The sequence below is a fragment of the Brakhagea baltica genome (genome assembly GCF_052161605.1).
GTDB lineage: Bacteria > Planctomycetota > Planctomycetia > Pirellulales > Pirellulaceae > JBKCUI01.
Map to the genome: position 1 here is coordinate 2191519 of NZ_CP197409.1, position 57671 is coordinate 2249189.

The 57671-nt window shown below is 51.6% G+C and carries 44 protein-coding genes (2 of these 44 only partly in view); 26 read left to right on the top strand and 18 right to left on the bottom strand.

Annotation, left to right across the window (positions count from 1 at the left end):
* The 4 genes from guaD to SH449x_RS08025 form a co-directional block, all read left to right on the top strand.
* On the top strand, nucleotides 1-58 hold the 3' portion of the coding sequence (gene guaD, locus SH449x_RS08010) for a guanine deaminase (protein WP_482380811.1). It extends 1250 nt beyond the left edge of the window; the window shows 58 of its 1308 coding nt (coding positions 1251-1308); its start codon lies beyond the left edge, outside the window; it ends in the stop codon at nucleotides 56-58.
* Between the two features lie 135 nt (nucleotides 59-193).
* A complete protein-coding gene (locus SH449x_RS08015) occupies nucleotides 194-1231 on the top strand; it encodes an aspartate carbamoyltransferase catalytic subunit (protein ID WP_482380812.1) in 1038 nt (345 codons plus the stop codon).
* Nucleotides 1228-2526 carry a dihydroorotase gene (locus SH449x_RS08020; protein WP_482380813.1) on the top strand — a complete coding sequence of 433 codons (1299 nt, stop codon included), beginning with the start codon at nucleotides 1228-1230 and terminating at the stop codon, nucleotides 2524-2526. Before SH449x_RS08015 ends, SH449x_RS08020 begins: the two co-directional genes overlap by 4 nt.
* Nucleotides 2527-2985: 459 nt before the next feature.
* Nucleotides 2986-3150, top strand: a complete 165-nt coding sequence (locus SH449x_RS08025; RefSeq protein ID WP_482380814.1) for a hypothetical protein — start codon at nucleotides 2986-2988, stop codon at nucleotides 3148-3150.
* Nucleotides 3151-3283: 133 nt separating this feature from the next.
* Here SH449x_RS08025 and SH449x_RS08030 read toward each other — a convergent pair whose 3' ends face one another.
* Together SH449x_RS08030 and SH449x_RS08035 are read right to left on the bottom strand one after the other, a co-directional pair.
* Nucleotides 3284-3742, bottom strand: coding sequence for a type II toxin-antitoxin system VapC family toxin (locus tag SH449x_RS08030; protein WP_482380815.1), 459 nt, complete (start codon nucleotides 3740-3742; stop codon nucleotides 3284-3286).
* On the bottom strand, nucleotides 3742-3984 hold the full coding sequence (locus SH449x_RS08035) for a hypothetical protein (RefSeq protein ID WP_482380816.1): 243 nt from the start codon (nucleotides 3982-3984) through the stop codon (nucleotides 3742-3744). Before SH449x_RS08035 ends, SH449x_RS08030 begins: the two co-directional genes overlap by 1 nt.
* Before the next feature lie 245 nt (nucleotides 3985-4229).
* On the opposite strand from SH449x_RS08035, the gene SH449x_RS08040 reads away from it, so the two are divergent.
* From SH449x_RS08040 to SH449x_RS08060, 5 genes are all read left to right on the top strand, one after another.
* Nucleotides 4230-4766 (top strand): hypothetical protein, encoded by a 537-nt coding sequence (locus tag SH449x_RS08040; protein WP_482380817.1) that lies wholly within the window; start codon nucleotides 4230-4232, stop codon nucleotides 4764-4766.
* Entirely contained in the window at nucleotides 4763-5233 is a 471-nt protein-coding gene (locus SH449x_RS08045) for a hypothetical protein (protein ID WP_482380818.1), read from the top strand. Before SH449x_RS08040 ends, SH449x_RS08045 begins: the two co-directional genes overlap by 4 nt.
* Complete coding sequence (locus SH449x_RS08050) at nucleotides 5233-5742, top strand: hypothetical protein (protein WP_482380819.1); 510 nt, start codon at nucleotides 5233-5235, stop codon at nucleotides 5740-5742. Before SH449x_RS08045 ends, SH449x_RS08050 begins: the two co-directional genes overlap by 1 nt.
* 278 nt (nucleotides 5743-6020) lie before the next feature.
* Nucleotides 6021-6155 carry a hypothetical protein gene (locus SH449x_RS08055; RefSeq protein WP_482380820.1) on the top strand — a complete coding sequence of 45 codons (135 nt, stop codon included), beginning with the start codon at nucleotides 6021-6023 and terminating at the stop codon, nucleotides 6153-6155.
* A gap of 191 nt (nucleotides 6156-6346) precedes the next feature.
* Nucleotides 6347-7339 carry an Rpn family recombination-promoting nuclease/putative transposase gene (locus tag SH449x_RS08060; RefSeq protein WP_482380821.1) on the top strand — a complete coding sequence of 331 codons (993 nt, stop codon included), beginning with the start codon at nucleotides 6347-6349 and terminating at the stop codon, nucleotides 7337-7339.
* An 826-nt stretch (nucleotides 7340-8165) separates the two neighbouring features.
* On the opposite strand, the gene SH449x_RS08065 is transcribed toward SH449x_RS08060, so the two are convergent.
* Nucleotides 8166-8324 carry a hypothetical protein gene (locus SH449x_RS08065; RefSeq protein WP_482380822.1) on the bottom strand — a complete coding sequence of 53 codons (159 nt, stop codon included), beginning with the start codon at nucleotides 8322-8324 and terminating at the stop codon, nucleotides 8166-8168.
* Nucleotides 8325-8353: 29 nt separating this feature from the next.
* Here SH449x_RS08065 and SH449x_RS08070 point away from each other — a divergent pair, with 29 nt between their 5' ends.
* A complete protein-coding gene (locus tag SH449x_RS08070; protein ID WP_482380823.1) occupies nucleotides 8354-11404 on the top strand; it encodes a zinc-dependent metalloprotease in 3051 nt (1016 codons plus the stop codon).
* A 316-nt stretch (nucleotides 11405-11720) separates the two neighbouring features.
* On the opposite strand, the gene SH449x_RS08075 is transcribed toward SH449x_RS08070, so the two are convergent.
* The 6 genes from SH449x_RS08075 to SH449x_RS08100 form a co-directional block, all read right to left on the bottom strand.
* The gene (locus SH449x_RS08075) at nucleotides 11721-12449 is read right to left on the bottom strand and encodes a hypothetical protein (protein WP_482380824.1); all 729 of its coding nucleotides are present in this window, start codon (nucleotides 12447-12449) and stop codon (nucleotides 11721-11723) included.
* An 862-nt stretch (nucleotides 12450-13311) separates the two neighbouring features.
* Nucleotides 13312-13533: a hypothetical protein gene (locus SH449x_RS08080; protein WP_482380825.1), complete on the bottom strand. Its 222-nt coding sequence runs from the start codon at nucleotides 13531-13533 to the stop codon at nucleotides 13312-13314.
* 46 nt (nucleotides 13534-13579) lie between these two features.
* The gene (locus SH449x_RS08085) at nucleotides 13580-15445 is read right to left on the bottom strand and encodes a CRTAC1 family protein (RefSeq protein ID WP_482380826.1); all 1866 of its coding nucleotides are present in this window, start codon (nucleotides 15443-15445) and stop codon (nucleotides 13580-13582) included.
* Nucleotides 15435-18317: a tetratricopeptide repeat protein gene (locus SH449x_RS08090; protein ID WP_482380827.1), complete on the bottom strand. Its 2883-nt coding sequence runs from the start codon at nucleotides 18315-18317 to the stop codon at nucleotides 15435-15437. The genes SH449x_RS08085 and SH449x_RS08090 overlap by 11 nt, the downstream gene beginning before the upstream one ends.
* Before the next feature lie 54 nt (nucleotides 18318-18371).
* Entirely contained in the window at nucleotides 18372-19223 is an 852-nt protein-coding gene (locus SH449x_RS08095) for an NHL repeat-containing protein (RefSeq protein WP_482380828.1), read from the bottom strand.
* Nucleotides 19223-22951, bottom strand: coding sequence for a CRTAC1 family protein (locus SH449x_RS08100; protein WP_482380829.1), 3729 nt, complete (start codon nucleotides 22949-22951; stop codon nucleotides 19223-19225). Before SH449x_RS08100 ends, SH449x_RS08095 begins: the two co-directional genes overlap by 1 nt.
* 424 nt (nucleotides 22952-23375) lie before the next feature.
* Between SH449x_RS08100 and SH449x_RS08105 the strand changes: the two genes are divergently transcribed.
* Entirely contained in the window at nucleotides 23376-23924 is a 549-nt protein-coding gene (locus SH449x_RS08105; RefSeq protein WP_482380830.1) for a Uma2 family endonuclease, read from the top strand.
* Nucleotides 23925-25315: 1391 nt separating this feature from the next.
* On the opposite strand, the gene SH449x_RS08110 is transcribed toward SH449x_RS08105, so the two are convergent.
* Both SH449x_RS08110 and SH449x_RS08115 read right to left on the bottom strand, forming a co-directional pair.
* A complete protein-coding gene (locus SH449x_RS08110; protein WP_482380831.1) occupies nucleotides 25316-26299 on the bottom strand; it encodes a polysaccharide deacetylase family protein in 984 nt (327 codons plus the stop codon).
* A gap of 202 nt (nucleotides 26300-26501) precedes the next feature.
* Nucleotides 26502-28073 carry a hypothetical protein gene (locus SH449x_RS08115; RefSeq protein ID WP_482380832.1) on the bottom strand — a complete coding sequence of 524 codons (1572 nt, stop codon included), beginning with the start codon at nucleotides 28071-28073 and terminating at the stop codon, nucleotides 26502-26504.
* Between the two features lie 264 nt (nucleotides 28074-28337).
* Between SH449x_RS08115 and phoU the strand changes: the two genes are divergently transcribed.
* Both phoU and SH449x_RS08125 read left to right on the top strand, forming a co-directional pair.
* Nucleotides 28338-29042 (top strand): phosphate signaling complex protein PhoU, encoded by a 705-nt coding sequence (gene phoU / locus SH449x_RS08120; RefSeq protein ID WP_482380833.1) that lies wholly within the window; start codon nucleotides 28338-28340, stop codon nucleotides 29040-29042.
* Nucleotides 29043-29068: 26 nt separating this feature from the next.
* On the top strand, nucleotides 29069-29758 hold the full coding sequence (locus SH449x_RS08125; protein WP_482380834.1) for a response regulator: 690 nt from the start codon (nucleotides 29069-29071) through the stop codon (nucleotides 29756-29758).
* Nucleotides 29759-29867: 109 nt separating this feature from the next.
* On the opposite strand, the gene SH449x_RS08130 is transcribed toward SH449x_RS08125, so the two are convergent.
* Nucleotides 29868-30095 carry a hypothetical protein gene (locus tag SH449x_RS08130; RefSeq protein WP_482380835.1) on the bottom strand — a complete coding sequence of 76 codons (228 nt, stop codon included), beginning with the start codon at nucleotides 30093-30095 and terminating at the stop codon, nucleotides 29868-29870.
* A gap of 621 nt (nucleotides 30096-30716) precedes the next feature.
* Between SH449x_RS08130 and SH449x_RS08135 the strand changes: the two genes are divergently transcribed.
* From SH449x_RS08135 to SH449x_RS08145, 3 genes are all read left to right on the top strand, one after another.
* Nucleotides 30717-32093 carry an HD domain-containing protein gene (locus tag SH449x_RS08135; RefSeq protein ID WP_482380836.1) on the top strand — a complete coding sequence of 459 codons (1377 nt, stop codon included), beginning with the start codon at nucleotides 30717-30719 and terminating at the stop codon, nucleotides 32091-32093.
* Between the two features lie 191 nt (nucleotides 32094-32284).
* Complete coding sequence (locus SH449x_RS08140; protein WP_482380837.1) at nucleotides 32285-32740, top strand: saccharopine dehydrogenase NADP-binding domain-containing protein; 456 nt, start codon at nucleotides 32285-32287, stop codon at nucleotides 32738-32740.
* Nucleotides 32737-33702, top strand: a complete 966-nt coding sequence (locus SH449x_RS08145; protein ID WP_482380838.1) for a saccharopine dehydrogenase C-terminal domain-containing protein — start codon at nucleotides 32737-32739, stop codon at nucleotides 33700-33702. Before SH449x_RS08140 ends, SH449x_RS08145 begins: the two co-directional genes overlap by 4 nt.
* Before the next feature lie 24 nt (nucleotides 33703-33726).
* On the opposite strand, the gene SH449x_RS08150 is transcribed toward SH449x_RS08145, so the two are convergent.
* Both SH449x_RS08150 and SH449x_RS08155 read right to left on the bottom strand, forming a co-directional pair.
* Nucleotides 33727-35034: an SGNH/GDSL hydrolase family protein gene (locus tag SH449x_RS08150; protein ID WP_482380839.1), complete on the bottom strand. Its 1308-nt coding sequence runs from the start codon at nucleotides 35032-35034 to the stop codon at nucleotides 33727-33729.
* A gap of 32 nt (nucleotides 35035-35066) precedes the next feature.
* Entirely contained in the window at nucleotides 35067-35828 is a 762-nt protein-coding gene (locus SH449x_RS08155; RefSeq protein WP_482380840.1) for a FadR/GntR family transcriptional regulator, read from the bottom strand.
* Nucleotides 35829-35928: 100 nt separating this feature from the next.
* On the opposite strand from SH449x_RS08155, the gene SH449x_RS08160 reads away from it, so the two are divergent.
* The 6 genes from SH449x_RS08160 (at nucleotide 35929) to SH449x_RS08185 (ending at nucleotide 46337) form a co-directional block, all read left to right on the top strand.
* On the top strand, nucleotides 35929-38529 hold the full coding sequence (locus SH449x_RS08160) for a CehA/McbA family metallohydrolase (protein ID WP_482380841.1): 2601 nt from the start codon (nucleotides 35929-35931) through the stop codon (nucleotides 38527-38529).
* On the top strand, nucleotides 38516-39076 hold the full coding sequence (locus tag SH449x_RS08165; RefSeq protein ID WP_482380842.1) for a hypothetical protein: 561 nt from the start codon (nucleotides 38516-38518) through the stop codon (nucleotides 39074-39076). The genes SH449x_RS08160 and SH449x_RS08165 overlap by 14 nt, the downstream gene beginning before the upstream one ends.
* Nucleotides 39077-39338: 262 nt before the next feature.
* A complete protein-coding gene (locus SH449x_RS08170) occupies nucleotides 39339-40274 on the top strand; it encodes an AAA family ATPase (protein WP_482380843.1) in 936 nt (311 codons plus the stop codon).
* Nucleotides 40275-40299: 25 nt separating this feature from the next.
* Complete coding sequence (locus tag SH449x_RS08175) at nucleotides 40300-41829, top strand: DUF58 domain-containing protein (RefSeq protein ID WP_482380844.1); 1530 nt, start codon at nucleotides 40300-40302, stop codon at nucleotides 41827-41829.
* 44 nt (nucleotides 41830-41873) lie between these two features.
* Complete coding sequence (locus SH449x_RS08180) at nucleotides 41874-45386, top strand: ABC transporter permease (RefSeq protein ID WP_482380845.1); 3513 nt, start codon at nucleotides 41874-41876, stop codon at nucleotides 45384-45386.
* Nucleotides 45387-45482: 96 nt separating this feature from the next.
* Nucleotides 45483-46337: a fumarylacetoacetate hydrolase family protein gene (locus tag SH449x_RS08185; protein WP_482380846.1), complete on the top strand. Its 855-nt coding sequence runs from the start codon at nucleotides 45483-45485 to the stop codon at nucleotides 46335-46337.
* 6 nt (nucleotides 46338-46343) lie between these two features.
* On the opposite strand, the gene SH449x_RS08190 is transcribed toward SH449x_RS08185, so the two are convergent.
* Nucleotides 46344-48962, bottom strand: coding sequence for a M14 metallopeptidase family protein (locus tag SH449x_RS08190; RefSeq protein WP_482380847.1), 2619 nt, complete (start codon nucleotides 48960-48962; stop codon nucleotides 46344-46346).
* Between the two features lie 208 nt (nucleotides 48963-49170).
* Nucleotides 49171-49845: a hypothetical protein gene (locus SH449x_RS08195; RefSeq protein WP_482380848.1), complete on the bottom strand. Its 675-nt coding sequence runs from the start codon at nucleotides 49843-49845 to the stop codon at nucleotides 49171-49173.
* Between the two features lie 440 nt (nucleotides 49846-50285).
* Between SH449x_RS08195 and SH449x_RS08200 the strand changes: the two genes are divergently transcribed.
* From SH449x_RS08200 to SH449x_RS08210, 3 genes are all read left to right on the top strand, one after another.
* Nucleotides 50286-50873, top strand: coding sequence for a thioredoxin family protein (locus tag SH449x_RS08200; protein ID WP_482380849.1), 588 nt, complete (start codon nucleotides 50286-50288; stop codon nucleotides 50871-50873).
* 133 nt (nucleotides 50874-51006) lie between these two features.
* The gene (locus SH449x_RS08205) at nucleotides 51007-51633 is read left to right on the top strand and encodes a TlpA family protein disulfide reductase (protein ID WP_482380850.1); all 627 of its coding nucleotides are present in this window, start codon (nucleotides 51007-51009) and stop codon (nucleotides 51631-51633) included.
* Complete coding sequence (locus tag SH449x_RS08210; RefSeq protein ID WP_482380851.1) at nucleotides 51575-53425, top strand: beta-propeller fold lactonase family protein; 1851 nt, start codon at nucleotides 51575-51577, stop codon at nucleotides 53423-53425. The genes SH449x_RS08205 and SH449x_RS08210 overlap by 59 nt, the downstream gene beginning before the upstream one ends.
* A 93-nt stretch (nucleotides 53426-53518) precedes the next feature.
* Here the strand turns inward: SH449x_RS08210 and SH449x_RS08215 are convergent, their stop codons facing one another.
* On the bottom strand, nucleotides 53519-53956 hold the full coding sequence (locus SH449x_RS08215; protein ID WP_482380852.1) for a hypothetical protein: 438 nt from the start codon (nucleotides 53954-53956) through the stop codon (nucleotides 53519-53521).
* A gap of 143 nt (nucleotides 53957-54099) precedes the next feature.
* Entirely contained in the window at nucleotides 54100-55224 is a 1125-nt protein-coding gene (locus SH449x_RS08220) for a DUF1559 family PulG-like putative transporter (protein ID WP_482380853.1), read from the bottom strand.
* A gap of 387 nt (nucleotides 55225-55611) precedes the next feature.
* Between SH449x_RS08220 and SH449x_RS08225 the strand changes: the two genes are divergently transcribed.
* A protein-coding gene (locus SH449x_RS08225) for an outer membrane protein assembly factor BamB family protein (protein WP_482380854.1) crosses the window boundary here: on the top strand, nucleotides 55612-57671 show its 5' portion. It continues 1249 nt past the right edge of the window; 2060 of the gene's 3309 nt are visible here — the first part of the coding sequence; it begins with the start codon at nucleotides 55612-55614; the stop codon falls past the right edge of the window.

Below are 57671 nucleotides of genomic sequence, written 5' to 3' on the forward strand. Positions count from 1 at the left end.
CGACCGGGTCATCTCGGAAACCTTTATCGCTGGCAAACCACGAAAAACAAGCCAATAACGGTTCCATCAATAGCCGTAGGAAATCGCTGGAAATGCAATACAATCCGCATGGCAGCCAGCTGCCTGGCTGACAGCTGCATGTTGGCGCAGCCCCTTTCCAAACGTGATCCCCTCAGCGAGGTTCCCGCTTACGATGACCCAGTCTTCGCTTTCCGTCAAAACCTCCGATCTTCCCTCGCCAGTCCTCGCTGGGCTCCCTCGCCCTAGAGTTCAATGGCAGCATAGGCACCTTCTCGGGCTCGAACACTTGTCAGCCGAGGAAATAACCTACCTACTCGATTGTGCCGAAGCACTCCATAAAGCCACGAACCAAGGCCGTACCAAATTAGACCTATTGCGAGGCCGAACCATCGCCAACCTATTCTTCGAGAATAGCACCCGAACCAAAAACAGTTTCTCGCTCGCCGCCAAACGACTCGGTGCCGACACCGTGGAATTCTCTTCGAGCGGCTCCAGCGTTGCCAAAGGGGAGACGTTTATCGATACCGCCAAAACGATTGAAGCCATGCTGGTGGACGCGGTGGTGGTGCGGCACAGTTCCCCAGGCACTCCGCATCTGCTCGCGAAACACCTCAACTGCAGCGTACTCAATGCTGGCGATGGACCTCATGAGCACCCCACCCAAGGCCTACTCGATATCCTAACCATTCGCCAGCATCGCGGTTCTCTCGCCGGTTTGACCGTAGCTCTCGTCGGAGACATTGCCCATTCCCGCACCGCCAGATCGAATATCTGGGGTTTGCTCAAACTGGGTGCCAAGGTGATCGTATGTGGCCCAGCCACGCTCGTTTCCAAGCATTGGGAAAAGCTGGGGGTCGAGGTCGAATATAACCTTGACAAGATTCTGCACCGATGCGATGTGCTGAATCTACTACGAATCCAGTTCGAACGACAAGCCATCCGGCCATTCCCGTCCGTCCACGAATATATGCTTCTTTACGCCATGAACAAAGAACGCATCGAGCGCAGCAAAGACGATATCCTAATCATGGCACCCGGACCGATCAACCGAGGAGTCGAACTCACCCCCGAAGTCGCCGACGGTCCGCACTCGGTCATCCTGGAACAAGTTACCAATGGCATCGCTGTTCGCATGGCGGCCCTCTGGTTGTTACTCAACGCTCAATCGCCAACGCAGATCACCAATACTGAGTCTTGTACTGAGTCATGAAGAATACAAACGACAACTGGCTTATCGAAAACGGACGTGTCATCGATCCCAGCAACCAGACCGATCGAATTGGTAGGTTGCTCATTGTCGGTGGCAAGATCGCCAGCATAGATCCGCTCGACGGGGACATTCCTAGCAACATCGAACGGATCGACGCGTCGGGCTGTGTCGTCGCGCCTGGCCTAGTCGACCTGGGAACCGAGTTCGGTGAACCAGGGCGGGAGGAGGATGAAACGATCGCCTCGGGAACATTATCCGCTCTCGCAGGCGGTTTCACCGGCATCGCACTTTCTAGCAACACCGAACCGCCGATAGATACCGCTGCAAACGTGGAGTTTATCAGGCAAAAAGGGGCACGTGCCGACAATTGCCGCCTATACCCTCTTGGCTGCGTAAGCAAATCGCGACATGGCGAAGCACTTGCTGAGATAGGATCGCTGGTAGAGGCGGGTGCAGTCGGATTGTACGACGGCCCGAGCCCCATCGAGAACACTGGGTTGCTCCGAAGAGCTCTCGAATACTGCTCCATGTTCGATCGAGTCATTCTCGATCACCCCGAGATCGCCTCTTTGTCCCGAGGGGGCGTCATGCACGAGGGGCTCGAGCAATTGCGATTAGGACTTAGCCCCATTCCTGCCGAAGCCGAAGATTTGGCCACCTCGCGCGACCTGAGACTGATCGAGGCGACCGGCGGACGATTGCACCTGACGAGCATCAGCACCCAAGGTAGTGTTGACCTCTGTCGGCGAGCGAAATCTCGAAACATTCACTTCACCGCAGGTATCTTCGTCGCCAATCTTCACCTAACCGACGAAGCACTAAGAGAATTCGACACCAACTGCAAAGTCAATCCACCACTGCGGTCACGCGAACACGTCGATGGTTGTATCCATGGTCTTCAGGATGGAACGATTGATATTATCAGCTCGGGGCACAAGCCATCCTCGTTGGAAAAGAAGATGGTGGAGATCACAGTTGCTCCCTTTGGGATGATTGCTCTCGAAACGACGCTATCCCAGGTCATCACTTATCTAGTCCGGCCTGGCTTGCTTTCCCTTTCGGATGCCATCGCAAAACTTAGCACCAACCCCTCGCAGCTTCTGGGGCTAGGCTCGGGAAGCTTGGGCGTTGGTAGCCCAGCAGATGTAGTTATTTTCCATCCCGAGGAAACCTGGCAAGTCGACACCTCGAAATTCAAAAGCAAATCGTATAATACCCCTCTGAATGACATGACCCTGTACGGCCTGGTACGACACACCTTGGTCGATGGCAGAGTCAAATACTCGTCTAAGTGATGAGAACGTTGAGTGGAATTGGATGTGGCGGCTTGAGTTTTTCGGACGCCAGTCCCGTTTGATTCAAAAGCTTCGACTCTTTTCGGTGCTAATGGATGATCTGTTATCGGCTTTCTATGGTTCACTGAATTGGTTCTAACCCGATTTCTTGGACTCCGGCGCGGCAGGATATTCTGGAAAAACGCGTTCTAGAACTCGACGCTGTTCGTCGAGTGATGTAGTGAATGAAACATTTACGGTCACCTATGTAACATCCCGTGTTGTGTCCTTATGCGGCATCCTCCCTTAAGATATTCACACCGCTAGAGACAAGAGAAACGCAAGAGGAACAATGCTCCAATATCATCAAGAAATCTCTTGCGTCACTCGCATCTCTCGCGGTGTAAACCTATCCACCGAGTTTCGCGGGTCGCTTCGCGCTGTACTCCCTCACTTTTTAGGCCATTGAACGATGCGGTGATGGGAGTCGCGAAGGTCGCCGGTGGGCATTTGGGCGACTTGGTAGATGAGGGTCTCGATTTCGCGGCAGCGGTCAATGACAAAGTGACGCCCACGGGATCGACCACCCGGGATTTGACGGGAAGCCTTACAGGTGCTACGCAGGACACACGGCGAGTAATCTGACTGCGGGGCGGAAGAAAACTATCGAAGCTTTGAGCGAAAAAACTCGAGTGTTATCGCAAATGAGAGCGGAGGTTCGATGAACGATATCTGTGACTTGCAGAAAGTAATTTACCTATTAGACCAAACCAACGGGCTAAACCGTAATCACTCCGGAGGCTACATCCGTGGGCGAGACAGCTATCAGGAACGGATAGCGTGAAAAATCCGAAGTGTTAAAAGTCAGTAGATGCGTGATGAGGTGACGCTGAGCAGCAGCGGCAAGGCGGGCATCGTGAGTCTGTTTGCCCTTCACTGCGAAAGATACCACGAGTTGATCCCAGACTGAATAGATACCGCGTTCATCCTGCAAAGTACTGAAGAGACTTTTGATAACCAATAACTCTGAATGTGCCTCTAACGGACTCATGCCCAAACCGTTGTTTGCGAGTGGACGAGTGGCCACAGACCAGAATTCGTAGATCACTTGCGGAACGATGATTAGTTTTAAGCCACGTTGTCGCAAAAGACAGATCGCGTCGACACTGCTTTGATAGTGAAGATTACCAGGCTCGATTAAGCGGAGCAATACATTGGAATCCAACAGAATACGCATTACTCGTAAATGCTCTCCCGACTGTCATCCATGTTCTTGTTTCGCGACCGATGTCCGTCAATCCATTGCTGGAACTCACGTTTCCATTGATCATACGGAGGATCGTATACGAGCGACTCATCCAAATCATCCAAATCCCTTAGCATCCGCAATAAATACGTCTTCACATCTGTACCGGCCGCATCAGCACGTCGTTCCAACTCGGCCGATTCTTGTTCCGAAAGGGAAAGCGTAAGGTTCATGTATTGTGAAATCCTTTAGATGTTGTAACAAAACCAATTCCGTACCCCATTTACTATAGCTTTTGCGTTTGGGCCAATCCAGTTAAATTTCGGGGGACTCGATTGGTATCCAGGGCATTTAGGCTTCCCTTTCTAATGAACTAATCTCAGTGGACATCGCCAGTTTGATGGGGACTCCATTTTGATGGATTAGCACGGGGACACCCGACTTGGAGAAACAGCATCCTTAGCGGGGACTGGGGGGAATGTTGCCGCGTCGCGCGGTCCCACGTACATCCGTCCTCTATGGCACGTCGCATACCGAGTTCGACTACTTGCCCGACTATTCCTTCCCCGATGCAGGTGCGTTCCAGAACTTAGTCGATTTAACAGCCAATTGGAACTCGCTTCATCAACCGAACGCACCGTTTATCTTCAACGACGGCTGGAACGAACACTTCACTGAGGCCAAAGAACTCTTTCCCACGGTGGGTACGGATTTCGCAACGGTTCAAGATACCGTCAAGCGTTCGAGTCTTTACAGCGGAGCGGAACGTAAACCGAAAGGTGTCGAGCTCGACGAAGAAGACCAACGCCGTCGCCAAGAAGAGGAAGCCGCCCGGCAGGCAGCACTTAAGCAACAACAGCGTGAGGACGATAATCGACCGCTAGGTGTTCTTTCTGCGAATCGATTCTTACCGCAGGATGATAAGTATCAAGAGCGAATACAGCTTGCCCACGACGGTGCGTTGGGCATGCAGGATACATTCCTTGAGGCGAGGCCTGTGTCGCTTCGATCGTGAAGAACGGCAACAAGCTCAACAAGGTGACCGATGGAATCAAGGCTACCACTCAAGGCCCCGCGAAGGTAAACTCAAGTTGGCTCCGAAATGCCTGTGACCGCTTTTTTGGGAAGAAGCCAGGTAAGGAACCGACGGGGCTTGTCCCAAGGGGAGCCAAGCCATTAGGCAAGTGGGGCGAAGATCGTCTGGAAGTATTGCTAGGTGGCACTGGTACGAAACCAGCTAAGGCATTTATGACCAGCGATGGACCGCGATATATCGATCGTCTGTTGAACGGTATTGCCCATGAATTTAAAGCGGGCAAAGATGTAAAGCTGGCCAACTCAATTTGGCGACAGATTCTCAAGGATAAAGAGTTGATTGAGAAAGGTGTTATCGAAGGAGCTCATTGGCACTTCTGGCAAGGAGCTACGAAAGAACTCCTCGAGACACTTACGGCAAACGGAATAAGGTTTACGGTGCATTAATGCGATTCGATCTTTTTGAAGCAATGTCGATTGATGAAGCGACTAACGTACTTGATGAATTCTTACATCGCGGTGCTGAGATACTGAAAGCGGAGCAAATCGAGTATAACACCGTTTCGCTATCGGGACTTCCGGACAAACTACTAGAAATCGGACTGAGACTAACAACAATTCCAGTTGTAGCCGATCCAAGCATTCCGGAGTTCATCCGAAATACGGACGATTACAAGGAAGGTTTATTTGAGTTCACCGAAGATTCGAAGCGGCTCATTATTGGAGCGGCATACATGCTTGGCAATTGCTTCGTTCGCGAGTTTACAAAACTTGCGTGGTGTACTGGCAATCCAGAATACGCGACCGGACGAATGCCTGTAATCACGGGATTCGCATCCGGCGAAGAGCTAGCGCCCTTACCTGTCGCGAATAATTTGTTTCGAAGGTTGGTCAAGAATCGATCTTTGACGAAGATATTTGAAACGTTTGTTGAACGGTGGTCTGCATCGGTCTAGTTCGTGCACTGCCTTTCGGCGCAGCAGAACATTCTGGAAAAATGCGTTCGAGAACTCGGCGTTATTTGTCGAGTTGATGGTGCTGCGAGAGTTTCTCTAAGGCGCATCTTCTGCAATCGATGAACCTAGGCTCACTTCGGTGCAAATGGGCGATCTGTTGGGGTGTTTCTATGGAGAACCAGCAGTGCCACCCATGTAACATCCCGCACTGTGTCCGCTCGCGGCCCCTCCCTCAAGAAATTCACACCGCTAGAGATTAGAGAAACGCAAGAGGAACAATGATCAACCATTTTCCAGCCATCTCTTGCGTCACTCCCATCTCTCGCGGTGTGGACCTATCCACCGAGCTTCGCTCGTTGGGTGATGCGATTTTTATCTTCTCGAAGTTATCTCTTGGGATGATCGAGCGATAGAGTTCAGAAACCGACCTGGATTCTTTACCCATAGCTCTGAAGTATCTGGATCGTTTGATTCTCGTGAAGAACACTCTCACCCCAACGGCGTGTATACTTTTCAGTACCTGATTTGGAAGTGTCATGACGGGATCCTAAGTGCGAATCCGTTTTGAGCCAATCGTTCCTACTAAGTACCCAGGAGCCACGCTATGTCGGGTAAGGAATTTCTACCCACCCCACACAACAACTTCTTTCAGTTTGCGCTATCGCATTTGCCCAGCGCTCGTAGCCTGATTGCCACGCAGTTTGAGCCCCAGGTACTGCAAGAACTGAACCTAGAGACCTTGCGCCCTGAAACGGTCAGCTTTGTAGATGCCGACCTGCGGGAGAAGTTCTCGGATCTACTATTCTCGGTAGATTTGGCTCGTCACCCCAGACCTCGCGTTCGGTCGGCCCATGTCTACGTCTTGTTCGAACACAAGAGCCAGACCGACCCACTGACCGCCTTTCAATTGCTATCGTACATTGTGCGGATTGGGGAGCGACGGTTGCGAGAAGGACTAGATTTATGTCCGGTCTATCCACTGATGATTTATCATGGAGAAGGTGCTTGGACAGCGGCACGAAGTTTCCGAGATTTACTAAACGTTCCGGCACCTTTGTTGGCATATCAGGTCGATTTTCGTTTTGCGTTGCTGGATTTGAATCAGTTAAAGGACGAGGAAATCCGGGGAGAGCCGATTTTGCAAAGTACGCTGGGGCTGCTAAAATACAGTCGGAGCGTGCAGTTGCGAGACAAGCTGCAAGGGATCTTAAAGGGCTTTGCGATGGCGGCTTTGCAAGAGCGGTTAGGGCAGAGGCAGTTGGAACAGTGGCTTGAAGCGATTGGGAGTTACATGATGGCGGTCAATAAAGGGATGGATGGTCAATACTACAAGCAGACGTTGGCAAGTGTTTTTCCTACTCAGTTCGAGCCGGGGTCTCTGGCGGATCGACTGCTGATCCAGGGCCGCGAGGAAGGACGTCAAGAGGGACGTCAGGAGGGACGTCAGGAAGGCATCCTGGCTGGCAAAGCCCAAATGTTACAAGAGTTGTTAGGCGAGCCGGTTTTGAGCGATCAGGAGCTTATGTCGCTGGAGCTATCGGGTCTCAGTAGTTTGGTTACCCAACTGCAGGATCGACTACGAAGTCGAGACGCGTAACACGATTGGTGGTTAGTTCTTGGTGACTCCGTCCCTAGCAACGCAACTGTTGAAGTCAATATGACCGTCGCTATCCATCACTGGGGCTCTTTCGTTCCGTAGGAACCAAAACAAACAATCAGCGCTACCCACGTGATATCCCGCACTGCATCCCCATGCGTTCCCCTCCTTTAAGATATTCACACAGCTAGAGATAAGAGAAACGCAAGAGGATCGATGATCAACTATTCTCATGACAACTCTTGCGTTACTCCCATCTCTCGCGGTGTTATAGAAACTTGGGGACACTGCAAATTTGTGTCGGAAGAGGATGCCACCGTCCAATGCATCCCGTCCATTGCATCAATCGTAAGTTCAGATAATGCTTCCTTCTTGGGCTTACTTTTGGCTTGAAGTTCGGGCTACCGACATTACCGTCCCCAATGGGACATTCGACGCCGTCTCTTTCTGGACTCTCTTCGTTCCGTAGGAACCAAATGTCCGTAGTACGAATGCACTCCTCCGCGAACGCTCCTGGCTCGCACAAAAGATGGTTGCGTTTCCACCAGCGAAGCTGATGAGGGGTGAACGTTTTTGATGCCCTATCGCTTGTAGTGCCAAGTCCGCTGCTATTAGTGTCGATTAGTGGCAATTAGCGTTCTTTGCTGGCCTTCTGTCACAGCCTTTGCCCACCGTGGAGAAGACCGCGATTGACTCGGCAGCCAGAATTCGCTGAGTCCGATGGAAGGATTTGTAACGAATTTGCCTGTTAAGCTGTGCTAAATCGTTAAATCCTGCCCAATATTCGGTTCCTTAGGATACGCTCGATACTGCTTGACGAGCTAATTTAGGATGCGAAGATGGGCAGCATGCGATAGCTAGGCAACTTGACAGCGTCGGCCAACGATCCAAACCTAGACAAAAAAATCTTTAGGTCGCCTCTCGGTTTTCCTACTGCGTTCCAGCCTCGCCATAGCAAATCCGCTGTTGTCTTCACGTAACTCATGGTCATTTTTTGGAAAGCACCAGAACTATATGAAAGCGTCTCGATTCGGTTACCTAGCCATGGTTGTTGCGATGGGAACATCGCTCTCCATGTCGTCTGCTAGGGCTCAAACCCCAAGCCCCTACGAAAGCTTGATCAAAGAGTACAAGCTCGTTCAAACGTCCTCCGACGTCCCCTCCACCATGTACAACCTTTATATTCAACAAGATAAAGGGCAGGTGCTGCTTGAGATCCCAAAGATGGCTCTCAACAAAAAGTACTTCATCGGCCTCACCGTTGCCGGTGGCCAGCTCTACGCAGGTCTCCAATCTGGGGATTTTTACGTGCAATGGCAAGAGTACAACGGTCGCCTGGCTCTGATCCAGCCGAACCTGGCTGTGCGATCGACCGGCGATAATGAATCAAAAGACTCGGTGAAGCGGCTGTTTACCGGCCAAGTCTTGCTCGATCTCCCGATTCTAGCCCGCTCACCAACCGGTGGCTACCTTATCGACGGGGACCAATTCCTTGTTGGAAATGCAACCGTATTCTTCGGAGCCGACGGTCGTAGCAGAAATCCCGCACTCGCCAGAATCGTGAAGGCAAAATCCTTCCCACAAAACGTGGAGCTGGCGTTCGAACTGCCCGATGCTACTGGCAAGCTGCAGACGCTACACTACTCGATCAGCGAGATTCCTGAGGGTGGCGATTACAAGCCTCGAAAAGCGGATCAGCGCATCGGCTACTTCACGACGGCCTATCGCGATCTTGGAAAGTTCCAGCGCGATGACGTGAATGTCGATTACATCAATCGGTGGCATCTCAAGAAGCGTGATCCATCGCTCAAGATTTCGCCACCAGTCGAACCGATTACATTTTATCTCGAACACACCACCCCTGTCCGTTACCGCCGCTGGGTCAAGCAGGGCGTGTTGTCTTGGAACAAGGCCTTTGAGAAGGTTGGTATCTCCGATGCCATCGTGGTCCACTATCAGGACAAAGCAACCGGAGTCCACATGGAAAAGGACCCTGAAGATGTGCGATACAATTTTATTCGCTGGCTCAACAACGACGAGGGGACCGCGATCGGTCCGAGCCGAGTTCATCCCGAAACTGGGCAGATTCTAGATGCTGACATCATTCTGACCGACGGCTGGATCCGGTACTTCAAGAAGAACTTTGAGGACTACATGCCAGCCCTTGCCATGCAAGGTAAAGATGCGGAAACATTGGCATGGTTGATAGAGCATCCAAACTGGGATCCACGCGTTCGTTTCGCTCAACCAGGTTACCAGCTTCAACGACAGAGTGAAATCCAACTCGAATCGCTATCCGATCCGTTTGGCCGTAAGACCCATATGCTTGGCAGCAGCGAATTCGATGGAATCCTCTGCCGCAGCCATCAGCAAAGCGGTCTCTGCATGCTTGGCGAGCGTCGTCGCATCGATATGTCGATCATGCGAATGGCGATGGAACTAGCCGATGAACTGCTGTTCGATGAGGACGATCAAGAAGCGGCTGCACAGGATCCTAAGTCTGCTGCTGACGAGTCGAAGAAAGACGAGTCAAAGAAGGACGAGCCAAAGCCTGCCGACGAAAAGCAGGAAGATGCTAAAAAAGAAGAGGCCAAGAAAGAAGAGCCGAAAAAGGAAGAACCCAAGAAGGAAGATCCTAAACCAGCCGATGAGCCGATGCTTGACGGCATGAGAGAAACCTTTGTCGGTCCACTTTTGGCCGATTTGGTGGCTCACGAAGTAGGTCATACCCTTGGACTTCGCCACAATTTCAAGGCATCCAGTTTGTATACTCTCGAAGAGATCAACAGCGAAGAAGTCAAGGGTAAAAAGACCTTGGCCGCATCGGTTATGGATTACTTGCCCCTCAACTTCCGAGTTTCGGCGGGATCCGTCCAAGGTGATTATGGCATGATTGATATCGGTCCGTATGACTACTGGGCGATCGAGTATGGCTACAGTACCGAACAGAACCTAGAACCCGTCTTGGCTCGCGCCGGAGAAAAGGAACTCAAGTTCAGCACGGACGAAGATCTCTTCGGTCCGGACCCTCTCGCTAGACAGTTCGACTTTTCCAAGAACCCTTTGGATTTTGCAAAAGAGCAGACCAAAGTGGCTGAGAAGTTCCGCAAGCGATTGATCGAAGAATATGTCAAGAAGGGTGATAGTTGGTCCAAGCTACGAGAAGGATACGAACTCACTCTCGGCCTACAATCCCGTTCTGCGAACATGATGTCAGGTTGGATTGGTGGTGCGTTCGTGAACCGTGAGAAGAAAGGTGACAAAAGTGATCAAGCACCGGTCGAGGTAGTACCTGCCGCCGATCAACGTGCAGCTCTCGCGTTCGTCCTAGAATCGATCTTCCGAGATGAGTCGTACGCTCTCTCTCCCGAGTTGCTAACCAAGCTTACGGTCGACTTTATGCGAGCAGGATTCGGTAGCGATCCGACGTGGCCAGTTCATGATCGAATCCTTTCGATTCAGTCCTCATCGCTCACCAATCTTATGAACCCGACCACGCTCCGTCGAGTCTATGATAACGAGTTCCGCGTCCCGGCTGATCAAGATGCATTGACGTTGCCCGAGCTGTTGCGTTCGGTGACAGGTGAAATCTGGAGTGAACTCGACAAGAAGTCTGACGTAAAGTTTACCGAGCGAAACCCCATGATCAGCAGCTTGAGACGCAGTTTGCAGAACGAGCAGATGGAGCGTTTGATCGATCTCATGCTACCAGGTTCAGGCCGATCAGCAGCCAATAAGGCGATCGCCAACTTGTCCGTGCTTCAGATCCAAGAGCTGATCTCGAAGATCAATCAAGTTATGGAAACATCCAGCCAATCGATGGATTCTTATACCAAGGCGCACTTGATGGAAGCTAGCAAGCGAATGACCAAGGCTCTAGAGGCTCAGTATGTTTACAATTCGAATCGCAGTGCAGGTAGAACACTATCGCTCGCCGATTTACTCGGACGCGATGCGAAGGAAGCACCCGCGCCTGTAATCAACTATCCGCAACCCGAGCAGCCTACGGCACCGTTCATCATCCCGCCCGCTCCGCCTACGACTGAGCCTGCCAAGCCGGAGTAGTTATCGGATTTGCTGGAACCGTTGAGTTCGCAGAATAAAACCGGAGGACGCCCCTCCGGTTTTTTGTGTCTAATCTGATTCAATTCATCGATTAAACGAGAATCACAAACGGCGGTGGAACAGACACACGATGATTTCTGGAGAAAAGCGATGACTCTAAACGCAACACGGATCGAAAGGAAGCGACTTCAAGGTGGGACGAGCTTAGAAACGCTTGTCGACGTGGCCACGAGGCCTTTTTCCCCTGGGAGACAGACAGCTCGGACGTCACCCTAGGATCATGAGCGATGGAGCTGTCCCCAACGAGGCAACGCTCTCATTTCATCAATTTTCGCAAAGCCTCCTGTAGCGTACCATCTTGCACAATCAAAACCGCCTCCGTTACAAGTCGGCCTGCTTCGCTTGCTTCGTTTCTATGCAGCAACATTCGCACCAGGCCCGAGACGTCTTCGCAATATCGCTGTTCCAAGATAGCTCTAACCTCAGTGGAAGTAGTTGGACGGTCTAAATTTTGAGTCAATCGGTTAGAAAGAACCGTAAACTCTTCCAAAGGATCGATAAAGTTGTACAAGAATTCGTAGTCTTTGTTTTCGAAAAGTCCAACTCGAATGTATGGAAACAGCTCACGGCCAAGTTCAACATCTTTAGCCGATACTTTCTTGAACAACTCGACTGACTTGTATTGCTCCCCGAGCTCGCGACATATTGCATCGAAGTTCCTAAAGGAGTCAACTTTCGAATTTTTCGAATTTGATGCGACAACTTCAGAAGCAAATTCCCTTGCCTTGAGCAGCTCGGATCGAGCAGGAGTATAGACCTTGGCCAAATCAACCCAACCACCAATCGCAAAAGACAATCTCACAGGATTAAATGCGGGATTCAGAAGATGACTTTCTCGGTAAAGCCAAATGTACTTTTGAAGCGAATCCTCGTATCTCCTATGTATTCGGTCATCCTTCGCTTCAGTTAGCACTGTGGATGGATCGACGTTTTCAGGTGCAGTCCATTGTGCTGAAACGGAAGAGGAAGACCAAATCGAAGCCATTAAACAGATAATTCCTTTATAGCTACCTTGAAGTCTCACGACACAGTCCTTATGGAATCGAAACTAAAATGGAGGCTAGGGGCTCGTGCCGTTCTCTGTTGGTTGCGATGGTAGCCTAATGCAACTTCAGTGACCGAGTCGATAGAACCAGACGAGGTATCGAAAAGCAGCGATTCTGAAGAGGGGGGCTTCGGAAGTAATGCAGGGGTGGTGGATCATGGCCCGTATTGTAAACGATCAAAGAGGCGGATCGCTAGTTGGTTTTTAGGATTTTTCGGGTGTAGTGGACGAGGCAACGAGGCCCGACCGCCTGGCACGAATACGGCAGGAGTACTATTGGTATAAGAGCAGGCAGTCTTTCGTTCTACCGAGATTTGGTTCCTGCGGAACCTAAGAGTCCCGATAGGGACGCCAATGTCGGTGGAAAGTGCTCGAAAACGGTATCTAACGGCTCGCGTGAGCATCAATCGGAACGATAGGAAATCCAAAAACCGTAGGGAAGCCGATAAGGAAAAGAGTGGGAAAGCGGCAAATCAGCCCAAAGAGACCAACCGGCTACCGGACCGCAGTTGGCGAAAGTAGTAGGTGGTAAGGTATAAGCATTAAGGTGTAAGTATTAAGGTGTAAGGCAAAAGAGTCAAACAAGTTTGTCGCATCGGTTGTGATGTTTTGGCCTGCGGCGGTAAGGAGTTCGTGCGAGGGACCGTGGGTGCGGTTATTTTGTTCTTATAAACCACCCCAGTATAACTCAGGTTGCCGTTCGAGAGAACCGTGACGGGTAAGGCAAAATGATGGGTGACAGAATGATGGCCCCACTCGATTAATGATCCCTCTAACGAGCCGTCGTTTTAGAACTGATCAACTAGCGTCGTAGGCTTTGCTCGATTCTCGATTCCATGTCTCGCATGGACGGATGGTCGGTGTAGTAGATCGCCGCTGGATTGATGCCCGCCTCCTCAAAACGATCTGTTCGAGCCCTAACAATGTCCCACCTAGCAACTATGGGCAGAACCCCACACCAGATACCAGCAAACATCGCCATGACTAAGACCAGTATCAGTTGGCCACGCCTTTGTGAAGTCACTTCTCGACTCGTTTCTTAAACCTGTTGGAATGCGTGCGGGGTACGGTTAGTCCTGCTCGATGGTGGTCAACTGATTAATGGGGACATTGGAAATTTGCTGGCTACTACCATCAGGCCAAAGGATGCTAAGCTTGTCAACCTTTTGCGACTTCCCTAGACCAAACGTGAGAGGCAATTCCACTTGGGAGAGGTAACTACGAGTGGGGCTGACCATTCTTCGCTGAACGACGTCGTCTGCGGATAGAATGACCTTGGCACCAATCGCATCTTTGTTGACTCCCTTGCCTACCAGTTTGATTCGCACCCAATTGTGATTGGTCTCCTGATCGTTTCGGAGTAAACGGGGCCTTTGTCCGCATCCGGTGATTAGCAGGTCCAAGTCGCCGTCTCCATCAATGTCCGCGTAAGCAGCGCCTCGTCCGACCATGGGAACTTGAAAATCTGGCCCGGTCTGCTCTACCGTGCACTTCAAGAATTCATTGGCGGATTGTTCGAGTCCCGCATTCCAAAACAACTGAGGAGCCTGCTCGTACGACTGGCTCGCTTGAACCAAAGAAATCTCATCTTCCAAGTGCCCGTTGGCTTGAAAAAGATCGAGCCTACCATCGAGGTCATAGTCCATGAACAGAATTCCAAACGTCAATTCGAGCCGTGTTGCTGGCCCCAAACCGGACGAAACGGCTTGATCGTAGAACTGCAAATTTCGAGTTCGGGAGACAAAAAGAGCTGACATCTCGTTGGCAAAGTTACCGATCGCAATGCCGATGGATGAGTTGTTGCGAAAGTCGGCAGCGTCAATTCCCATGGCTCCCCGAGCGAGACCGGCGGAATCGAATGCCACCCCGGCCAAGGCTCCCATTTCTTCGAAAGTGCCATCGTGATTGTTGCGAAAGAGGAGATTCTGAACGGTATCGTTAGCGATCATGAAATCGATAAAGCCATCGTCGTCGAAGTCTTCGAACACCAACCCGAGTGACTTAGCAAGCGGAGCGTTGGTGGCAGCAGGATTCAGAATGCGTATGCCGGCTTCCTTCGAGACGTCGGTGAATTTGCCGTTTCCATCGTTACGGTAAAGAACTGGAAACGCTCCTGGAAAGTTCTGGGGACGTCCATACGCTCTACGCCCAGTTCCTACCAACGTAAACTCCTGAGCCGAATCGAACTCTTTTGACCAATCCAGGTAATTGCAAACCAGTAGATCCAAGTCGTTGTCGTTGTCGTAGTCGAACCATCCGCAAGCGGAACTCCAGGCCGTTGGCTTTCCTGCCACTCCCGCCGACGCGGTAACGTCTTTGAACTTTCCGTTCTCGTTCTTGAACAGCTTGTTCTCTCCAAGACAGGTGACATAGATATCGACGTATCCATCGTTATCGAAATCGCCGCAGGCGACCCCCATGCCGTACACGGTTACATTGAGCCCTACCTCCTCGGTGACATCGGTGAAGTTCCCCTTTCCATCGTTCTGATAAAGCTTTAACGGAGTCGGATCGCTCGCCACTTGAGCCGGATCCCAGTGGCATCCATTGATGAGCAAAATGTCCGGATGGCCATCATTGTTGTAGTCTAAAAACGCACAACCGCTCCCCATCGTTTCCGGAAGCAGTTTGTCACCTGTAGCACCAGAGGTGTGCACAAATCCGAGCCCCGCCTCAGTCGTAATATCGGTCCACCGCACGGTGGGTGCCGCTGCCTGCGATTTTTCTCTGCCCTGAGGCGTATCGATCGCAGTTGGCTCTTCGACAACAGCCACTTCACGCGGTTTGAGATACCAATAAGAGCCCGCGATCACCAATCCTACAATCGCGAAAACAAGAATCGACCCCAAAAAGGCCCGACCGATCACGGCATCGTCTTGCTCCGAATCGCGCGAGGGTTCAAGATTCTCATTAGGATTGGGAGGATTACTGGCCATTAACGTCTGCTAGTTCCGGTCTTGATGTAGGTTTTAATGGATAGATCACGAACGCTTCCGCAGCCATGTTGGCAGCGGGATACTTTTCCCTTGCAATTCCGACCGCGACACCTTGGGCCGTGTCGTCGGGCTTGTATTTGGCATGCAACTTTTTGTGGATGAGAGCCTTTTCGTCGTTGCCCATCGCGGTGTAGACCAACCCTAGGTTGTAATGCGCGTTGACGTTCTCTACATCGATAGCCAGAGTTCGTTCGAATTGCTTGGCCGCATCTTTCAGTAGCTCTTCGCGCTGAGCCTTTTGGTTCGGTGCATGCATCTGTTCGGCCCGGTCGAATACAGTTCTTCCAAGAACGTTTAGGACCTCAATATCCTTGCTAAAGTCAAAGCCTCGTCTCTTTCGCTCCTCGGTAGTCTTATCGACGATGGCTCGGAAATTGGATTCTGCTTCCACGAGTCGACCTTGTTCGCGGTTGACGAGGCCGCTGAACCACGCAATCGACCATTCCGGTGCCTTGGGATCCGTCATGGAGGCTGCCCGCAAGACCGCGTCACCGGCTTCATCGATGCGACCTTCTCGCAAGTAGACCCGTGCAAGATTGATGGGGCCATCGAATCGATTAAGCCCCTCAACAACGCGAAACGCTGCTTCAGCCTGCTTTAATTCTGCTTTGCCCTCGAGGAACAAGCCGATGCCATAATCGTTCCATCGTTGCCATACGGGAATGTCTCGTTCCGGTTGAGGAGATGGGCTGTCAAATCCCTCCACCGCGAACTCAACCGTGTCTTCCGCAAGTGTTAAAATTGGGAGGTTATTGATGTATGTTCCGTCAGCTTGCAAACCGGAATAGGACACGTTTACGCCTGTATCGTAATTGCCCATGTCATCGGTTCGCGATTCTGCAAGACGCTTATGCGTGATCTCCATGTATTCATGATCAAACTTGCGATAGTTGAGTTTCACCGTCGCTTTGATCGTGCCGGCGACGTCATCCGGTACTCGAAATCCGTAATGCACCACTTGCCCAGCCCCGGGGGGGATCTGGTGGTTGTAAAGAGGCGTGAAGATATCACCCGCATTGCGTCGGTTAATGCGATTGCCATGCCGGTCGAGCATGAAGATGTTGACGAAATGGGAGTAGGGATCGACCGCCTTTCGATCGTCCATGCCTCCGTTCTGTGCAATAATCTGCCCGCCACTTTCTAAAGTCACCTCGAGCCAAATCTCATTCGAATCGGCTGTGCCCTGGGTGAACTCATGCCCCATCTTGAGGGTTCGAATGACGGTCTCTAGTAGATACGACTCACCTCGCCTGAGAACTGGGATCTCAGGCCGAATAGGGGCAATTAACTTTCCATCGATCTTGCCCTCTTCTTTGATGCCAAATATGTCAACTCGGACGATACCTTCTAGAAATTTCTTGTGTTTTCCTTCGACTAAATCCCAATAGCCCCTAAGGAACGGGAGGCCGGAGTTGCCAGATGCGAAATTGTGATCGTGGATAGTGAGCTTTCCAGAATCATCGTTCACCTTGGCCCCAAAGTCATTCGATTCGACCAGTTCCATGTGGCATTGATTGCAATTCGTTTTGGCTGTCTCTGGGTAGTAAAAGCTCCTGGCACCATGCCCCGAAACCCCACTCAATAACCAAGAATCATAGTGGTTTTGCCCCCGCAAGAACTCCTTGTACTTGTTGAGTTCATAGGGCAAATGCACTTTGTGGCATGTCGAGCAGAATTCCGCGCTCTTGTGAAAGTCCTTCAAGAATGTCTTTTTATGAAACTCTGGCTTCGCTTTGATGAGTTGGTTATTGATCCATTGCAGAACGGGATTCTCGCTGAATGCGAACGGGTAGTGCAATGGTTCTTCGATCACATAGTCTGCATTGCCTCGAGTGGAATTGACATGGGTTATCGCGTGGCATGTTGTACAGGTAATTCCAGCCTGCGATGTAGGATCACGCACGTCATCGTAGTGGGGATTGTCAAAGGTTCCGCTGAAGAACGGAACGGGATCATGACAACCTGCGCACCATCTCGCTCCCTTCATGTTGCCGTCCAGCTTCATAGAAACCTCTCTGGTTTCCCGAATGCTGACTAAATAAGCCGGATTGTTGAACGAACTAAATCGGTGAGCACTGTGCTCCCACTGCCGGTAGGAGTCTTCGTGGCATTTTAAACAATACTCATCGTTTTGCAGGTTCTTTGCGGAGATGAACCCCCCGTTGGCAGTTCTCGCAAGGGACGGCTCGAAATACTTCTCTCCCTCGGCCGACACGACCTTGCTCCACTCCCGTGGATCCTGAACGTGCAATGAGACCATGACAGCCACCGAAGCCACTGCTACAACGCCATACGCCACCCCCAGCTTCCACTTGATTTTCTGGCCGACCAGCCTGTGCAGCCAATACAGCCAAACGGCTACCAATGGGCTGAGAACGTGAAGCCAGTAGACCAAGGATCGAGACGCTGGATGCTTTAAGTCGAACACGCCCCCGATTCGCACAAGCAGTAAACCGGATGCAAGAACGATAAGACTGATAGCAAACAAAGCGTATCCGACTCGGATCGCACGCTTGTTCTTTCGCTTCCGGGCGGTGACGAGGTGAACAATCCCAAACACCAAAAACGGGATCAGAAAGACTAAACCGAGCCCGACATGCCCGAGGAACATGAACATATAAAATTGGTTCTGGTACGCTTCGCCTCGCTGCCACTCCAGAAATGTGATCGTGGCCAAATAAAGTGAGTTGGCCACCAATAAAGCCAACATCGCGAACAGCACGTACAACAGCTTTTTGAGCCCCGGCCCAATGGCGGGAACGTAAACTCGCTTCTTAACGGGGGACGATGGAGTGGATGAAGTGTTGGTCATGCCGTAGCACTGGTGTTGGAAAAGAATGGCCCCACGAAATCCGGGGAAAATTGACTATTGCGGAAAAATCGTGGTCACCGATTTTGCCCCAATATCGACAGAGAACAAGCTTTTCAGGTGGGGATCAGCGACGATCAAATTGCCTCCATCCCTAGTAATACCGACAGGATTCTTAAGCGGTTCACCGGAGACCAGTTTTTCTGGTTCGCTGCCAGGTGAAACCTTCCAAACTGCTTTGGCATATCCATCGCAAAGATACGCCACCCCATTGTCATCCAAAATCAGCTGGTTAGGGAACTCAAACGGTGTGCCTTTTACTACCACCTCCGCCGTTTTGTCTGGGCTGTACCGAACGAGAGAATCATTGACATTAGCCAGAATCCAAATCCTATCTTGGCCATCAATTGCGATTCCACGGGGAGCCGAGCACTTTACGAACTCGGTTACTTCGCCTCCGGCAGCAGGGACCTGAAAAACCGCATGCCTCTCCAAGTCCGCCACGAACAAGTACCCTTTGGAGTCGATCACAATCCCCATCGGAATTCCTATATAACCATTGGTTAAAGGCTGAGGATTTCCCTCCGAATCGAATCGGTATACTTCACGAGTGGCAGAATCACCGGCGTATAGCGTGCCATCAGGCCCCATTGCTAGACATCGCACTGCATTGAGTGGCGTCCGGAATTTCTTTGAGCCCTGGAAATAAACTGTGGCCTTTCCGTCTGAGACTTTCCAAATACCAGGTAAATTGCGGTCCGCAACGTACAACTCACCGGTCGGAGCCTTGACGACTGCCAAGGGATACTGCATTTCCTGTGCGACCGCCCACCCAGAGGCTTGGGATAAGAGAACGCTGATTGACAGAAAGCTGACAACGACTAATGCTGAGAGGATAGAGCGAGTCATTAAAAGTCCCTAATTTGGTTCCAAAACGCAGGTGCATCTTGGAAACGGGTTTGATATTGCTTCAAAAATTCTACGTGAGCCGGCGAGTTCGGAAACTCTTGGTCGGGAGCATAAGGATAACGAGCCATGCCACGGAATGGCAGCGGGCCGGTGTCCTGACCATGTATTGTATTCAAATCGGCGTCTTTGTCCCAACCTACATTATAAATGACGAAGTCCCGGACCCAGCCGTCCGGCAGATTCGTTACGTTCGCTGAAAACCGCACCGTCATCTCGTCACCAGCTCCCATGACAACCTGCAAGTCATCCGCCTCCCTGATCAAATTGGTGACATCGCCATATTTAGTAAAAGCACCCTTCATGGGGGGCCAAATAGGTTCCTTGGTGACTTGTTCGTAATCGTACTTCTTGGGCGCGTTTCCTGGCTGCGAAACCAATTCAGAAAATCCCCGGTAGTGGAGGTCTGCGTCCAGCAATTCTAGCTCCGTTACGACGTACGATTCCGTCCGTGGGTTCCGCTCTCCTCGCGTATAGAAGACCTCGTCCCAGCAAAGCTCCATGTTCGACACCAAACGAATTCGTTGATCGTCGCACAAAAACAATCCTGTCAAATCGATCGCAATCGTTTTGGTCTTTCCGCCTGGGAAGCCTGCATACGGGACCACTTCCACCCAATTCCCTGACTCATCGGGGACTTGGATCGATGGTGGCATGAGCGACGGACGAAGCGGATTCTCATCCATAGCCAGATTCAGAGATGTACACGTTGGAAACAGCCAACCGGTTAGATAGAGAACGATATCGTTGCTAGAGCTACCGTCACTCTCGCCGGAATCTTCCTCGCGGAAATCAATTTCCATCCAGTGTGTTTCGGTGAGCCCTTGGTTAAAGCCGTAAGTCCAAGTTCTGGTGTAACGCTGATCTCGTTTGGTCGTCCATTCACTCAAATCGTTCCCGTTCTGATCGATGATCGATCGAGGATATCTTCGGTTTTCGACGGTTCGGATTTTGAATTCACTGATCTCGGCCGGGCCGACTTTCTCATTGGTAAAGATCTCGACATCTTGAGGGTGGTCGACCGCCAACAACTTGACGGAGTCAAAGTAAGCGGCTTCCCATAGCTCCTCGGTGATTTGTAGAACGTAAGCCCCATCCTTTGGCTTGAGCTGATGGCCGTCGATCTTCAAATACTCCCACTCGCGAGTTGGTGCTGTAACACCTGCTGCGAATTGCAAACCGATCGGAGCCGCCCAGAGACAGTCGGTCACGAATTCGAAACGCTCACCGTTCCAAGCATACAGATACGGACACGATCCCCCCAAATTCTGTTGATCGAAAACGGTTACTCGACTGTCCACTCCAATAATATTGTTAGGAACTCCATTGGGCCAGAGAACACGTACGATATCCGCTTGATTGTTCGCCCCTAAGCCGAAACGAGTCCTGGTACCTCGCACGATTTGAGCTTGATACGTTCCGTTCGTTTTCACTTCCAGCAAGGAGCCAACACCGTGCATGTTGCAACGAGCCCGCAGATCCTGGCTACCATCCTCGTCAGCACGAAGAACGATTTCCAATTGATGATTTTTGTTGCCACCCTGGTTTTGCAACCAGATCAACTTTCCACTTTCCGATAGGGCAATCAGGTCTTCATCGCGATCGCAATCGAAATCGATGTTAATCACATTCGAAATCGACTCTGCGACGGATACGCCTTTCTCGTCTCGTTTCAGAGACAAATCGCCTCCACCTAGATAGAGACTAATACCTGTAGGCCCCCATGAAACGGCATCCATGTAAGTGTCATTATCGATATCTAAAACCAAGACGCCCTCAGTGCTTTCACTTGACAACCGCGTTGCACTGGCTGGTTTCCATGACGCATGCCCCAGCGAGTTCATCGTTACGAGGGTCAGGCCCTTTTCCCCTCCCATAATAATGTCCCAGCAAGCATCCCGATTCACGTCGATCGCATCGACAAACGCACTATTTCCTATCACCTCACTAGGCCAACTAACATCTCGAATGGCGTAACGGCCATGAAGATTACTTGCTAACATGATAGGCCCCTCAGCAGAGGTACTCCCCAGCAGAAAGTCGTTGACGACGTTGCGATCCAAATCGAGGGCTAAGATACTGGTTATGGATTGCTCCGCTGGCGGGATGTTCGTGAACTGTGAAACATCGGTAAAAGTCCAATCACCTCGGTTTGACCAGATGGAGAGTCCTGACTCGGAGGAGACGATCAGATCTAGATCGGAATCGTGATCCATATCGATCGCCACGACCTGCTTGATTCCCTTGAGGTTCTCCATACCCTCTGACAACGGACGTGGCCTAAACTCTCGCTTACCAGTTTCCTCATTCACCGCGTTTTCCAGCAGCAGCAAACCGTCGTCACCGTAGATGACTAAATCGACATCGGTATCGACAAAAATGTCTGCATCCTTTTTTCGTCGTTCGACGGGGATGGCGGACGGTAGGGCCGAAGGGGGAATCTGTTCTCGGCTGCGATGAAAGTCGCGATCCAAATCGGCGAACACCATCCCCTTGATTCTAAGAGCAACTGGTTGTGATACGACCAGCTCAGGCTTGTCGGGCGCTGCGAAACTCCAGACTTCGATACGGTCGCTCGTTGCCAAGACGAAATCTAGGATGCCGTCTAGATCGATATCTTCCGTCGCGATCGCCTGGATGTTTTCGGTAGTTGGTATTCGGGACGGGATCGTCTCTAGGCGAGCGATTGGTTCGGTTCGCTTGACGGGAATTGGGGCACTTAGCGAGTCAGAGTGCGATCTTGCGTACTCCAACACGTCTTCTCGGCGGAGATAATGAATGTCCTGTTTAAAGGCCAAGTCGTCCAACAGCAAGTTTCTTATGCCACGTGCTTGCCCCTGCAAGGCGTTCCAATTTCCCTTTTCAATAGAAGCCTGTGCCAAATCCAGCTGCCTCAATAATCCCCTGATTTCCGATGCAGGACGAAAAAGTTGGCTACATTTTTTCAAATGCTCGGCTGCTTTGGAATCCTGTAGTTTTGCTAAAACCATCAGGTAGTTCGCATTGAGCGCCAAGTTGTTTGGAGATTGTACGACTGCGCGTTCAAGAAGGTCCCGCAACTCTGGATAAACCGAATCCTCATCGTTCTGCATGAGAATCTCGACGAGTTGAAACCATGTGTCCTGTTCAGCTTTCGGCTTGTCACTTGCCTCGCGGAGAAGCCGACTTGCTTTATCAAAGTCTCCTCGCAGTGTGTAAATTCGGGATTCTAATAACAACGGAACGGCGGCGTCTGGTTGAACTTGCTTCAGCTTTGCCAATGTGACTAGACAGTCTTTCTCGGACTCTTCTGCGATACCTGTTTGGCCTGCCTCTCTGGATTTTTTAATCTGCACAAGATAACCCACCGCTAGATTCTGGAGAGCCGCTGCATCTTCGGGAAACTGTACAAGGAACTCCTTAAACCCGGCTATCGCTGCATTCACCCTCGTCCCCTCCTTGTCGTCGCTTCCCTTGTTCTCCAATGCGGCAAGCGATTGGTCCCATAGAGTGATCCACGTAGTCTCTGAGGTCGAGTTCGTTTGCTCTTTCTTACGACTCCAGCATCCCACGGAGAGCGTGAGCAAGCAAACGGCGATTGCAAAAGGGAACGGTCTTGCAAGATTCGTTCGAAGGATCATACGCTTTTGGGGAGGAGAGAGTGGATTGTTGGTCGTCGTACGATCAACCATCGATCGCTGTCCTGACGAGTACAATACCGTTCATTCTAACAGTCGGCGCGGCCTCTGATAGTCGAGGCCAGAAAGAATACCGGCCCCACACGGCGAGCGTGGGGCACCAGCACGCCGTTCGTTCTTCAGAGCGGGCCGGATCGAGAGTTCGTCGCAGGGCGGTTGGTATTATTAGCTCCGCAGCCGCTGGAAGGATATATTCGATTTATTGTAAGATTTGTATTTCATCCGGTGGCAAACGAATTGGTTCGAGGCTTCTTTTTGGGGCGAATCATCGGTAATTCGTGTAGCAGTCGGCCCATGCGAGTGATAAAATATTGGGCGATAACGAGTTCCATTTTTTGGGTGTGACACCTTTATGTCTGTGGTCGATTCACAAACGAATTCTTCGTCTCGCAGTGCAGTTACCTCCCCATCAGTGGCGGTGACACGACACCTTTTCACTGTCAATCAATATCACGAAATGATCGAGCATGGAATCTTTCAGGAAGATGAGCCGATCGAGCTGATACGTGGGGAGATCATTAGGAAATTGCCAATTGGAAATCCTCATGCCGCCGCTGTGAATCGCTTGAACCGACTTCTTTCGAAGCAGTTGCCAGATGAAGCTTTGCTGAGCATCCAAAACCCGATTTGGCTCGGCGACAGTGAGCCTGAACCGGACGTCGCAATCCTCAGTTTTCGTGAAGACCTTTACGCGTCGCGGCGTCCCATGGCGGAGGATGTGTTGCTGCTAATCGAAGTGGCGGACTCGTCTCTGGCCTATGACCGCGAGATCAAAGGAACTGTCTACGCCGAGACGGGCATCTTTGAATACTGGATCGTAAATTTGAATCAGGCGACGGTCGAGGTTTATTTGGACCCGCAATCCGATGGCCGCTTTGCCACCGTGATCACAGCGCGGAGCGGAGACACGTTGAAGCCACGGAAAGTTGCAGGACTGAGCATCGAAGTCAATGCAATCCTCAGTTGATGGCGGCTTGCAGTTGATCCTACCGAGATCCGGTTCCTACAGAACGAATGAATTCCGGAGCTGTTGCTATGTCCCCTTAGGGACGAAAGACTCTCGCCAAAGGTTTCACACGCAGCGGTAGTTCGATAATCTGCGGCAGTGGTGGACTCAGTGGCAATTCAGATAGGGGCACATCCCTGCCCCTGGAGGTGCCTCATATTTTTGGTTTTCCGACAAGTTTAGGGGACGGGGTACGGTCTGTTCTCAACGGCTGTATTTGGGCTATCCCTCAGGAGTCGAGCTTCGCATGTGCCTGTATTTCTGAAGTAATTTGTCGTATTCGAGCTTGGTCCTGGTATTTTCGTTTCAAAATTACGGTGGAAAGAAAATCGCCAGTGCCAGAAAATGCTGTGTCCCCATGTGTCCGTGCCCATGTGTCCCCATGCGGCCCGTTCACAGAATAAGAAATAGACTTAGTCAGTAAGGTCTCCGCCAATTGCGGTCGGGCGGAAGAAGTTTGAAGGGTGAAGTGGGAAGTTTGAAAGAAAGCCAATCTTTTCCTTATAGGATTTCCAAAGGTGTTTTGGTTTTCCTAGTGTCCCGATCGGGGCTCAAGCGAGCCGTGAGAGACCGTTTTCGAGCACTTTGTTGCACCGAATTTGGTCATTTGCTCTCCACTGAGTTCATCTCAGTGGAAGCACGACTAACAAGCTAGCCATGACGGACTCTGCCCCCCCTTCCCTTCCGTCTCGCCTGCGGCGAGACGGAAGGGAAGGGGGAGGGATATATTGGGGGATGCTTTGCTAGCCTGTTAGTCATCGCTCCACCGACACTAGGTCGGAATGGAGGCGTTCGTGTTCAGATCAAAGCTACTCACACGAGTGCATGAGCACTCCAGCTGCGAGCAGGTTATTGTCTCACCGATTTCAAGCTCACTTATCGATGCGAACTCTTGGCTCGTGAACCACCAGTCCTGCAGCGTGAGTTGCCTTCTTATTCACCCTCCCGAAGAATTCGGGAGGACCAGAGTGGAGTTTACGATCACGAGGGGAGGGGGCTTTAAAATCGCTGACCAGCTGGTGCCTTTATGCGATGCTGTGCCTTTCACCCTCTCCGAGCTACGCTCGACTCTCCCTCGAAGGGAGAGTGAATGCCGTACTTTGCTAAGCCTTGTTACGGCCTACGTTGTCGCAAGCTCTTGCTGAATACCCACCCATTGACCCGTTTTGAGATCGATCCCACCGGCGGTCATCATGCAATGGACATGAACGGTACCTCCGTGTCTCCAGGTGTTCCTTCGCCTTTTCGCTTCCTTTATTACTCAGAGCGTGCCCTCCAGAACGGAGGTCCTCCTCAGGGCCTGCGAGCCCTGTGCTTGCGCAGCGGGCTGGTATCGGTGATTTCATCAGGCGTTAATTTGGTTCGTTGCTGGCTCGCATCTTTTGCGTCAGCTGTTTCCAACTCGTGAGCTCAATTCCCTTTGCGAGAATACTGTCCTTTTGTTCCGGCCGACTGAAGAGTTCGTAGTCTTGGTGGCGGCGTTTATGGCTGGTTGTAATGGCCTGCAATTCGGGACCATCCAAAGCTGAGTGGATGATCAAGAGGCTAATGCCTGGCTGTAGATTGTTGATCGCGTCGGCGTAGATCTGCTCTCGTGCCACCAAGTCGTCCGGGCCGTAGAACTGCAAAAGATGATCCAACACGGGAAGTCGGCGCTCGTCCAGTTGCTGAACAGTCTGCTCCGCCAAAGCTGCAAAATGAGGATACGCCTGCTTTTGCTCGTCGGTCAACCTGCGTAACCAAAGCATCGGCAGATCGTACTCCAAGGCCAGCTTAACATAGACCTCGACGATGTCTTGCCTCGCCATGACTGCCCCCATGTGCGTGTCTAAATGGCTAAGAGGCACTCCTTGTCGCTTGGCCAATTCGATTTGAGCGCGGAGTTCTATTTCCACTTCATCGGCCTTTGCATTCTTTGCGACCATGGAAACGTCCTTCCAGAGATAGCCATCAGCATCGACTAAGCTTGGAACACGTTCTCGTCCCGCAACAGGTCCCCATCGATAGCCGGACCACTCCGAGTTTAAAGTCAAGTGAACTCCGTAGCAGTATTCCGGGTGCTGTCTCGCGTAGTCCGTGAACTCCTTGGCCCACGAACAATTCATCATAATACTCGTCGAGGTGACGGCCCCGCTTTCGAGAGCTCGTATCGTGGCGACATTGGCCGCGTTGCACATCCCTGCATCGTCGATGTGGATGATGAGCTTTTTTTGAGAAACCAAATCGGAACCGTTTGCCTTGGAGGCACTAACGCCCAGAGTCATCAGACTGAGTCCCCCCCATGATACTAGATAACTGCATAGGTCACGTCTGGTCCACGATGGTCTTGAGGTCATGTCTCGTCTTCCTTGCTACCAAGCATTGGTGTTGTAGAGAGTGTCGAAAAATTTGCTTCGGTGTTCGACTAAGTTTAAGGCGCGACTTCCGAGCATAAGCAGTGTAACAAATTTCCACTGAACTCAGAATCCCAAGCGTCTCCTCCTGCCATTCTAGATCCGCAAAGGCGTTGGGCCTCAATCAAAGCGAATCGTCGCAGAATTAATAAACTTCGATTGTCTTCACAGCGTTTGCGCCTTGGATTGCGGCTCCATCTCGGCATCGCCACGCGGCGTCGATCAATTGATCTAGTTGAAAGGATCTCGATGGCGAGTTAACCATGGCAACGCCTGCAACGAGTTCTTCGGACTCCTGAGCAACCATTCGATTCTTGGTCGTATCGTTGCGAAGTCTAGCAAACGCTTCACGCAGCCAATTCGCAATTTCGGAACGGTCTACTTCGTAGAGCATAAGGGCGAGTTCCCCTGCGTCGGTCACAAACCCTTTAAGATCCTCGACGTCACTCTCCTTAACCAAGCGATCGATCATCGGGGAAAACCAATTGCTGGAGCTTTGCTGATCGGGACGGATTCTGGAGACCACGGCGATGGCAAGCGTCGTTTGCTCTTCCCGACTGCGTTGCAAAAACTGCTCGAGAACCTTCTTCAAATTTGGGTCGGAACTAGATCGAATTTCGACCAATCTGCGATCTTGCGAGGGAGTGATCGAAGCTTCAGGCGAGTTACCCGGCGAGGAGACAACCGCGGGGACAGGCTCTTCCACTTCGCAGCGGTCGGTGCTTGGAGCGTCTGCGGTGTCTGCGTTTTTCACAGTGTCTGCGTTTTCTGCAATGTCTGGCGTCCAATCTCCGTGATGTTCGTTGCTGTTTGTACTTGTTGCAAGGTTCTGTTCCCAATCTAACGAGTTGCTATCCAGGGTTAGAGCGGACTTTAGTTCGTTCCAATGTTGAAGAATTTTTTCCCAGGAGACCAAGCCAAGCGACATACCCTTTGGGACGACCAATTGGTTTTCACCGAGTACTATTTGGCAAGCTATATCCCAGACACCTAGATTCAGGTCGGTGCATCCAGGTGGTTGATAGGGCAAGGACCAGTATCGACAAGCAATCCTCGGGATCGAAATTTGAAAGCTCTGCTCGATGGCTGTATCGAGGAAGTGTCGTTGCTCGATCTTTAGGTCTGCCCATCGAGCCGCTGGTTCTGGTTCGAGTAGGCTCACCCAACCTAGAATACAGTATGCTCTTCGAAGCTTGCTCGAAACACTCTCTAGCCCCAATCTCATTGATTCCGAAGAGGATGCTAAATAAATAGGTAGAATCGCGTCGAGCAGTAGCGTTTCTGAGAGAAAACCACCTGCGGATTTATCCAAGCGTTGTCCCGCTCTTTGGACGGTCGCTAAGCACGTTGCCAGCCCATTCAGGAACTTTGCGTGGGGCTCGAAGCTCTTGTTGGTTCCCGACATTTTTCCAAGCAGTGAGGGCTTCATCAGATCGCCTAGTAAAGCCAACGCTGCTGCGGGCCCATTATCTGGGATGTTGGCGGTTAAAGGGTTTTTGAAAGCACTATACGCGGATTCGTTCAGTGGCAGACGACGAGCCAAAATCCTCGCAAAAATCTCCGATCTTTCGATAACGGCATCGCTTTTCTCAACCGTTTCTGGGTGACTTGGCTCATTCAAACTCCCCCCCAATTCGGGGCTAACCGGGCTGGGCTTTGTCAGCCTGGGGCCTGGAAAGCGGGGGTCGGAAACGTTCGTCGCAGCTTGGAGTGCCATTTTTGTTGGGGCTAAATCCGATGTGGTGGCAAAAGAATTCGAGGGACGATCGAATCGTAGGCTAGCGTTCCGTGCAAATGGCAAACTGTTGATATTTTCGAGTAAAAACCGTTTTAGGAGGGAAGAAATACAGAAATAGTTCGGATCGTACGGAATGTAAGGGCACGGAGCACGTGAATTAGCTGCATCGCATCTTAACGCAACATTCGCATTTTCTTAACATACACTCGTTAGAATTCGCCCCCGAGAAACGAAAGCCAGCAAATGTCATTACACCTTACACACGATTTAGCCGAAGCCCACAAATCCCTCCTACGTTTGTCGGGGGTGGTCGAACGAATGATTGATCAGGCGGTGCAGTCGCTTGTTGCACGTCAGTCCGAAATCGCAACCATGGTAATCAGTCAAGATGAAGAGATTGATCGAACCGAGGTAAAAATAGAAGAAGATTGCTTGAAGATGCTCGCCCTGCATCAGCCAGTTGCTGCGGATTTGCGACGCATTACTACGATGCTCAAAATTAATAACGATTTGGAACGGATGGCCGATTTGGCGTGCAACATCGCCCAGCGGGCCCTTAGCGTCTACGAATACCCTGACTTTCAACTCCAATCCGGTTTGCAACAAATGGCACTCATGGCCATCAGTATGGTTCGCCGCAGTTTGGATGCGTTCGTCCGCCAAGATGTCAATTTGGCGATGGAAGTCATTAGCAGCGATGACGCCGTCGACAGAAAAAATGTCGAGGTGATCGCGGTACTCAATGATCAGATGAAGCGGGACTCGGACCAGATATACCCTGCGATGCACTGTTTTTCGGCATCCCGCCATCTCGAGCAAATCGCTGATCACGCCGTCAGCATTGCGGAAGACACGATCTACATGGTCAAGGGTGAGATTGTGCGACACCGCCAACCATCGGCCACTCCGATTGCTTCCTCCGGAAGTTCCCTTCACAACAGTCCCTGATACTCGAAACCAGAATTGGCCAGACAATGCCTCGCAAGAAAGTGCTTCTCGTTGAAGATGACCGCGCCCTCTCAGAGGTCCTCTCCTACAATTTGGACAAAGCTGGTTTTGAAGTAATTTTATCGTTTGACGGAAGAGATGGTCTGCATCAGGCTCAAACAAAGCAGCCAGACATCATCCTCCTGGATGTCATGCTTCCTATCATGGACGGGATTGAGGTTTGTCGCCGACTCAGGGCGAGTCCCGATACCGAATCGTTCAACATAGTTCTTCTAACAGCGAAGTCTGAAGAAACGGACCAACTGGTGGGATTTTCTGTTGGTGCAGACGACTATGTGACCAAGCCGTTTAGCGTCAAGGTACTTTTAGAACGGGTTAAAGCGTTGCTGCGACGCAAACAGACTTTGGAGGCTAACGATGCGGACGTGGTTAGTTTGCAAGGCATAACGTTGGATCGACGGAAATACAGGACGACAGTGGATGAGCAGCTTGTCGAGTTGACCAAGAGCGAGTTTCGCTTGCTTGATACCCTAATGCGACAACCTGGTAGAGCCTTTGAACGGAGCGAGTTGATCGATTCGGCCCTTGGAGAGGATACGCTCGTGCTGGAGCGAACCATCGATGTGCATATTCGTGCAATCAGGAAGAAGATCGGCGAAAAGGCGGACGCGATTGAGACCGTTCGTGGAGTTGGATATCGATTCAGGGAAGCCTGAACCGTTCGGGTTGAAATTCCAATAAAAAAACCTGAGTCTCCCCAGGTCTGATGCTTTTTAATTTTTCCGAACGCCGCTCTACGCAGACAATCATCCTTCCCGGCGAGCTTTACTCGCGTGGACGGATTGCGCCAGTGAGTCCGCTGTAGTCAACACGGTCATCTGAGTGCCAAAGAGGCTGTCCCAGTTCGACGCGACGACGCAAGACTTCGATTTTTTCTTGTGAACCAGCGGGTGCGTCCGTTGGCAAGAAATGGTTATCTATAACCGGGTCGAAATCTTCATCATGACCGTACTTGAGAATTGCTTCAAAGACGTTCTTGCACAAACTACTCATTAATTAATTGCCCTCCCAAAGTTGCCAAGGATTGCGAGGCCATCCAAATACCTCGCTTCTCTCTCAGGGATAGAATGGACTCCCATTCCAAGAACTGATGCGGTCGATCAATGGATAAAGCCGCACCTGCTTAGCATGACATCACGCCATACAATCAGGGCAACCTCGACCGCAAAAATTCTCGTAAAATTCTCCCAACGCATCGATTATTGACATAGAGGGAATAAAGTCAAGAAAATTTCGAGCCTTTCGCGATTAGACTCCCTTGCCAAGTCTTGTGATTTCGAGCAAGTAAACTTTGCGGGATCAAAACGCTGCAATTTTCGGCCAAACGTACTTTCTTTCGAGCATCGCCTCTTGTGATTCTCCTCACCAAAAAAGCCAAGCAAAGGTGACTTATTTCCCACAAACCCAAATCTGCTCTGAATGCTTCCATCCCGTGAAGTATGCCGAGACAGTTCACTTTGAGGTTAATGTTGGGGCAAGACGTCACCCAGATTTTCTGAGAAATTTACTGGACTTGTGGATTCTATCTTTGTGGATTCCAACATCTACCAGCTCCATGCTCCCCGTTGGCTGTTGTTTCTGTAGACTAGTAGATCTGTCTACGCGGGACAAGCAATGCCGCATGAAAACGTTCCGTATCCCGTCGCGATTGCCAGCATTAATTATCTTATGTATGCCGTCCCTGAACTGAAATCCACCGACTCTTCGATTCGTATCAGTCCAGAGCGAGATGTTCCCGTCACCCCCAGATTGAAACGTCTGATCGATACGCCTGCATTTCGGCGGCTAGCCGGGATCAGTCAACTGGGGCTGGTGTCCTACGTTTATCCAGGAGCAACGCACACTCGGCTGGAGCATTCCCTAGGGGTTTACTTCAACGCGGTCCAGTTTGTGAACCAGTTAGCGTCCGACGATCGCTTTCGTTCCTGCGTCGAGGAAGAAGATGTTATTTGCTTTCTATTGGCGGCACTGTTGCACGACGTCGGGCATTGGCCTTTTTGCCATGTCATTGAAGACTTAGGGGTTCGAAATGTACCGAGACACGAGATCTTGGCCGAGCGGCACATTCTTTCCGGCGAGTTGGCCGAGCGGATCGGCAACGAATGGAACGTCCGCCCGGAACGAATTGTTGGCTTATTGAATCCGTCCAAGGAGATCCAGCGATCCCCATCGGAGCAGATTTTGTCCTCGATGCTGAGCGGTCCCATCGACATCGACAAGATGGATTATTTGGAAAGGGATTCTGTTCACGCCGGCGTTCCTTATGGCCGCAACTTTGATCGCCATCGACTTATTCGCTCGCTCTGCATCCACCCAACGACCAACAGCATTGCCCTAACAGAGAAAGGTAAAACAGCCATCGAAATGATGATATTCGCTCGATACATCATGTTTAGCGAGGTCTACTGGCATCATACGGTTCGCGGTGCCACCTCAATGCTACAGACAGCTTTATGGGCATCTGCCCACTCGTGCCCAGAACGATCTTTTGCGGATCAGTGGCTTCATTTCGACGAGCCTCAAATGAAGCAAAGCATCCTTGAGACGTCCATTGGTCAGGCTTGGGAGTCCTGTGCTCAGGGGCTCTTTGGACCACGACGCATATTGTACAAACGCGTTTTAGAGTTCGATTCGATTCATTCCCCTTCCGTACATCAGTGTTTGTCGAGCCATTCGTTTGTGGACCTACGGGAGGTTTCGAATCGGCTTGCAGAAGAGCTTTCCCGCGAGTTGGGAGAGATGGTGAACCCGTTTGAATTGCTAATCGATGTACCCCCAATCAGCCTGGATGTGCAGTTCAAAATGGAGGTGTTAATGCGGAGTGGACATTTCAGGCCGCTCGGCGAGATTTCGCCGATGGTGAAAGCACTCGCTACGCAACAGTTCGATGAAACCGTCAAGCGAGTGAGAATCTTTGCCGCGCCGAGCTTGGCTCTAAAGATTCGAGAAAAGCAGACAAAAGTTTTGGATTGCCTGGAAATTATCCTCTGAACGTCCGGTCGCTTTGCTAGGCGATTTTCTTAGTCGTCTGTGGTGATTGCTTGGTTTCGAAGGGCTTTTGCCGTCCTTGGCGAATGGAATGGGGTTTCCCAGCCCCTTCAAAGTAGTTATTTTCTCCGATTCTTTAAAATTCCATTCCTCGCATGGCACCGTTTCGTCGGGAGGCCCCCTATCGCAGTTTAATGAAGCAATTTGAAACACTCGCTAAGGTGAACGGTCGCGTGGTGATCGTCGGATTCGGACTCATCGGCCAAGGTACATTGCCACTCATTCTCCGTCACTTGGATGTGCCGCCGGAAGCAATCGTGATTGTGTCTGCGGACTCGGCTGGAAAGCAGCAGGCCGAGGAATCCGGGGTGCAATTTATTCAACAACCGCTTCGACGCGATAACTTTCGTGAGGTGTTGCAGCCTCTTCTTTCGGAACCAGGTTCCCTCCTGCTAAATCTTTCGGTCCGCGTTTCCTCGCTAGCCCTCATTCGACTAACTCAAGAATTGGGGGCGGTCTATCTTGATACCTGCATCGAGCCTTGGCAAGGAGGCTATACCGACACCTCGGTTTCCGTCCAAGATCGGAGCAACTACTCGTTTCGCGAACTAGCCGTTGCACTGAAGCAAAAAGGGAAACAACCGCAGTGATCGCACATGGTGCGAATCCCGGCATGGTCTCCTATCTGGTAAAACAAGGCATGTTAAACCTGCAATCGGACATCACTGGCCAGACATCCGTGCCTCAATCGCGGTCAGAATGGGCTGAACTCGCTCGATCCCTCGGAATCAGGACGATTCATGTTGCCGAGCGGGACACGCAATTAGCAAGCCGCCCCAAAGAGATCGGCGAGTTTGTGAACACCTGGTCTGTGGATGGTTTCATCTCCGAAGGACTTCAACCAGCAGAGTTAGGCTGGGGCACGCATGAGACCGATTGGCCTGCCGACGGCCTCACTCATGCCTCTGGCTGCCAAGCTGCCATCTGTCTAAATCACCCCGGTGCTGCCACCAAGGTTCGAACTTGGACGCCAACCAGTGGACCGATCCATTCCTTCTTGATTACCCACCACGAAGCCATATCCATCGCCGATTACCTCACGCTCAAAAGCGATACGGATGAGCTTGTTTATCGGCCTACCTGCCACTACGCCTACCATCCGTGCGACGATGCGGTACTGAGTCTGCATGAGCTTGCGGGAAGGCAATGGCGCGAACAACCAAAGGTTCGGGTGATGCGCGATGAGATAGTCTCAGGTATTGACGAGCTCGGGGTGCTACTAGCTGGCCATGAACGAAATGCATACTGGTACGGTTCTCAGTTATCGATAGATGTAGCGCGCATGCTTGCTCCACACAACTCAGCAACCAGCATGCAGGTTTGTGCGGCGGTATTGGCAGGCGCGGTGTGGGCCATCAAAAACCCCGAGGAGGGTGTCATAGAAGCTGAAGAGATTGACCATCAGTGGATGCTCAAGGTGATGAAACCCTACTTGAGCCCTGTCAAAGGATACTATACGGACTGGACTCCTCTAGCGGATCGCGACTGGATTTTCCCGGACACGCTCAACAAATCTGATCCGTGGTTATTCAGTAACGTCAGGGTTTCGTAGTAGTTTCGCTAACCTGGCAATAAGCTAACCGGGCAAGTAGCCTTGGAAACGGATGAGTGGCGAGTCATCGTTTTGATAGGCAGGGGGTGGCGGGGTCAGCCAATGGCGAATGGAATCCTTGATCGCATAAGCGAAAAAATGATTCCCCTGTGGTGTGTAGTGTCCAATGTAGTAGCGGTCGACGTATTGCTTCGCAGATAGTTTGAATGTGTCGAATTCTGCGACGTGGGCGGGCAGGCTGTCGACCACCGGAATTCCGATTTCTCTCAAATGCCGTTTGAAATAATCGGGATGCCAGTCAACGTTGTCGGGATCATCTGGCGAGCTGCGATTGCACGCATGCCAAACCGAACCGATGGGATAGCTGAGTAGCACCATCAGCTCTTTGTCGTTTTGCTCGCAGTAATCTTGCAATCGCTCCATGATGATGATCCCAACGCGGATCGCATAAGCATGCAGTAGTTGCTGTGCCCCTTTTTTGGTTGTCTCTGCGCTGGTCAGGCTCGCAAGCTGATGATTGCAGCTGGAAGCGGCTCGTTCTAAAACGTTTTTGTCCAGAACGCTTCCTGTTTGTTGAGCAAAAAGCATGTGAACGATCTCATCCTCGGCGAACGAATCGACCAAAAAATCTAGATCGCAAAGTTGATACAGAGACTCCTCGGATGGACACATGTTGTCTCGTTCGATCAGATCTCCAGCGTCGCTCAAGCGTGCGTGTACCCACGGGTTGGCATGAAACATGGTTCCCGCCATCGATTCTAAAACATTCCCAGGAAAGGAAAGCCATCGCCATGCGTAGACACTCCTTAGATGATCATCCCCCCAGATATTGAATATGAGATACTTGGCGGAGTGATTGGTGGCCTCATTTCTTAGAAGTCTGCGATACGCTTGGTAAACGCCGAAACCACCAACTCCAAAGTTTCGGATCGGTTCGCAAAAATGAGCCGCTAGAATCTCTTGCCAAGTTTCCCCGTCACTAACTTGGTGCCCCTGTGTGAAGCTGTCACCATAGGTATTAATCCTGCAAGGTTGGTCGGCAAAGTTAACCTGCTGGCGTTGGCCTGATGCTTGATAACGGGCCAGCGTGTGGCAACCATCTACTCCGTCTCGAACGAAAGCATTCCGCAACAAGTATCCGAGCTCAGGATCGAACCGCGCCCAAACGCGTGCCTTGGGGTCCAAGAAGAGATCCAAAGAGCTGCGTTTGAGGACATGGGGCTCCAGAAACGCTCGTAACGCATCATTCGTCCTGCCATGGTGCGCCAACGCTGCGGCGGTCGCTACAGCCATTGGTAAACTCGCTAAAAACTTACGTCTCGGGACGGTCATGATATCTTGCTTTCCAAAACACTACTTACCACTTACCAGTCACAGCGTGGAGGGGCTTTCAGCGAGTCACTCCGTGAACCTGTGTCGGATAAGCTCTTCAGTTTGCTGGCCGTGAACTGGCGATTGGTTTCCATTGCTTGATCAGCGGCTTCAGGATCCCGTCTCATGAGCCCATCGATAATGATCGCGTGAAGCCTACGGCTCGTTTCTGTGTCTCGAGGCTTTGCAGTGGTGGAATCCATTGACGCGTGCAGGAATTCGAGAAGAGATTCGAGCAGAACCGTCATTAAGCGATTGCCACCGATCTCCATGAGTCGCAGGTGAAATTTCGTATCTCGGTACAGACTTTCCTCGCGAGAGATTTTGGGATCATCGATCTCCTCAGCCAAGCGACTCAGTTCTGCAAGCTCCTCGTTGGATGCATGAACTGCGGCTTGGCGGGCCGCATAGCCCTCGATTGCTCGTCGAAACTCGGTGAACTCCAAGAGGTCGCCAACCGAAATCGTCATCGATGAACGAAGTAAGGAAGCAAATGAACGAATCGTATCGGTTGTGCCAACGAACATCCCCAATCCGCGTCTCACTTCGATAACGCCGTGCGAAGCCAAGCGTCCAACCGCCTCACGGAGAACGTTGCGACTGCATTGCATCTTGGCTGAAAGTTCGGCCTCGCTGGGCAAACGGTCGCCAGGTCGAACCCCCTCGGTGCGAATAAAGTTTGTGAGGGCAGCTTCGACATGTTCGACCAACAGTGGTCGAGCAGGCTTTTTCGGTGCATTCGTGGCTGGCAACATCCCCCCCCTTGTCTTTCAGTGTAGATGTAGGATATCCTACATCTATGTTTTGCGTTCGCAAGAGGTCTATTCCACAAGGAAGCAATAACAAGGAATCAATATGATGAAAGTTTTCCGATTTCTGGTGGTCATGGCGGGCTTCATGAACTTAGTAGCGATGGATTTTAGATCGCCATGTTTTGGCCAATCGAATGGATCGGGAGCGGGTACCTGGCCGATGGTAGAGCGGGTTGATGCGCAGCCACTCTTGCTTTTGACTCAGCGGTTATCGGAAACGCTACAGGCGATCGGCACACCTTTTTCGCAGGAACAAGCGAGCCAATTGGCGGCTCTCAAGATAGACCCAAGCGACAGCAACATCACCGTGCAGATCCAGCAGATCCTCGATCCATTGTGCGTTGCTTCGGTGGTCGTTCACTCTGATGGAACGACAACCATTGCCCCGGGCAAACCTGTCGAGCTGATGGAGAATGGCTGGACGGCTAGGCTGGTGAAGGTTGTAAACCTGGCGGGAACGCAATCTAAGCTCCGAATCGACAGTCCCAATGCCAAGCCGATTCCGCACGGTCCAAAGGAAGAAGTGGAGAATCGATGGTTGGCACTGTCAATGTTCGATGGCAGACCACTGAATGCGAATCTGAGTGGGCTGGAGTTGGAATACCGAATCGTCCAAATAATGTCGACTGCGGTAGGGGAGCGGTCTGCGAGATTCGAATTTTCAACTGGTTTATCAAAGGGTGGAAACTCGTCGGTCATCAAGCAGTGGAGATTCAACAAGAATGCAGATGGCTGGGGCAATCTCAACGACATGGAGTTGGAGGTTCGGGATAGCTCGCTGTTGGTAAAAGGGGTTGGTGATGATCCTTTTTTCTCGGCACCCGTCTCCGCGCGAGGGGGCCGCATGGTCTTTCGGTTTTGGGGACGCACGGATTCCCCGGGGGTTGGCCAGCTCTTTTGGTGGACCGAGCAGCTGCCACAACCCGACGGTGGTCGACAGATCGTATTTCAATTAGAGCCAGGCAGCGATCGAGAATACGCCATTGAATTTCCAGTCGAAGGGGAGCTGCGAGGGGTTCGTCTGGATCCGCTCCAAGGACCCGGCAACTTTCGAATCGATTGGATGAGTTTGGAGTACGCCGCCGGAGAGACCGGCGATTGGACCGCCGCCGAGATCGTGCTTCGAACCAAACCAAGCACCGAAGTTACCTTTGAGGTTGCCGACGCGGATGGAACACCGTGCATGGGGGCTTTTGAGATTCGAGACGAGCACGGTCGAGTTTATCCTTACCAGTCAAAGAGGAAAGCTCCCGACTTCTTCTTTCAGACTCAGATCTATCGAGAGACGGGGGAAACCATTCGGCTTCCTAAAGGCGAGTACACAGTAAAATGTTCGCATGGTCCTGAGAGCATTGAAGACATTAAAACACTCGTCGTGGGTGACGAACCGGTCACATTACAATACCAAGTGAATCGCTGGATCAATACGGCCAACTATGGCTACTGGAGCGGAGATCACCACATTCATGCCGCAGGGTGTTTGCACTACGAGAATCCCATGCAAGGTGTATTGCCAGCAGATATGCTACGGCACATCATGGGGGAGGATCTTAAAGTGGGGTGCTGCCTCACATGGGGCCCATGCTTCGACTTTCAGAAGCAATTCTTCTCTGGCAAACCTGATGATGTGAGTCGTTATCCATTCTTGCTTCGCTACGATATCGAGGTAAGTGGCTTCGGTTCCCATCAAGCAGGCCATTTAAACTTGCTCAAGCTACAAGAGCAAATCCCGGCAGGAGGTGATTCCAAGCACCACTGGCCCACGTTGGGCCTCAATACACTGCGTTGGGCCAAACAACAAGGAGCTGTTACTGGCACGGCTCACAGTGGCATTGGCTTAACACGTAGCGTCGGGCGAGTCGAAGGAGTTGATGGGCCACATCGTTTGCCTAATTTCGATATACCGGCGTTCGATGGTATTGGAGCAAACGAGTTCATCATGCAAGTGACTCACATGGTAGAGGGGCCAAAGGGGAGCAAGGTGCCTGCCATGGACTTTATCGCAACGATGAACACTTCTCGCGAAAGCGAGTGGAACATTTGGTATCACGTATTGAACTGTGGTACGCGAGTTGTGGCGAGTGGCGAGACCGATTTCCCATGTATAACCGGCGAGCGAGTGGGCTTGGGGCGTGTTTATGTCAAGCTAGATGGAAGACTGGATTACGATCAATGGGTAGAAGGATTGCAGCGAGGTGAATCTTATGTCAGCGATGGTACCTGCCACTTAATGAATTTTGAAAGAGAGGCCGATGGCTCGTTTTCCATGAGCGCGGCTGCTTACAAGCCAAACGAAAACGAGGCCGAAGTCGAGTTGATTGTAAACGGCTACCCGGTCGCTTCTCAGAAGATACCCACGGATGGGGGCGTGCATAAACTGCGATTCGATAATCCTGAGCCGGGTCAAAGTTGCTGGGTTGCGGCACGCGTTTTCCCAAGTGCTCATACCAATCCGATTTGGATCACGGTAGATAATAAGCCGGTTCAAGTTCGAGAAAGTGCCGAGTGGTGCTTAGTATCTCTAGAGCAGTGCTGGCGAGAAAAGCAGCGGACTTACGCACCGGATGAGCAAGCTCAGGCTAAGCTTGATTACGAACATGCACGAAAATTTTATTTGAGGGTGCTCAACGATGCTGCGCGATGATCAACGCCAATCGATTTGTTGCGGGAATGGCCTTGTTAGATTAGTTGTGCTGATTGCGATTGGGGTTTTTGTCGCAGGTTGTTTCGTTCCCAAGGAAAAGGGAAGCGGTTCCGATGTCGGATCCAAAGCGACCATTGAAGATGCGGGTAAGCCAAAGGCGTTGGTTGTTGTGAGTATTTCGCCTGAGGCGAGGGTTAAGGCGACGGCGCAAGATGTACCAGTGAATCTTGTGCAGGGAGAATGGCGAGACTTTTTGGTGGAAATAGAGAATACTGCGGGCATAACGGCTCCTCTCGTCATCGAATCAGAACAGCAAATGACGTCTTATGATGATGAAGCGAGGGATCGATGGTTCGAGTTGGAACTCGTTCCTGATGGGCCATTATCAGGGGATTTAACCGAGTTTCGAACTTTAAAGATTCGCAGTCGGGATTCGGGGGTGAGGACAACCATTCTCAATTTTAATGCAGGCCAAGGGACGCAGGATCTAGGGTTCCGCAGCGATGTGCTTATTGCGTTTCAGATCGAGAACGCCGTGTCGAGATAGCAAATCTTCTTTGTGTTTGCTTCGCGGAAGATCTGTAATTGCGGATGCCCTGACTACGCATGCTATTGCAAACCGGTTACAATTAGAGCGTACGAAGCGAAGTTGGATTGGGGGTGACCACTTCCTCCCTGGTCCCATCCGTCCGAGCTTGACCAGTGCTTTTAAACCGAAACTCATCGCCTGGTTCACTCCGATCCTCATCCTAGAATCGATTCGGGGCGAGGATTTGGGCTACTTAGAATAGCTAGAATAGAAAGTCGGAATGGCATCCCATACGAATCCAGTTCTGGAACGCTTAGAATTGAACATTGAATCCGTCGTGCTTGGAAAGCGTGACGTTGTACGGAGGATCTTGGTCGCATTGTTGGCTGGGGAGCATTTGTTGTTGGAGGACGTTCCTGGCGTTGGTAAGACATTGCTCGCCAAGGCGCTTGCCAAGAGCATTTCAGGCAAGTTTACGAGAGTCCAATTCACGCCCGACTTGTTACCGAGCGATATCATCGGCAGCAGTATTTATCACGAGGGGGAGTTCAAGTTCTCGCCCGGCCCCATTTTTGCCAATGTTGTCTTGGGGGATGAAATCAACAGAGCACCACCGCGAACGCAGAGTGCGTTGCTTGAGGCGATGAGTGAGCGGCAGGCAAGCGTTGACGGAAAGAGTTATCCGTTACCCGACCCCTTTTTGGTGATTGCGACGCAAAACCCGTTTGAGTTCGAGGGAACGTATGTCTTGCCTGAAAGCCAGTTGGATCGGTTCATAATGCGAATCGACGTTGGGTATCCTGCTCGAGATGCGGAGCGTAACATTCTGCGATCTCATCAACAGGGAGAGCCAGTCGACAATTTGCCGTCAGTTGTTTCTGTTGCCGAGGTTAAAGAACTGCAAGAACAGGTCAGGCAAGTCAGTTTAGACGATGCGATTGTTGACTACCTTCAGGACATTGTTGAGCAAACGCGACAGAGCAACGAAATCCAAGTTGGCGTGAGTACGCGTGGGGCACTTGCCTTTTTTCGGGCTTCGCAAGCATTAGCGTTCCTCTCGGGAAGGAGTTATGTCGTACCCGATGATGTAAAGTCGTTGGCCATTCCTGTACTATCGCATCGCGTGCTGCCACGTGGGTTCACGGCGGGCAGCGAAAAGGCGACTGCTGAGTCGATTATTGAACGCTGTCTCCGCAATATAAGCGTGCCTGTTTAGTATCTCGTTCGGAACCAGCTATCCTATGCCAGAATCCTTTCAATCGATCACTGGAACCGGCGATGCCCAAACAGGTGGTCGTTCTAATGGTAGTGCACTGGTGGACGGGAACCGTCAGTCCGGCGTAATGGAATTGTCTGGCCAGCCTGAAGTGGATGGCCATAGCTTGAGCGGCTCCGAACCCAACCCATCGCAGGATGAAATCAAATCCTCAATTGTTCTGAGCAGCGATCTCGTTCAGCGAACCTTTTGGTCGTTTCTGCTAGGTCCGATCCGGAGATTTCGATCGATGCGTCGATCCGCGACTCCGGTCACCACACGGCTAACACGTGAGGGTTGGCAGTTCAGCTTTATGATCGGATTTGTGATCTTGGGAGCAGTGGTTCGCAATGTGAATCTTCTGATCATCCTGGCGGGTACGATGATCGGTTTTTTGCTGATTCAATGGCGAGTGAGCGCGCGAAGCATTTACGGTATCACGGCTCGGCGAAAGTTGCCACGCAATATGCAGGCCAGAAAACCGTTCGACGTTGAGGTGTCCGTAACCAATCCCAAGCGATTCCTAGGCGCATGGTGGATTGTCGTGGAAGAACGCATGACCAAGCAGTCGCAGCTTTCTTTGGTTGGAGGAGCAGCGCAGACGATTGGGATGCTTTTCTCGACGCTACCACCTCGATCGACCAGGATTCAGCGATACCAATGCATCGTGCCTAACCGAGGTGCTTATCAGTTTTTAGGAATGGAGATTACGACACGCTTTCCGCTAGGTCTCATGAAGGGAATTTTGCCACCGAGCGGCCAAGATTCGATCATCGTCCAGCCAGCGATTGGAAAGCTTCTACCTAGTTGGACCGATTTGTTCGAAACAAAGCGAGCGGGAGCCCGGCATAGACAGTCGAGATCGATTTCGGACGAGGGAGAGTTTTTCGGCTTGCGCAGTTACCGACCGGGAGACAGCCCGCGTCTGATTCACTGGCGTTCGTCGGCGAGGTTCGGTGAACTGATGGTAAAACAGTTTCAAAGGACGGAGACTCGTGAATTTGTTATTGTGTTGGATCTCTCACCTCTTGACCCTGAGGAGACAGGCTCAGTGGAAAAGACCAATGGCAGAAAAGCTGCGGACGCATTGCAGTACGAGGATTTGGCGGTTGAGTTTGTGTCCTCTATGGCACAGCATATCTGTGCTTCGAATCACGCTGTGTTAACGGTTGCCATTGCCGATGCGGATCCTGCGTTGGCATTGCGAGTTCAAACTAGGACGCAGACTCACGCATTACAAGAACGGCTCGGGATCGCAAAATCTGCCAAGGTCTCAAACTTCATAAAAGCGTTGCAGTTGCTCGAAAAGGAAGTGCGTCATGTCGATCATCTCTTGGTCGTTAGCACCCGCAGGCAACCAGGTTTTCTCCCCGCGTCCGACAGAGGGAATAGTACGGAAAAACAAGGGCTTCCCACGTCCGATTCCGGTGAGGCACCTGTTGTGTATTGGCGACACATGGCTTGGGTCAATGTGGCCAACAAGGAATTGGAACCTTACTTTTCCCCTGCCCCCTAACAAGTGATCGATGCGCCTCCCGCTTCGCGTTGAGAGAAAGCAGTATGATTCGACTTGCGATTCAATCCCTGTCCCATTTTCGGAGTTTGCTAATTCCCGTTGTTATCGGCGTTGCCATAGCGGGAACGGTCATCGTGGGAGCCTTGATCGTCGGAGACAGCGTAAGAGGTTCATTGCGTTTCATGGCTTTAGATCGAATCGGTGAGATCGATCGTGTTCTGATCGCGCCTCGCTGGTTTCCAGAATCGATTATTGACAAGGAGAGACTTCAGGGAACTCATGCTCTCGGGATATTTATGCAGCAGGCAACCGCCCGAACCGAGTTGTCTGCCGAATCTGACAACGAGGTTTTTCGCTCGAATGAAATGAGTTTGCTTGGGGTGGATGCATCGTTCTGGGCGTTGAGTTCGGTCAAACCCGAGTCGCTTCCTAAGGGAGAGGAGATAGTAATCAATCACGCCTTGGCAACACTGCTGCATGTCAAAGTGGGGGACTCTTTGACATTGAGTGTGCCCGCTCAGTCGGTTGTTCCAGCGGACAGCACTTTGGGAAAGCGGGACATCGATACGATCTATCTGCCTCGCTGGAAAGTGATCCAGATACTCCCTGATCAAGGGCTGGCCAGGTTTTCTCTTAGGAGTGATCAGCGCCCCGTCTTCAATGCGTTTGCTGATTATGCCGCTTTGCAAAGGGCACTTGGAATCGGTGAACAGATCAATTGCATTTTCGCTGCCAAGGTCGACCAGGGACCAGCAATGGATTCCTTGCTCACCAAGGTTTCTCCTGCGACGAGGGATCTTGGATTGCGGCTAGAGCGGGTTCGAATTCCGTCTGATTCCGAAGAGGCGGAAACGGTAGATTCTTACACGCATTTGACCACCGATCAGATGCTGCTTTCTGACGCGATTGCCGACGCAGTCATGGAGGCGACGCGTGAGTATGCCCCCGTCCGTGTCATGACATACCTGGCGAACGGAATCGAATTGTCGAAAGGGGCGACCGATGCTCGGGAGGCTGAATCGGATGTTTCATCCGAGCCGTTAATAGACGCTCCCAGAAAATCTGTTCCCTACAGCATCATCAGCGCGACCGATGCCAAGCTAGTTCAAGAAATGTTAAACAAGAGCGGTTCCATAGCGGAAGCGAATATCGACGAAAGTCGTTTTCAATCAGCTGATTGGGCGGTTGTCAATCAGTGGCTCGCCGGGCAGTTGCGCTTGAAGGTCGGCGATCGAATCGTGGTGGACTACTTCTTGCCGGAAACAGTCGAGGGAGAAGAGATCGAGACTTCATTTGAACTCACTGTGGCTGCGATTGCACCGCTGACAGAACCCAGGGTCGTCCGTAAACGAGTCACTTGGGAGTCCCCACCCACAGTCTTTAACGATCCCAATTGGACTCCAGACGTTCCCGGTATTACCGATTCCGCTTCGATCAACGATTGGGATACTCCCTTTCCGTTAACCAGACCGCGTGAAAAGATAGACGATGACTACTGGGATGCTCACAGATTAACTCCCAAACTATTTCTCGCTTACAAGTTGGGGCGCGAAAAGTTTGGCTCTCGCTTCGGCAATGTAACCAGTATTCGGTATCCCATTTCGGATGACGATACCATTGCGAAGTTGGAGGAATCCATCCGAACGACAGCGGTCGGCGACTTAGCTTCTTTAGGTTGGCGGGACATTCCGCTCAGGGAACGACAATTGAAACGCTCAGGCGGGACGACTCCGTTCGATGCTCTATTTCTGTCGCTCAGCTTCTTTTTGATTGCTTCGGCTCTGTTACTAGTCGTTTTGTTTTTTCGATTGTCTATTGAACGCCGAGCCAATCACTGGGGCGTGATGGCTGCGATAGGTTGGCAAAGAAGCCAGGTTCGGAGACTGCTGCTCGCAGAAGGTGTGCTTCTGGCCAGTGTGGGAGCAACCATCGGCATCCTGGGGGGGATTGGATACGCTTATGGCATGGTTCATTTGTTGAGAACATGGTGGGTGGGAGCCGTGACAGTTTCCTTTTTGGAGTTTTACGTTTCTCCATGGAGCTTGGTCATCGGATGGTTGTCGAGTACCGTCGCGGCCATGCTTGCGATCTACTTTGCGACGCGACGACTGAAGAGCGTCCCCATTGCTACGCTTCTCAAAGGGCGTGTAGATGAGGTCGTAGTATTGGGGCGTGCTCGTCCGTACAAGCTATGGGGGGCGATAGCCTGCGTATTGGTGGCATTAGTGGTTCTGTTCGTGGGTAGAGGTTTGCAAGGGCAAGCCCAGGCGGGAGCTTTTGTCGGCGGGGGCATGTTCTTGCTAGGTGCCGGACTCTTGGGAACGTGGCATCGATTGCAAGTACGTTCGGGGAGAGAACGAAGCATGGTGACTCCGACCGAACTCGCTTCCAGCAACGCACAGCGGGCTCCGACGCGAAGCATATTGGCGATCGGCTTGGTAGCCATCGCATCCTTCCTCATTTTGTCAATGAGTTTGTTCCAAGCGAGTCCGACGGAACCCGGGCTGGGTGGCTTTCATTTGATGGGGCGCAGTCAAAGCCCCATCTACGTAGAGCTAGGGAACCCGAATGTGAGACGCGAGGCACTCGGCGCAGAAGCAGGCATGCTCGAGGGGACCGAGATCGTCTCCATGCGGCTTCGCGGAGGGGATGATGCTAGCTGCAACAATCTCTACCAAGCAGACGAACCACAAGTGCTTGGCGTGTCGGCTCGTATCAGAGAGATAGACCGTGGCGTTGATGGACGTTCGGCTTTCGCATGGTTTCAGACTAGGAATCCGGCATCCCCCTGGGAGTCCCTCGAAAGCGAGGGTGACGGTCGATCAGAAAGCCCGATTCCTGTTGTGATCGATCAGAACACAGCCTTGTGGGCTTTGCACTTGGGAGGATTTGTCGGAGAGCGTTTCCAATTCGAATTCGATGGCCAGGCCGTTTGGTTTGAGACTGTTGGTGTCTTGCAGAACACAATACTTCAAGGAAGCCTCATCATAGGCGAAAGGAATTTTCAGAGGGTATTCCCCTCGATCAGCGGCTACAGATCGTTCTTGATCAAGGTGGCCGATGACGTGCAGCTAGAGAAAGCTCGCAATCTGATCGAAAAGGGATGGCAAGACCCAGGCTTGAGTTTGGTTTCGAGTGCCTCGGTTCTCGAGCAACTTTTGGCGGTGCAGAACACGTACTTGTCTGCTTTCCAATTGTTGGGGACGCTGGGGTTATTGCTCGGAACGATCGGTTTGGGGATTTCCCAGTTGCGAAGTGCCATGGAACGGCGAGCCGAGTTGGCAGCCATGCGTGCGATTGGCTTCACCAAAGATCGACTCACGTGGTTATTGACGCTTGAGAATGCGTGGCAACTGTTTCGCGGTATGCTGATCGGGGCCGTTTCGGCAGGTTTCGCGGCGGTACCCGCGATCTTCAGCGGGCAACAAACGTCCGGTATGTTCGGGCCCATGATGATGTTGCTAGGAATCGTTGTAGTGGGCTTGCTCGCAAGTTGGATGTCCGCCGTTTTAGCTATGCGATGGCCGTTAGCTCAAGCGTTGCGATCCACGATCTAGCCTGTTCAAAAACAGGAAAAACGAGTTCAATATCGCTGCATAATGTATATGTACTCTACTCATTGCTGAGCTTCTCAGCCCTTAAGGAAACCTCTCATGCGTTTAGGTCGAATTCAAACCGAAACAGGTCCTGCGGTGGTTCGCATCGTTGATAATTCTGTGAGCAAGCTCGATGCAGCTTCGGCAGGATTGGTCAGCCTGCAGGATTTGTTGTCCCACCCTGAGCTAGAAACATTAGCAGCGACGCTTCCTGCGGTGGGGGAGCCCCTGAGCGTGGACGATTGTTGTTGGTTACCACCGATCGATCATCAAGAAGTGTGGGCAGCAGGAGTGACTTATAAGCGATCACAAACCGCGAGAATGGAGGAAAGCGAAGCGGCCGCGAGTTGCTACGATCGAGTCTACACAGCGGCCAGGCCTGAGATTTTCTTTAAGGCGACTCCTCATCGTTGCAGTGGACAAGGTGGACCGGTTCGGATTCGTGTCGATGCCACATGGAATGTACCCGAGCCCGAGTTGGCGTTGGTGATTTCGCGAGATGGCAAGATCGTCGGTTACACGATTGGCAACGACATGAGCAGCCGAGACATTGAGGGGGATAACCCACTCTACTTGCCACAGGCCAAACTGTACAACCAGTGCTGCGGTTTAGGACCATGGGTAGTTCTGGCATCGGCGATGCCGGAACGCAGTTCGATCGGGATTCATTTGAGCATTCACCGAGCTGGAGCGGAAGTCTTCTGTGGCAAAACCTCCGTTGCCGAGATGGCTAGAAACCTCGAGGATTTGGTCGAGTGGCTCTTGAAAGACAATGACATGCCTAACGGAGCGTTTCTATTGACCGGAACCGGCGTGGTTCCGGATAGCAATTTCACTTTGGCACCTGGCGATCAAGTGCACATTTCCATAGACGGTATCGGTACGCTTTCCAACACCGTCGTACAAGGCTAAGGGGCTTCATTCCCGAACCCTTGGCTCGCTGATCCAAGATCCGAAAAAGAGTCCGTTTTCGAGCAGTCGCTGGGTGCCTCGCCAGTACCCGCGAAAGACGGGGTTGTCGGCGATAACGATGACTCGCCCCGACCCCTCGGACTGTACTAGAACGGCAGCGCTGCCGGCTATCACGCTCAAGTTCTCGGCAGACACATATCCACTCAAAAGCGTATCAACATGGCGATAAATAAGTGGTGTCGAATAAGGATTTTTGGAGGGCTCAACAAACATTGCGTGCCCTCGGAACACTGGCAGACGATTCGATTCTAGTCCGTACGCTAACGGATGAGTCAAGTCCACGTCGGTGTCAAAAATAGAGCCCTGGATGGAATGCACGACCGACAAATCGGCGGCGTCACCGTACGGCAAGCGAAGTGGCAGGGCTCCCTCTCGTTTGCGGAATTCGAACGAGGCAAGTTTGCGTTGATTGAGCCACTGTGCCGAGGTTCCGGTGGCGATCCAGGTGCCACCCGCTTTGAGCCAATTTTGCAATGGCTCGGTCGCAGACGTCGGGACACCGGCGTACGATCCGCTGACTGTAATGATGTGGGTATAGGGAGTCAGGTTCGTAGATCCCAACCGGTGAGTATCCACCATAGTGATCGGCATCCGAAGATTTTGATCAAAGTGATGCCAGACCTCGCCCGCTTCGTAATCGCTGACTCCCGTTCCGACCACCATCAGCACTTTCGGTGCAATGAGTCGCTTAAAAGCATCACTTCCTAGATCGATACCTACGGCGGTTAAGCCTGTCGAGACAGGAGTCACACGGACTTCATCCTCGCGAATCGCTTCTTCCAAAACTTCTTGTATCAAAGCGGATTTGTCTCGCTGCAATCCTAGTGGAATCAAGAGCGTTCCCTCGTGGAAACGTTTCTGGAGAGGCGCACTTTCATCTTGGTTAGTCTCAACCTCAAAGCTCTGCGTGGCAGCCTTGACAATGATTTGCAGGGAATGCAATCGGTGTAAGGTTCGAGGTGCATGACCCGAGTTCCATTCTACCAAGTAAGCGTAATCGGTTTCTGACCAATTTGGGGATACGGGGCTCTCTATAGAATCAATATCAACGGGTTCTTCAGACCAAAGATCCTCTGGAATCCCAGCTTCAAGATCATCGGTTAACTTGGCCCAGGTTAGCCCGAAAGCAAGAGGGAGTGACCATGCCGAGATGTCGTAAAACGTATTGTTCTCGAATTCGGTTCGAGACTCCACCATTGCCATAAGCAGACGGTACTCACGTTGATTGAGAGGGACAGCGTACGAATCCTTTGAGTCAAACGTGTGATCTCCGATCGTCAAGGATTTGTTCAGTCGATAGGTTTGCACGTCATGACGCTGGAGCAATTGAATGAATTCGCGAGCCCTCACATGATCGCTTCCGGCGTGGAAAACGAATGCTTTGACGGGATCTTCGGCGGCTAGAGCAGCGGATTCACGATAGAATTCCACCAGGTATCGATTCAATGCTGATCGGTTGGAGACGGTCGCTTCGAGGCTAGACAGAGACGTTGCGATTTGATTTCGAATAGCCGCTTTAAATTCCAGCAATCCGTTGACGCTTTCTTGCATTTGCCCTCTCGCACTGGCTTGTTCAAACAGAATGCCAATCGAGCCGCGAACATCAGGGTAGCTGGAGCCTTTGCCGATGTAGAAGTCATCGAATTTCTCTTCGGTAAAATAAAGGGAACCGATTCGATCAAGAGCCCGTGCATGGTAGGCTGCGAATTCGCGAGTCAGCTCTTGATTGCGTTTAGGGGTCCAGGGGTTGGCTCGACCGGGTGCACCAGGTTGAAAGAAGTAGGACGAGTTGGCACCCATTTCGTGATAATCCAACACGACATTGGGACGCCATGCATTGAACAGTTCTATGCGCCCGACACTTTCTGGTTGCTGGAGAGGTAGCCAGTCGCGATTTAAGTCGAACCAGTAATAGTTCGTTCTGCCGGTAGGACTCAGTTCATTATGTTCGCGATGCTGTGGGTCGGGGTTTGGTATTTGCCCACGATGCGAGTTGGACCAGTTCGCAAAACGATCGAATCCGTCTGGGTTCAAGCAAGGGTCGAGTAGAATCACGCAAGACGATAGAAGCTGGCCATGCTGTTTGCTTTTACCAGCAATTAGATAATAGGCCATCAAGGCAGCAGCATTCGAAGCGCTAGGTTCATTCCCATGAACTCCGTAGCCCATCCATATTACGGCTGGCGGTTGTTTGTCCGAATTTCGGTCTACTTCACCGCCAACGATAAGCTCTGAACGCTCGTTCCGAATTTTGTCGAGTCGTTTGATGTTCTTTGCGGAGGATATCTGGAGCACATGCAGTGGGCGGTTGCCGTGAGTTTTGCCGTAGTCCACCCATTTGACACGCGGTGAATCGGACAAGTGCTTTAAGTAGGCGACTAGTTCGTAATGCTGGAGATGGCGTTCTCCAATTTCAAATCCGAAAAACGCTTTTGGTGATAGCAGTTTCTGATCGTACTCTACTGCGTCGGGAAAGAAGTACTCAAGGTCCTCTGCAAAGATGCTGGCTGTAACAAGAAACCAGCAGCAGGCTAAAGCAAACGTATGAGAGATGACTCGAAACATGGTGTTGGTATTAAGGGAAACATCCAGAAAATGAGACTTGCGTCTCTGACGTTACCCTACCAGTATGATCCCTCGTGAGCCTATGAAAAGGCACTGTTCCTAGGAAACAACTGGTTTAAGAATGGTTTGTCGGTCGGTCAGGAGTCCGACCGACGCTTCCATGGGCAGACTATGCGATCGGTGAGATAGCTCCGGATGCAAAGAATGCCTAGCGATAATGCGACGAGGTTCGAACACTCTCGCGACTTGCTACGTTGGTTCGTTGCCGGTTTGGTGGGATTCTCGCGGAGGGCTCGAGTCTCGGGGTAACAGTCGAACGAATTTCGCCTGTCGGTTCCAGATGTTCGGGTCGTTTCGCAGGTGTTGGTTCCGACCGGCGGGCTGGAGTCGCAGGCTCGTGGCTGGGAGCGACACTGTGCTCGTAGTGAGAACTCGGTGTCGAGCAAGTTTGGCAACTACCGTTAGAGCTTGGTGCGCATGTCGAGCAGTCGGACGGGCTATACCGGAATCCCCACAACTCTCGGATCCTAGCAAGTCCGCCTGGACATCGTCCGCAGTCTCCGCCACCCACGTATTCACCATGGAAGCTGCACGGGTCGCAAACTCGCGGCTCGTTGATTTGTTCATCCCAGTAGACTTCGCCGCAGCCGGAATTGCAGTGTGCAGCTCTCAGCCGATCACCAACGCGTTGCAGCAAGCCTGGCCCGCAAGCCCCTGTATTGCATCCAAGAGGTGACGTCACCTGATGCCCGCAAGAGTCGCAACCAACGCTGTAAGGATCGTGCATGCCATGTCCACCGCGATGAACGACTCGTATTCCCGTACACCCCATCGAACCAAGCAGTACTGCCGTACCGATCAAGACAAATGCTAACGCCTTCATATGCTCCCCCGTGAAGTAAGACCGACGAGGGGAGTATCGGCCACTACAGCCGCTACAATCCGGAAATTTTACCAAGTTTATACACAAGGACAGCTGTAGCGGAATGCCAGCATTGCAACATAGCAGTACGCAGCTCAGACGAACGTCAGAGGGAATAGACCCGCAGTGCCCCGAGCAGCGATACCAATTGGTGTCCCCAAAGGGAGAAACTAGCCCGGAGCTTTGGGAATGTAGACTCGTCTCAGGCGCATTGGCTGGAATAAACCGGTTTTCCTCTGACGCTTGCTTTATCTCCTCCAATTCCGTTTCTGCGGGATTTCCTTTTCTCGAACCTTGTTAAGGTAGTTTACGTAGCAAGCGTTCATGGTCTCTCACATTCATTCCAGAGACTAGACGCAATAGTTGCGTGATGTATGAGGTTCGAAAAAGGAGCTTAGGTAATGTTGCGACGAAATGTCTTGATGCTAGCTTTTGCCGCTGCGGCGACTGTTGGTTTTGTTTCTTGGGGTGTTGCTGCGGAGTTGGAGATTGGGGCCAAGGCTCCTGAATTTAAGGCGACCGGGGTCGACGGAAAAGAGTACTCGCTAGCGAGCACCGAGGGAGCGAAGGCGACCGTGATTGCGTTCACCTGCAATCGTTGCCCAGTGGCTGTGGCATACGAAGACCGGTTCATTGAGTTTCAGAAGAAGTACTCCAACAAAGACGTGAAGTTTATCGCCATCAACGTCAACTCGTCCGAGGATCTCAAGGCGATGAAGGAACGAGTTGAGGAAAAAGGGATTAACTATCCCTATGTCTACGATGAATCGGGAGACTCGGCCCGGGCCTTCGGTGCAAAAGTCACTCCTCACTTGTTCATCCTCGATTCCAAGGGGATGCTAGCTTACCAAGGTTCGTTTGATGACAAGCAAACCGCCCCGAAGGTTAGTTACATCGAAGATGCTGTGAACGCTCTTTTGGCAGGCGATCGACCTGAAGTTAGCACCACCAAGGCGTTCGGTTGCGGTATCAAACCTAATAAGAAATAGGTTAAAGATTTAGCTGAAATGAATCGTGTTATTATAGACTACTCCTCAGAAGGGTTACGATGATCGTGGCAAGCTGTAGGAGTAGTTTGGTGAGATGTCATTTCCTTGATTTACACGCAGCGGAGGGATTCATTTGAGTCGTTTCATTTGCCATGAGGCAAAGCTCTTTGCTTTTGGAATGCTCACAAGCACCCTGTTGCTCTCCGCCTGCGACCAGCCTAAGAATCTTGAGCGGACCGAAGGAGAGCAGCGAGCAAGTATGAGCTCGAGTGCCGGAGATTCTGGCGACGACTCAAAAGGGGGAACCAGCGCAGTGAATCTCATTCGGGGGGATGAGAAAACGCTGTCCGAATGGCTGGCTAAGAGTCAAGGGAGTGTCGTTCTCGTCGATTTCTGGGCTACTTGGTGCGGTCCATGTGTGCAGCAATTTCCACACACCGTGCAGCTTGCGGCGATGCATGAAGCTGAGGGGCTTAAGGTTTTCACCGTCACGATGGACGAGCCGGATGATGAGCAATCAGTTTCGGATTTTCTCAAACGTAAGAATGCCCAGCTGGCTACTTTGCTCACTCCGTACGGAGCTGGGGCAGAGTTCGTCGAAGCCTTTGGCTTGCGCGGTGATGTACCGTTTTACAGGCTCTATGATCGGCAAGGGACATTGCGATATTCCTTTAGTGGAGATCCAGAGGGAATCGAGAACGGTGAACCAGTTGAAAGAATTGATGAAAGAGTTCAAGAGTTACTTCAGGAATCGCCATAGGTTTCTTTGCGTGCGTGGTCCCAAAGCATTGATAGTAGGGCTGTTGGCATTGATGGTAGGGATCGCAAATGATTCCTGTCTGAAGGGAGATGTGAATCGTTCTCCTGTCGATTTGGTTGTTTCCCGCGATGGGACTTGGATTGCGACCGCCAATCAGACGTCAAACTCTGTTTCCTTGGTCCGCGTTGCGGATGGCGTTGTGCTTGATGAGATGGTGGTGGGGGCAAAGCCCGCTGCGATCGCCTTGCATCCATCCAATGAGCAGGTATTGGTGACATGCAGTCATGGCTTTGAGCTGCATTGGCTAGAGGTGGTAGGCTCCAGTCTGAAGACTATTGCGAGCATTTCTTTAGGCTCTCAACCAACCGGTATCGCCATGTCTGCAGATGGTGATTTGGTTTATGTCGCGATGACAGATGAGGACCAAATTGCGATATGTGATTTGAAGCAAAGGAAAGTCGTCGATCGAATAACTGTCGGTCGATGGCCTCGTTATCTTGCGATGTCCGCAGATGGAACGCGTTTGGCGGTGGGTACGAGCGGAGATCGTGGGATATCGATCGTCGATGTGGAGCGACGAGAGCTGGTGCACGTCGATCGTTTTGTTGGCCTCAATATTGGCCATATGAAATTGTCGAGGGACGGTCAGAAAGTCTACTTTCCCTGGATGGTTTATCGTCGGAACCCGATCTCCCAGCGCAACATTCAAATCGGATGGGTCCTCGCCAGCCGGCTCGGACGAATCGGCTTTGAAGATGACGCACGCAGGGAAGCCCTATCTCTCGATCCAGCTGGCCGAGCGGTAGCGGATCCCCACGGAATCGATTTGACTGCTGATGATCGGTATGCCGTCATATCGGCTACCGGGAGTCAGGAATTGTTGGTTCTACAAACGGAGAGCCTACCATTTCAAGAGCGTGGTAGCACTGACCATATTGATGACGCCCTTTTGAAAGATCGCGAACGATTTTATCGCGTCGAGTTGGGAGGTCGCCCGATGGGATTGCGAATTGCCGACGACAGCCGTACGGTATTCGTAGCCAATTATCTTAAGAATTCCATTCAGATCATAGATCTTAAAGATCGAGCCATTGTTCGCGAAATCGATCTGGGCGGTGAGCAGGTTGTTTCCTTGGCACGAAAAGGGGAAGCTATCTTCTATGATGCACGCAGAAGCCTGGATCAGTGGTACAGTTGCCATAGTTGTCATTACGAAGGTGGTACAAACTCTGTCACCATGGACACGTTTAACGATGGTAGTGCGTTTACATTTAAGACGGTTTTGCCCCTGTACCAACTCGACCAGACGGGGCCATGGACATGGCATGGTTGGCAGACAGACCTCAAAAATGCGATGAACCATTCGCTGAAAACAACCATGTTGGGGCCAGATCCGAAGGAAGGTGACGCGGAGGCACTTATTGCATTTTTCTCCAGCCTAAGTGCACCGCTTAATCCATATCAGCAGCGAACGCAAATCGAAGAATCTGTTGAGAGAGGGCGACTCATTTTTGAGGGAGAAAGAGGTGGCTGTGCTTCGTGCCATGTTGGTCCACATTTCACAGACGGCGAGGTGCACGACTTAGGTTTGGGAAGCAAGAGTGACGCGTACGTCGGTTTCTGTACCCCGACGCTACGAGGTGTTTTTCGCAAGGTGCACTATCTTCACGACGGCAGAGCGGAGAATTTGCGTGAGTTGCTCACTGGTCCTCATGCACCTGAGAAAGTCGCCGGTTCCAAACTGACCGACGACGAAATGAATGATTTGATCGCTTATCTAAGAACGTTGTAAAGGACGTCCAGTTTTTGAGCCTAATCAGCTTTCGAATACCAGGGGCTAATGGGGCTAATGGGGCTCGAAGGCTTGTTAGTCTTGGTTCCGCAGTTACGGAGCTTGGAGAGTTGACGTAACAGCGGATTCAAAGTTTTGGATCGTTTTCTCGCTTACTTTTCCAGAAGCTTGTAGCTTGGCGACCAGCTCTTTGAGCATATCCATCTTATTGCGTTTTGGGTCGATATTGTCAAACTTCGTGATTACCTCTGCCACTACCGATTCCATGCTGTTCGGATCGGGGCGGCTATCTTCTGGTTGCGAACTCCGTCCCGCGTCGATGTCTTCGCCACCTCGGCCGGGCGTCGAGGTTTTGGACGTGGCTTTATCCCCGACTAAGGCAAGACGAGGGGCGATAGTTTCCGCAAGCGAGTCGACTGTGTATCGGAACTCATCCATTCGTTTATCCAGAGCAGATTGGTTATCGCAGGAGACCGCAGTAAAGGAGAGACCCAATAGAAGTAACGGCAGGAGGGTTTTATGAATGTTCATTTAAGGCTGGAGAAAGAGTGACTATCACACGAGTTTGAGGATCATACCAAGCTGGCCGCATTATTGTGCGGCCAGTGTTGAAAGAATTTCTTCGCGCGACCCATTCCGCGCGAAAGCAAAGCAAGCCTGAGGCTGTCTGATGACTACAAATCTAGATTGACGACTTCGCCACCGTTGCGAGTGCCCAAGGCCCACCAAACGTTGAGATCGATCGAATCCGAAATGAATTGCACCGAGCCGTCTGCCATGGAAACTTGGATGCCACCGACGTGATTGCTTGATGGAGTGATAGCTCCATCAGCTTCGCTACATCGGAACCAGTCGGTGTTATAACCAGGGATGGAAATCGTGTTCGGGGGGAATACGTGATTGTACAAGTGCTTTTCCCAGGAGCTTGTATAGATCCAGCTCAACCCTTTGTATTGTCCCCAATCAGGCCAGTTCACGTGGCCCGCCAATCCATCGGCGACGACGGCTGCGATCGGAGTGTTGGGCACCTGGATCAGAGCAGAGTTGGTATAGTAAAGGTTTCTTCTGCGATCTCGAGAGCGTCCTTGTCCTTCGTTCACCAAGGACTCGCTGATGGCGGCAGTGTTCGATAGGCCATCGGTGAATGAATTAAAGCGTACCGTGTTGTTGGCTCCTGCGAGCCAGTTGCCGCTGCAATTGACGGTGTTAGGTCGGCCTGGAGTGACACGCGAGTGGGAGATGAACCCACGCGAATTGCTCGAGGTACCTGACAGAGGCAAAGCGATGTGACGCGGGGGGCCTGCGTTCGCTACGTAATTAAAGTTGGCAAGCCTTGGTACATTCACGTTCTCGACGCTCTCGCTGGGGCAGACAAAACTCGGTATCCGCTGGCGTGCAATTTGCCCAAGTTCCGTGTTACCGCTGACGATCCCGTTCCAGGAAAAACCGCTTCCACTGAAAGCCGATGGCACGAAGTTGTATGCATTAGTCGCTTCAATGAATGGAAGGGTACCGAAGTACCACGATAGGTTTCCAGATGCCCCCGCGCCGCCCCAATCATGGGCAGCTCGGTGCATGTGCAGCGGTGTTGCGCGAAAAGCATCGTGATAATTGTGGATTGCGAGTGTCAATTGTTTGACGTTGTTCATGCATTGCATGCGACGTGCGGCTTCTCGCGCTGATTGGACAGCAGGCAGCAACAAACCTACTAGAATTCCAATGATCGCGATAACAACAAGCAACTCAACTAGCGTGAATCCACGGCGGGCGTGTTTTGAGCTGGGAGGATGGAACGACATGACTCTAAAACCTTGTGTATCAGACTACGAAATAAGGAAATCGAACGTGATCGGTGTGGCCGACGTCACGGCCTCGCTAGAGATGCTAAGGCCTCGTCGAGTGATAGACAACTTGATCAATTAAACTACACCATCTTTGCGTTGACGAAGATGACCGTTCTTGGAACCGCTTACTTTAACGGCGTCTGTAAGCGTATCGTAGATGGATGGTTAATGGAGCTGGAACTTCCCTAGGTTGCTCGGTTAAGATGATGTGAAGTTTTGATTAACGATAGATTAATGACAGCCTGGTGTGCGTTGGACTTGCTGATTGCGAATTGCTGGCACATCGTTATTCTGTCATCGTAGATTTACCGTCAGAACGCAATTCGCAGAAGGTTTTGTTGCATGCATTCATCACGACTCCGTTTCAACGTCTCGGGTTGGTTGAGTCTCATGACTCTCGTGCTCGGTGTGCAGATTGCGAGAGGGGATTGGCCCGAGCATCGCGGTACTACGCAACGTTCGTCTTTTGTCGTTCAATCATTACCGCTCGCCAAATGGGAATTGCGATGGGAGTACAATCGATCCGCTCCCCCGCAACCCGCTTGGCCAGAACCTGCGCGAGGCAGTTTGTGGCAACAGTTGGACTACATCGAGCCTCGTGTCGACGACGATCAAGGAGATGCACCTGTCATCGGATGGGACGATTTGGGGAAGCTACATGTCCTCGTTCCCTCGTCTGCCTCTGATCGTTTGGTATCGTTGGATCCTGTCTCCGGTGAACTACTATGGGAATTCTACGCCGGTGCACCAATTCGTTTTGCGCCCTCGATTTTTGGGGGGCTCGCCTTTTTCGGTTCCGATGATGGTATCGTTCGTTCGGTCCGTTTGAACGATGGTAGCTTGCTTTGGGAGTCAAGGATCGCATCTGATGAGCGTTGGATTGTTGGTAACGGACGATTGATTAGTTCTCATCCGATCCGAACGTCGGTATTGGTTCAGGGGGATCGTCTCTATGTTTGTGCGGGGCTGTTCCCTAGTCAGAATGTCTATGTGGCCGCGTTAAATGCAAGTACTGGTGAAACGATTTGGCGTCATTCCTTACCAAAATCGCCACAAGGCTATCTGTTGGAGGTAGATCCCGATCGGTTTATTGCCCCAGAAGGCCGTTCTATTCCATTCCTGATTGGTACCGATGACGGTGAGATTCAGGGTAGCTTACCATCAGCCGGGGGGAGCTTCTGTATGCTTACCCCGGATGCATTCTTCGCAGGACCAGGCAATAAAAAGCAATTCGAGGGTGTAAGTGTAGATCAAGTGCTGAACAGCTCTTCATCAAAGTCACAACCAAAAATGCTTCCTTTTCAGGGGCGAGCCACCGCAGCAGGGGAAGGAAGGATTTGGGTTGCCACTGGGGAACGATTGGTATGTTACGATGCCCAGAAAATCTTCGCTGAGGCAGCCGATTCAGAGATTTGGTCGAAGCCTTGCACGCTGAAGCAGTCGGTTATCGTTTCTGGAGTCGCCCCCGATCTTTTGGTATTCGTAGCAAGCGGCCCCAATGTTGAGATTTACAGGGCGGAGGATGGAGAGTTGCTGCATACTCTCGCATTACCCAACGAGAGCGAGGAAATCGTCTATCTAGCGGTATCCGATGCGACACCTCCAGAACTACAGACCAATGCTGCACAGCAAGGCGAGAAGCAGACAGGCAAACAATCAGCCGTGCTCGTCGCCACAACTCGTTCAGGAGCGATCTACGGGTTCGTGAGTGGTGAACCTTCTCGAGACAACGATGGTTCCCAGCAAATATTTGGTAATTCTAAGGGTAATTTGAAGCTGTCAGCATTGTCGACGCCGTTGTTACCTCGCATTGAAAAGTTGCTGGCCGAGTCTCCGGTTGGTGTAGGATTCGCGTTGGTGCTGGGGTCGGAAGAGGACAGCTTGTTATCCGAGAATTTGATCGCCAACTCCGAGTTTCATGTCGTGCATGTAACTGAATCGGCAACTGATGCGACTGCAATGAGGCAACGTTGGGCCGAGCTTGGAATCTACGGAATCAGGGGTGTTGTAAGATTTCAACCAGCATCTGAGCCGCTACCCTTTGCCAAACAGTTATTCAACGTTGTGATCGAATCCCGTAACAGCTCCCGTTCGGAGAAAGAGATCGAGAGCATGCTCGCCCCCGGTGCAGGTGTTTGGCAAAAAACAGACGGCACCCACTTCGCAAAAAGGGTCGCTTCCACGGCAGGTGCATGGAGACACCAGTACGCGGCTCCTAATAACCTTTCTGCGACGGAGGACGCAAAGCTAGCTCAAACGCAAACCCTACAGCTTCAGTGGTTTGGAGGAGTTGGCCCTCGACCAATGCCGGATAGGCACTTGCGTGGACAAGCCCCACTGGCTGCTGGAGGGGCACTCGTTATGCACGGTGATGGATCGCTCATCGGGGTGGACCCAGCCAA

Bases quoted from the DNA above. Each gene is read 5' to 3' on its own strand.
- SH449x_RS08185 (WP_482380846.1), top strand. From the start codon at position 45,483: ATGCGTTTAGGTCGAATTCAAACCGAAACAGGTCCTGCGGTGGTTCGC.
- SH449x_RS08155 (WP_482380840.1), bottom strand. From the start codon at position 35,828: ATGTTGCCAGCCACGAATGCACCGAAAAAGCCTGCTCGACCACTGTTG.
- SH449x_RS08130 (WP_482380835.1), bottom strand. From the start codon at position 30,095: ATGAGTAGTTTGTGCAAGAACGTCTTTGAAGCAATTCTCAAGTACGGT.
- SH449x_RS08015 (WP_482380812.1), top strand. From the start codon at position 194: ATGACCCAGTCTTCGCTTTCCGTCAAAACCTCCGATCTTCCCTCGCCA.
- phoU (WP_482380833.1), top strand. From the start codon at position 28,338: ATGTCATTACACCTTACACACGATTTAGCCGAAGCCCACAAATCCCTC.
- SH449x_RS08095 (WP_482380828.1), bottom strand. From the start codon at position 19,223: ATGACTCGCTCTATCCTCTCAGCATTAGTCGTTGTCAGCTTTCTGTCA.
- SH449x_RS08175 (WP_482380844.1), top strand. From the start codon at position 40,300: ATGCCAGAATCCTTTCAATCGATCACTGGAACCGGCGATGCCCAAACA.
- SH449x_RS08195 (WP_482380848.1), bottom strand. From the start codon at position 49,845: ATGAAGGCGTTAGCATTTGTCTTGATCGGTACGGCAGTACTGCTTGGT.
- SH449x_RS08140 (WP_482380837.1), top strand. From the start codon at position 32,285: ATGAAGCAATTTGAAACACTCGCTAAGGTGAACGGTCGCGTGGTGATC.
- SH449x_RS08215 (WP_482380852.1), bottom strand. From the start codon at position 53,956: ATGAACATTCATAAAACCCTCCTGCCGTTACTTCTATTGGGTCTCTCC.
- SH449x_RS08075 (WP_482380824.1), bottom strand. From the start codon at position 12,449: ATGGCTTCGATTTGGTCTTCCTCTTCCGTTTCAGCACAATGGACTGCA.
- SH449x_RS08220 (WP_482380853.1), bottom strand. From the start codon at position 55,224: ATGTCGTTCCATCCTCCCAGCTCAAAACACGCCCGCCGTGGATTCACG.
- SH449x_RS08030 (WP_482380815.1), bottom strand. From the start codon at position 3,742: ATGCGTATTCTGTTGGATTCCAATGTATTGCTCCGCTTAATCGAGCCT.
- SH449x_RS08110 (WP_482380831.1), bottom strand. From the start codon at position 26,299: ATGACCTCAAGACCATCGTGGACCAGACGTGACCTATGCAGTTATCTA.
- SH449x_RS08025 (WP_482380814.1), top strand. From the start codon at position 2,986: ATGGGAGTCGCGAAGGTCGCCGGTGGGCATTTGGGCGACTTGGTAGAT.
- SH449x_RS08090 (WP_482380827.1), bottom strand. From the start codon at position 18,317: ATGACCAACACTTCATCCACTCCATCGTCCCCCGTTAAGAAGCGAGTT.
- SH449x_RS08020 (WP_482380813.1), top strand. From the start codon at position 1,228: ATGAAGAATACAAACGACAACTGGCTTATCGAAAACGGACGTGTCATC.
- SH449x_RS08060 (WP_482380821.1), top strand. From the start codon at position 6,347: ATGTCGGGTAAGGAATTTCTACCCACCCCACACAACAACTTCTTTCAG.
- SH449x_RS08170 (WP_482380843.1), top strand. From the start codon at position 39,339: ATGGCATCCCATACGAATCCAGTTCTGGAACGCTTAGAATTGAACATT.
- SH449x_RS08190 (WP_482380847.1), bottom strand. From the start codon at position 48,962: ATGTTTCGAGTCATCTCTCATACGTTTGCTTTAGCCTGCTGCTGGTTT.
- SH449x_RS08040 (WP_482380817.1), top strand. From the start codon at position 4,230: ATGTTGCCGCGTCGCGCGGTCCCACGTACATCCGTCCTCTATGGCACG.
- SH449x_RS08115 (WP_482380832.1), bottom strand. From the start codon at position 28,073: ATGGCACTCCAAGCTGCGACGAACGTTTCCGACCCCCGCTTTCCAGGC.
- SH449x_RS08125 (WP_482380834.1), top strand. From the start codon at position 29,069: ATGCCTCGCAAGAAAGTGCTTCTCGTTGAAGATGACCGCGCCCTCTCA.
- SH449x_RS08070 (WP_482380823.1), top strand. From the start codon at position 8,354: ATGAAAGCGTCTCGATTCGGTTACCTAGCCATGGTTGTTGCGATGGGA.
- SH449x_RS08065 (WP_482380822.1), bottom strand. From the start codon at position 8,324: ATGAGTTACGTGAAGACAACAGCGGATTTGCTATGGCGAGGCTGGAAC.
- SH449x_RS08055 (WP_482380820.1), top strand. From the start codon at position 6,021: ATGATCAACCATTTTCCAGCCATCTCTTGCGTCACTCCCATCTCTCGC.
- SH449x_RS08180 (WP_482380845.1), top strand. From the start codon at position 41,874: ATGATTCGACTTGCGATTCAATCCCTGTCCCATTTTCGGAGTTTGCTA.
- SH449x_RS08050 (WP_482380819.1), top strand. From the start codon at position 5,233: ATGCGATTCGATCTTTTTGAAGCAATGTCGATTGATGAAGCGACTAAC.
- SH449x_RS08085 (WP_482380826.1), bottom strand. From the start codon at position 15,445: ATGGCCAGTAATCCTCCCAATCCTAATGAGAATCTTGAACCCTCGCGC.
- SH449x_RS08135 (WP_482380836.1), top strand. From the start codon at position 30,717: ATGCCGCATGAAAACGTTCCGTATCCCGTCGCGATTGCCAGCATTAAT.
- SH449x_RS08150 (WP_482380839.1), bottom strand. From the start codon at position 35,034: ATGACCGTCCCGAGACGTAAGTTTTTAGCGAGTTTACCAATGGCTGTA.
- SH449x_RS08160 (WP_482380841.1), top strand. From the start codon at position 35,929: ATGATGAAAGTTTTCCGATTTCTGGTGGTCATGGCGGGCTTCATGAAC.
- SH449x_RS08035 (WP_482380816.1), bottom strand. From the start codon at position 3,984: ATGAACCTTACGCTTTCCCTTTCGGAACAAGAATCGGCCGAGTTGGAA.
- SH449x_RS08200 (WP_482380849.1), top strand. From the start codon at position 50,286: ATGTTGCGACGAAATGTCTTGATGCTAGCTTTTGCCGCTGCGGCGACT.
- SH449x_RS08100 (WP_482380829.1), bottom strand. From the start codon at position 22,951: ATGGTTGATCGTACGACGACCAACAATCCACTCTCTCCTCCCCAAAAG.
- SH449x_RS08165 (WP_482380842.1), top strand. From the start codon at position 38,516: ATGCTGCGCGATGATCAACGCCAATCGATTTGTTGCGGGAATGGCCTT.